The 47056-nt window shown below is 66.7% G+C and carries 43 protein-coding genes, 3 tRNA genes and 1 other RNA gene (1 of these 47 running past the window's edge); 10 read left to right on the top strand and 37 right to left on the bottom strand.

The window, feature by feature from the left end; translation table 11 throughout:
* The 4 genes from tuf to F791_RS0107755 all read right to left on the bottom strand — a co-directional run.
* A partial coding sequence (gene tuf / locus F791_RS0107770; RefSeq protein ID WP_018993154.1) for an elongation factor Tu occupies positions 1–1181 on the bottom strand: 1181 nt, incomplete at its 3' end.
* Positions 1182–1247: 66 nt separating this feature from the next.
* Positions 1248–1323: transfer RNA gene (locus F791_RS0107765), tRNA-Thr, on the bottom strand.
* Between the two features lie 44 nt (positions 1324–1367).
* Positions 1368–1441: transfer RNA gene (locus F791_RS0107760), tRNA-Gly, on the bottom strand.
* 56 nt (positions 1442–1497) lie between these two features.
* Positions 1498–1582, bottom strand: a tRNA-Tyr gene (locus tag F791_RS0107755).
* Between the two features lie 208 nt (positions 1583–1790).
* Between F791_RS0107755 and pilB the strand changes: the two genes are divergently transcribed.
* From pilB to zapD, 5 genes are all read left to right on the top strand, one after another.
* The gene (gene pilB / locus F791_RS0107750) at positions 1791–3509 is read left to right on the top strand and encodes a type IV-A pilus assembly ATPase PilB (protein WP_018993155.1); all 1719 of its coding nucleotides are present in this window, start codon (positions 1791–1793) and stop codon (positions 3507–3509) included.
* A gap of 51 nt (positions 3510–3560) precedes the next feature.
* A complete protein-coding gene (locus F791_RS0107745; protein WP_018137561.1) occupies positions 3561–4772 on the top strand; it encodes a type II secretion system F family protein in 1212 nt (403 codons plus the stop codon).
* A gap of 285 nt (positions 4773–5057) precedes the next feature.
* On the top strand, positions 5058–5921 hold the full coding sequence (locus F791_RS0107740) for an A24 family peptidase (RefSeq protein ID WP_018138021.1): 864 nt from the start codon (positions 5058–5060) through the stop codon (positions 5919–5921).
* 4 nt (positions 5922–5925) lie between these two features.
* Complete coding sequence (coaE, locus tag F791_RS0107735) at positions 5926–6537, top strand: dephospho-CoA kinase (RefSeq protein WP_018138020.1); 612 nt, start codon at positions 5926–5928, stop codon at positions 6535–6537.
* A 150-nt stretch (positions 6538–6687) separates the two neighbouring features.
* Positions 6688–7458, top strand: a complete 771-nt coding sequence (gene zapD, locus F791_RS0107730) for a cell division protein ZapD (protein WP_018649096.1) — start codon at positions 6688–6690, stop codon at positions 7456–7458.
* Between the two features lie 22 nt (positions 7459–7480).
* On the opposite strand, the gene F791_RS0107725 is transcribed toward zapD, so the two are convergent.
* The 4 genes from F791_RS0107725 to F791_RS0107710 all read right to left on the bottom strand — a co-directional run bounded on the left by F791_RS0107725 (position 7481) and on the right by F791_RS0107710 (position 13490).
* Positions 7481–8482 (bottom strand): Nudix family hydrolase, encoded by a 1002-nt coding sequence (locus F791_RS0107725; protein WP_019592424.1) that lies wholly within the window; start codon positions 8480–8482, stop codon positions 7481–7483.
* A complete protein-coding gene (argJ, locus tag F791_RS0107720) occupies positions 8463–9674 on the bottom strand; it encodes a bifunctional glutamate N-acetyltransferase/amino-acid acetyltransferase ArgJ (RefSeq protein ID WP_018993157.1) in 1212 nt (403 codons plus the stop codon). The genes F791_RS0107725 and argJ overlap by 20 nt, the downstream gene beginning before the upstream one ends.
* 22 nt (positions 9675–9696) lie before the next feature.
* On the bottom strand, positions 9697–12483 hold the full coding sequence (gene secA, locus F791_RS0107715; protein ID WP_018138016.1) for a preprotein translocase subunit SecA: 2787 nt from the start codon (positions 12481–12483) through the stop codon (positions 9697–9699).
* A gap of 116 nt (positions 12484–12599) precedes the next feature.
* Positions 12600–13490, bottom strand: a complete 891-nt coding sequence (locus F791_RS0107710; RefSeq protein WP_018138015.1) for a M23 family metallopeptidase — start codon at positions 13488–13490, stop codon at positions 12600–12602.
* Between the two features lie 48 nt (positions 13491–13538).
* Here F791_RS0107710 and F791_RS0107705 point away from each other — a divergent pair, with 48 nt between their 5' ends.
* Positions 13539–13967 carry a DciA family protein gene (locus F791_RS0107705; RefSeq protein WP_018174837.1) on the top strand — a complete coding sequence of 143 codons (429 nt, stop codon included), beginning with the start codon at positions 13539–13541 and terminating at the stop codon, positions 13965–13967.
* A 26-nt stretch (positions 13968–13993) separates the two neighbouring features.
* Here the strand turns inward: F791_RS0107705 and lpxC are convergent, their stop codons facing one another.
* From lpxC to rsmI, 19 genes are all read right to left on the bottom strand, one after another.
* On the bottom strand, positions 13994–14917 hold the full coding sequence (gene lpxC, locus F791_RS0107700) for a UDP-3-O-acyl-N-acetylglucosamine deacetylase (RefSeq protein WP_081601195.1): 924 nt from the start codon (positions 14915–14917) through the stop codon (positions 13994–13996).
* 122 nt (positions 14918–15039) lie between these two features.
* Positions 15040–16197 carry a cell division protein FtsZ gene (gene ftsZ, locus F791_RS0107695; protein ID WP_012983557.1) on the bottom strand — a complete coding sequence of 386 codons (1158 nt, stop codon included), beginning with the start codon at positions 16195–16197 and terminating at the stop codon, positions 15040–15042.
* A 91-nt stretch (positions 16198–16288) separates the two neighbouring features.
* On the bottom strand, positions 16289–17524 hold the full coding sequence (gene ftsA / locus F791_RS0107690) for a cell division protein FtsA (protein WP_018993159.1): 1236 nt from the start codon (positions 17522–17524) through the stop codon (positions 16289–16291).
* 23 nt (positions 17525–17547) lie between these two features.
* Positions 17548–18270 (bottom strand): cell division protein FtsQ/DivIB, encoded by a 723-nt coding sequence (locus tag F791_RS0107685; RefSeq protein WP_018993160.1) that lies wholly within the window; start codon positions 18268–18270, stop codon positions 17548–17550.
* 59 nt (positions 18271–18329) lie between these two features.
* Complete coding sequence (locus tag F791_RS0107680; protein ID WP_018138010.1) at positions 18330–19271, bottom strand: D-alanine--D-alanine ligase; 942 nt, start codon at positions 19269–19271, stop codon at positions 18330–18332.
* Entirely contained in the window at positions 19268–20227 is a 960-nt protein-coding gene (murB, locus tag F791_RS0107675; RefSeq protein ID WP_019592423.1) for a UDP-N-acetylmuramate dehydrogenase, read from the bottom strand. The genes F791_RS0107680 and murB overlap by 4 nt, the downstream gene beginning before the upstream one ends.
* The gene (gene murC, locus F791_RS0107670; protein ID WP_018993162.1) at positions 20224–21660 is read right to left on the bottom strand and encodes a UDP-N-acetylmuramate--L-alanine ligase; all 1437 of its coding nucleotides are present in this window, start codon (positions 21658–21660) and stop codon (positions 20224–20226) included. Before murC ends, murB begins: the two co-directional genes overlap by 4 nt.
* Positions 21657–22757 carry an undecaprenyldiphospho-muramoylpentapeptide beta-N-acetylglucosaminyltransferase gene (gene murG, locus F791_RS0107665; protein ID WP_018138007.1) on the bottom strand — a complete coding sequence of 367 codons (1101 nt, stop codon included), beginning with the start codon at positions 22755–22757 and terminating at the stop codon, positions 21657–21659. Before murG ends, murC begins: the two co-directional genes overlap by 4 nt.
* Positions 22754–23956 (bottom strand): putative lipid II flippase FtsW, encoded by a 1203-nt coding sequence (gene ftsW, locus F791_RS0107660; protein WP_018138006.1) that lies wholly within the window; start codon positions 23954–23956, stop codon positions 22754–22756. Before ftsW ends, murG begins: the two co-directional genes overlap by 4 nt.
* Entirely contained in the window at positions 23953–25299 is a 1347-nt protein-coding gene (gene murD, locus F791_RS0107655) for a UDP-N-acetylmuramoyl-L-alanine--D-glutamate ligase (protein WP_018993163.1), read from the bottom strand. The genes ftsW and murD overlap by 4 nt, the downstream gene beginning before the upstream one ends.
* A gap of 4 nt (positions 25300–25303) precedes the next feature.
* Entirely contained in the window at positions 25304–26386 is a 1083-nt protein-coding gene (gene mraY / locus F791_RS0107650; protein ID WP_018174844.1) for a phospho-N-acetylmuramoyl-pentapeptide-transferase, read from the bottom strand.
* Positions 26367–27740 carry a UDP-N-acetylmuramoyl-tripeptide--D-alanyl-D-alanine ligase gene (gene murF / locus F791_RS0107645; RefSeq protein ID WP_018995100.1) on the bottom strand — a complete coding sequence of 458 codons (1374 nt, stop codon included), beginning with the start codon at positions 27738–27740 and terminating at the stop codon, positions 26367–26369. The genes mraY and murF overlap by 20 nt, the downstream gene beginning before the upstream one ends.
* Positions 27737–29254 (bottom strand): UDP-N-acetylmuramoyl-L-alanyl-D-glutamate--2,6-diaminopimelate ligase, encoded by a 1518-nt coding sequence (locus F791_RS0107640; RefSeq protein WP_018993166.1) that lies wholly within the window; start codon positions 29252–29254, stop codon positions 27737–27739. Before F791_RS0107640 ends, murF begins: the two co-directional genes overlap by 4 nt.
* On the bottom strand, positions 29251–30966 hold the full coding sequence (locus F791_RS0107635) for a penicillin-binding protein 2 (protein ID WP_018138001.1): 1716 nt from the start codon (positions 30964–30966) through the stop codon (positions 29251–29253). Before F791_RS0107635 ends, F791_RS0107640 begins: the two co-directional genes overlap by 4 nt.
* The gene (ftsL, locus tag F791_RS0107630) at positions 30954–31238 is read right to left on the bottom strand and encodes a cell division protein FtsL (RefSeq protein WP_018138000.1); all 285 of its coding nucleotides are present in this window, start codon (positions 31236–31238) and stop codon (positions 30954–30956) included. Before ftsL ends, F791_RS0107635 begins: the two co-directional genes overlap by 13 nt.
* On the bottom strand, positions 31238–32167 hold the full coding sequence (gene rsmH / locus F791_RS0107625) for a 16S rRNA (cytosine(1402)-N(4))-methyltransferase RsmH (RefSeq protein WP_038038537.1): 930 nt from the start codon (positions 32165–32167) through the stop codon (positions 31238–31240). The genes ftsL and rsmH overlap by 1 nt, the downstream gene beginning before the upstream one ends.
* A 2-nt stretch (positions 32168–32169) precedes the next feature.
* On the bottom strand, positions 32170–32610 hold the full coding sequence (mraZ, locus tag F791_RS0107620) for a division/cell wall cluster transcriptional repressor MraZ (protein WP_018174848.1): 441 nt from the start codon (positions 32608–32610) through the stop codon (positions 32170–32172).
* 292 nt (positions 32611–32902) lie between these two features.
* Positions 32903–33249: RNase P RNA component class A (gene rnpB / locus F791_RS13290), an RNA gene on the bottom strand.
* Between the two features lie 48 nt (positions 33250–33297).
* Positions 33298–34134 (bottom strand): 16S rRNA (cytidine(1402)-2'-O)-methyltransferase, encoded by an 837-nt coding sequence (gene rsmI, locus F791_RS0107615; RefSeq protein WP_018174849.1) that lies wholly within the window; start codon positions 34132–34134, stop codon positions 33298–33300.
* An 80-nt stretch (positions 34135–34214) separates the two neighbouring features.
* On the opposite strand from rsmI, the gene F791_RS0107610 reads away from it, so the two are divergent.
* From F791_RS0107610 to F791_RS0107600, 3 genes are read left to right on the top strand one after another with little or no spacing between them, the layout of a single operon-like run.
* Positions 34215–36080 (top strand): penicillin-binding protein activator, encoded by a 1866-nt coding sequence (locus F791_RS0107610; RefSeq protein WP_019592422.1) that lies wholly within the window; start codon positions 34215–34217, stop codon positions 36078–36080.
* Between the two features lie 3 nt (positions 36081–36083).
* Positions 36084–36440 carry a YraN family protein gene (locus F791_RS0107605; RefSeq protein WP_018137995.1) on the top strand — a complete coding sequence of 119 codons (357 nt, stop codon included), beginning with the start codon at positions 36084–36086 and terminating at the stop codon, positions 36438–36440.
* Positions 36437–37831 (top strand): FAD-binding oxidoreductase, encoded by a 1395-nt coding sequence (locus F791_RS0107600; RefSeq protein WP_018993167.1) that lies wholly within the window; start codon positions 36437–36439, stop codon positions 37829–37831. The genes F791_RS0107605 and F791_RS0107600 overlap by 4 nt, the downstream gene beginning before the upstream one ends.
* Here the strand turns inward: F791_RS0107600 and F791_RS0107595 are convergent.
* The 6 genes from F791_RS0107595 to F791_RS0107570 all read right to left on the bottom strand — a co-directional run bounded on the left by F791_RS0107595 (position 37824) and on the right by F791_RS0107570 (position 42822).
* A complete protein-coding gene (locus F791_RS0107595; protein WP_018137993.1) occupies positions 37824–38258 on the bottom strand; it encodes a ClpXP protease specificity-enhancing factor in 435 nt (144 codons plus the stop codon). The genes F791_RS0107600 and F791_RS0107595 overlap by 8 nt on opposite strands.
* Entirely contained in the window at positions 38255–38881 is a 627-nt protein-coding gene (locus F791_RS0107590; protein ID WP_018137992.1) for a glutathione S-transferase N-terminal domain-containing protein, read from the bottom strand. Before F791_RS0107590 ends, F791_RS0107595 begins: the two co-directional genes overlap by 4 nt.
* 105 nt (positions 38882–38986) lie before the next feature.
* The gene (locus tag F791_RS0107585; protein ID WP_018993169.1) at positions 38987–39730 is read right to left on the bottom strand and encodes a cytochrome c1; all 744 of its coding nucleotides are present in this window, start codon (positions 39728–39730) and stop codon (positions 38987–38989) included.
* The gene (locus tag F791_RS0107580) at positions 39730–41139 is read right to left on the bottom strand and encodes a cytochrome b N-terminal domain-containing protein (RefSeq protein ID WP_018137990.1); all 1410 of its coding nucleotides are present in this window, start codon (positions 41137–41139) and stop codon (positions 39730–39732) included. Before F791_RS0107580 ends, F791_RS0107585 begins: the two co-directional genes overlap by 1 nt.
* Positions 41139–41741 (bottom strand): ubiquinol-cytochrome c reductase iron-sulfur subunit, encoded by a 603-nt coding sequence (petA, locus tag F791_RS0107575; protein WP_026182186.1) that lies wholly within the window; start codon positions 41739–41741, stop codon positions 41139–41141. The genes F791_RS0107580 and petA overlap by 1 nt, the downstream gene beginning before the upstream one ends.
* Positions 41742–42072: 331 nt before the next feature.
* Positions 42073–42822 carry a Nif3-like dinuclear metal center hexameric protein gene (locus tag F791_RS0107570; protein ID WP_026278797.1) on the bottom strand — a complete coding sequence of 250 codons (750 nt, stop codon included), beginning with the start codon at positions 42820–42822 and terminating at the stop codon, positions 42073–42075.
* A gap of 67 nt (positions 42823–42889) precedes the next feature.
* On the opposite strand from F791_RS0107570, the gene F791_RS0107565 reads away from it, so the two are divergent.
* On the top strand, positions 42890–44008 hold the full coding sequence (locus F791_RS0107565) for a S1C family serine protease (RefSeq protein WP_018993133.1): 1119 nt from the start codon (positions 42890–42892) through the stop codon (positions 44006–44008).
* Positions 44009–44051: 43 nt separating this feature from the next.
* Here the strand turns inward: F791_RS0107565 and F791_RS0107560 are convergent, their stop codons facing one another.
* From F791_RS0107560 to F791_RS0107545, 4 genes are all read right to left on the bottom strand, one after another.
* Positions 44052–44960: a copper resistance D family protein gene (locus F791_RS0107560; protein WP_018993171.1), complete on the bottom strand. Its 909-nt coding sequence runs from the start codon at positions 44958–44960 to the stop codon at positions 44052–44054.
* A gap of 3 nt (positions 44961–44963) precedes the next feature.
* Entirely contained in the window at positions 44964–45332 is a 369-nt protein-coding gene (locus tag F791_RS0107555; protein WP_019592421.1) for a copper resistance CopC family protein, read from the bottom strand.
* A 108-nt stretch (positions 45333–45440) separates the two neighbouring features.
* A complete protein-coding gene (locus F791_RS0107550) occupies positions 45441–46865 on the bottom strand; it encodes a multicopper oxidase family protein (RefSeq protein ID WP_018993172.1) in 1425 nt (474 codons plus the stop codon).
* Positions 46865–47056 carry the end of a TolC family protein gene (locus tag F791_RS0107545; protein WP_019592420.1) on the bottom strand. 1512 nt of this gene lie beyond the right edge of the window, so only the last 192 of its 1704 coding nucleotides appear in the window; its start codon lies beyond the right edge, outside the window; it ends in the stop codon at positions 46865–46867. Before F791_RS0107545 ends, F791_RS0107550 begins: the two co-directional genes overlap by 1 nt.

Raw genomic sequence — 47056 nt, 5'->3', positions numbered from 1 at the left:
ATCTTGGATACGACGCCGGCGCCGACGGTGCGGCCGCCTTCGCGAATCGCAAAGCGCAGACCATCTTCCATCGCGATCGGGCTGATCAGCGACACGGTCATCTTCACGTTGTCACCCGGCATCACCATCTCGGTGCCTTCCGGCAGCTCCACCGAACCCGTCACGTCCGTCGTGCGGAAGTAGAACTGCGGGCGATAACCATTGAAGAACGGGGTATGACGACCACCCTCGTCCTTGCCCAGGATGTACACCTCGGCCTCGAAATGCGTGTGCGGGTTGATCGAACCCGGCTTGCACAGCACCTGACCACGCTGCACTTCGTCGCGCTTGGTACCACGCAGCAGAATGCCCACGTTGTCGCCCGCTTCGCCCTGGTCCAGCAGCTTGCGGAACATCTCGACACCGGTGACCGTGGTCTTCTGGGTGTCGCGGATACCGACAATCTCGATTTCCTCGCCCACCTTGACCACACCGCGCTCGATACGACCGGTCACCACCGTGCCGCGGCCGGAGATCGAGAACACGTCCTCCACCGGCATCAGGAAGTCGCCGTCCACGGCGCGTTCCGGCTCCGGAATCCAGGTGTCCATCGCTTCGACCAGCTTGTAGATCGCCGGCGCGCCCACTTCGCTCTCGTCACCTTCCAGCGCCTTCAGCGCGGAACCGGTGACCACCGGGGTGTCGTCGCCCGGGAAGTCGTAGGAAGACAGCAGGTCGCGCACTTCCATCTCGACCAGCTCGAGCAGCTCGGGGTCGTCGACCATGTCGGCCTTGTTCAGGAACACCACGATGTACGGCACACCAACCTGACGCGCCAGCAGGATGTGCTCGCGGGTCTGCGGCATCGGGCCATCGGCCGCGGACACCACCAGAATCGCGCCGTCCATCTGCGCCGCACCCGTGATCATGTTCTTCACGTAGTCCGCGTGCCCAGGGCAATCCACATGCGCGTAGTGACGAATGTCGGATTCGTATTCCACGTGCGCCGTGGCAATCGTAATCCCGCGCGCCTTCTCTTCCGGCGCATTGTCGATCTGGTCAAACGCACGGGCTTCACTGCCGTACTTCTTGCCCAGCACCGCCGTCATCGCCGCCGTCAGCGTGGTCTTGCCATGGTCCACATGACCAATCGTCCCCACATTCACATGCGGCTTCTTACGCTCGAACTTTTCCTTGGACATCTCTCGCTTCCCCGGATCGTGACGCTTTCACAAGCGACGCAGGTTGTACGCTGACTTACACAAAATTGGAGCTCATGACCGGATTCGAACCGGTGACCTCTTCCTTACCAAGGAAGTGCTCTACCGACTGAGCTACATGAGCCTGACTTACCTGGCCAGGGCCGGACCCGAACCGTTCGGATCAACTGGAGCGGGTGATGGGAATCGAACCCACATCATCAGCTTGGAAGGCTGAGGTTCTACCATTGAACTACACCCGCAGAACCCTGGCTTGCCGAACCACCGCCCGCTACAGGCCGCTGGCTTGAAAACCCGATGGTGGAGGGAGGAGGATTCGAACCTCCGAAGGCTGAGCCAGCAGATTTACAGTCTGCCCCCGTTGACCGCTTGGGTATCCCTCCTCGATCAAGCCGCGTATTCTGAACCAGCGCGAAGCACAGCGTCAAGCAGGGATTGCATCCCGCTCGCAGATCACGCGGACACGCGCGCGTGTCACTCATTATCTGCCTATGATTTCCGGTCATACGGTGCGCCTGACGGTTTCCATTCCACGACAGACGCACGTAGAGTGTGCCTATTCAGGATTTGAAGATTCGCGCGTAGAGGCCCATGCCCAACACGACAACGGCGCCCCGCCTGCCGGGTCTGGCCAAGCGTCTCGTGGACGCCGGCCTGATTGCGGAAGATATCGCTGCCCAGATCGCCGAGGAATCGCGCGCTCAGCAGACCCCTTTGATGCCCCTGCTGGCCAGCAAGGGGCAGGTCTCCGAGGCTCGCCTGGCCGAGGCCGCGGCCGAGGAGTTCGGGCTCCCGGTACTGGATTTGTCGTGCTTTGATCCCGACCTGCTGCCCAAGGATCACCTGAACGAGAAGCTGATCCAGAAACACCACGCCCTGCCGATCATGCAGCGCGGCAACCGCCTGTATATCGCGGTCTCCGACCCCACCAACCTGGGGGCCACCGACGAATTCAAGTTCGCTACCGGGATGCCGGTGGAGGCCGTACTGGTCGAGGGGCACAAGCTCGACCGCCTGATCGAAAGCGCCCTGAGCGCTGCCTCGTCGCTGATGGACGATCTGGGCGACGACGACCTGGAGAACCTGGCCATCGAATCGGGTGGCGGCGATGACGGCGACACGTCGGATGCCGGGGACGCGGTGGACGACGCACCCGTGGTGCGCTTCGTCAACAAGGTGCTGATGGACGCCATCAACCGCAAGGCGTCGGACATCCACCTCGAACCGTTCGAGAAGGATTTCCGCGTGCGCTTTCGTATCGACGGCGTGCTGCACGAGATCGCCCACCCGCCGAACACCCTGGCGCCACGCATCACCGCGCGGGTCAAGGTCATGTCACGCATGGACATCGCGGAGCGGCGGGTCCCGCAGGATGGACGCATCAAGCTGAAGCTCTCGCGCACGCGCGCGATCGATTTTCGTGTCAGCACACTGCCCACGCTGTACGGCGAAAAGATCGTAATGCGTATCCTCGACCCGAGCAGCACCCAGATCGGGATCGATCAGCTCGGCTACGAGGAACACCAGAAGGAGGCCTACCTCCAGGCGCTCAAGCGACCCTACGGGATGATCCTGGTCACCGGCCCGACCGGCTCGGGTAAAACGGTGTCGCTGTACACCGGCCTCGGGATCCTGAACACGGCCGACCGCAACATCTCCACCGCGGAAGACCCCTCGGAAATCAACATGCCCGGGGTCAACCAGGTCAACGTGAACCCGAAGGTCGGGCTGACCTTCGCCAGCGCGCTGCGCGCCTTCCTGCGTCAGGATCCGGACGTGATCATGGTGGGCGAGATCCGCGACCTCGAGACCGCGGAGATCGCGATCAAGGCGGCGCAGACAGGGCACCTGGTGCTCTCCACGCTGCATACCAACGATGCCCCGCAGACCCTGACCCGACTGGCGAACATGGGGGTACCGCCCTACAACATCGCCTCCTCGATCCTGCTGATCATCGCGCAGCGCCTGGCGCGCCGACTGTGCACGAACTGCAAGGAACCGGAGGATCTCCCGGAGGAGGTCCTGCGCAAGGAGGGCTTCACCGACGCCGACATCCAGGCCGGGGTAACGGCGTATCGCGCGGTGGGCTGCGATCAGTGCACCAACGGCTACAAGGGGCGGGTCGGCATCTATCAGGTCATGCCGATCAGCGAAGAGATGCAGCGCGGGATTCTGGAGGGCTACAACTCCATGCAGCTGGCTCAGCAGGCCGCAAAGGAAGGAGTCGAGGATCTGCGCCGCGCCGGCCTGGTAAAGGTTCTGGCGGGGATGACCAGCCTCGAGGAAGTTAACCGCGTGACCAAGGACTAGGGAGACGCCGGAAGGGCTCCGGTTCGGGTCACCAACACAGGGGGACAGTAGATGGCCGATTCCGGGACAATCTACGCTTGGGAAGGACTGAACAAGAACGGCGACCGGGTCAAGGGCGAGACCCCGGCCGACAGCGAAGCCGTCGCACGCTCCGAACTGCGCAAGAACGGCATCAATGTCGTCAAGATTCGCAAGAAGCCGAAGTCGCTACTCTCCGGGGGCAAGAAGAAGATCGTCCCCGCGGACATCGCCTACTTCCTACGGCAGATGACCACGATGCTGCAATCCGGCGTGCCGCTGGTACAGGCCTTCGAGATCGTCGGCCGCGGCAACGAGAAGCCGGCGATGCGCGATCTCGTGCTCAAGCTCAAGGCCGACGTCGAGGGCGGCGAGACCTTTGCCGCCGCGCTGGCCAAGCAACCCAAGTACTTCGATGATCTGGTGGTCAACCTGGTCGAGGCCGGCGAGCAGGCGGGGACGCTCGAGACCCTGCTGGACAAGGTCGCCACCTACAAGGAAAAGACCGAGGCCCTGAAGGCCAAGATCCGCAAGGCCATGTTCTACCCGGCGGCGGTCATTGTGGTCGCAATCGTGGTTACGGCCATCCTGCTGATCTATGTGGTCCCGCAGTTCGAGGCGCTGTTCCAGGGTTTTGGTGCGGACCTGCCGGTCTTCACCCGCATGGTGGTCGACCTCTCGGATTTCGTGCAGTCCTGGTGGTGGCTGATCCTCGCGATCATGGTCGCGATCGGCTTCGCCTTCGTACAGACCCGGCAACGCTCACCCCGGTTTGCGCGTTTTCTCGATATCGCAATCCTGAAGGCCCCGGCCTTCGGTCCGATCCTGCGCAAGGCCGCGATCGCCCGCTTCGCGCGGACGCTGTCCACGATGTTTTCGGCCGGTGTACCGCTGGTCGATGCCCTCACCTCGGTCTCCGGCGCCACGGGCAACGCGCTGTATCGCGAGGCCACGCTGCGCATGCGCGACGAGACCTCGGCCGGGGCACAGCTGCAGTGGTCGATGCGCAATACCGGGGTCTTCCCCAACATGGTCGTGCAGATGGTCGCGATCGGCGAGGAATCCGGCTCGCTGGACTCGATGCTGGCGAAGGTCGCGGACTTCTACGAGGCCGAGGTGGACAACGCCGTGGACAGCCTCTCGAGCCTGCTGGAGCCCCTGATCATGGTCGTACTCGGCGTACTGGTCGGCGGCCTGGTGATCGCGATGTACCTGCCCATCTTCCAGATGGGTCAAGTCATCTAGGGAAGCCCTGACCAATGTACACACTCGCGTTGGTACCCCAGGTTTTCCGAGACAAGGCGCGCCGTGCAGCGGGTAGTGGTTCTACCCGCAAGCGGCGCAACGCAGGATCGGGGAACCTGGGGTTCCAACCCCACCAATCATTCAATGCAGGGGCTCGGCCGCTTTTGCGCGCGCACGGCGTTGCGGCTCCCTTGTGCAGAATGACTGCACGGCAGTCGCCGCGCCTTGTTCGCACGCAAAAGCGACTCGAGCGCGAGCGTGCACATTGGTCAGGGCTTCCCTAGGATGCTCGGCACGGAAGAACTCCTGCCCCTGTCCTGGGCAATCGCGGTCGCAGCGGTATTCGGGCTGCTGATCGGCAGCTTTCTGAACGTGGTCATCGCCCGGCTGCCGGTGATGCTGGAGCGCGGCTGGAACGCCGAGGCACGCGCAATCCTGGAACAGGAGCCCCCGGCGGACGACACCCCGTTCGACCTGCTGCGCCCGCGTTCGCGCTGTCCCCAGTGCGAGCGGCCGATCCGCTCGTACGAGAACATCCCCGTGCTCAGCTTCCTCTGGCTGCGCGGGCGCTGCCCTGGCTGCGGCACGAGCATCAGCTGGCAGTATCCGCTGGTCGAGATCCTCACCGCAGTCCTGTTTGCCCTTACCATCTGGCACTTCGGAGCCGACACGACGGCGCTGCTGGCGCTGATCTTCACCGGCGTTCTGATCGCCGCCGCCGGGATCGACGCGCGCACCACCCTGCTCCCGGACCAGCTGACCCTGCCGTTGCTCTGGCTGGGGCTGCTGGTCAATATCCCGGGCACCTTCACCGATCTGCAGTCGGCCGTGATCGGAGCGACCGCCGGTTACCTGGTGCTTTGGCTGATCTTTCACGGCTTCCGCCTGGCCACCGGGAAGGAGGGCATGGGGTATGGCGACTTCAAGCTGCTCGCCGCACTGGGCGCATGGCTCGGCTGGCAGGCCCTGCCGGTAATCCTTCTGCTGGCTTCCCTGGTCGGGGCGATCGTCGGCATCCTGCTAATCCTGCTGCGCGGGCGCGACCGCAACATCCCGATCCCGTTCGGGCCGTATCTCGCGGCCGCCGGGTGGCTGGCACTGATCTGGGGCGATACGCTGGTGGCGTTCTACTTCCCACAGGGGCTCTAGTGTCATGCGGCGGGTCGGACTGACAGGCGGGATTGGCTGCGGCAAGAGCCGCGTCGCCGGGTTGTTTGCCAGCCTGGGGGTACCGGTGCTCGACGCCGACCGGATCACCCGCGAACTGCAAGAGCCGGGACACGACCTGCATGCCGCGATCGTTCAACAGTTCGGACCAGGGGTACTCGATGCGCGGGGACGCCTGGATCGCGGGGCCCTGCGCACACGGGTCTTCGCACAACCCGACGAGCGCAAGGCGCTGGAGGCGCTGGTCCACCCCGCGGTGCACGCAGAACTGGAACGCCGTCTGCGTGATCTGCCAGACACCAACGGCTATGCGCTGATCGTGGTGCCGCTGCTGTTCGAGGCCGGGTGGGAGCACGAGTTCGACCCGGTCATCGTGGTCGACTGCAAGCCGGAGGAACAGCTCGAGCGCGTCACCCATCGCGATGGCCGCACCCCGGCCGAGGTGCAGGCCATCATGGACTGCCAGTTGAGCCCGGACGAGCGCCGCCAGCGCGGCGACCGGGTGATCACGAACGACCGCACGACCACGGACGAGGATCTGCGCCAGCAGGTGTCCGGCCTGCACGATGAGCTGCGAGCCGTAACGGGGCATGGCTAGCCACATGCATCCGGGCCGCAATAAGGGGAGAGATTGCGCACCGACTCCGATTGCTGACAAGGACGGGTGGAAAGTCGCCCCCTGAATACTGGATACTGCCAAGGTCGTGTTGCCCCGCAACACCGAGAACCCAAGCCGGACGGGCCGCCCGTGACCCAATTGCTCACCTTCGAACAACCGCTGCACGAACGCGTGCGACTGCTGTTGCGTCTGGAGGCGCTGGCCCAGCGGTTCGGGGATGCCCTGGAGTCCGGCCGGCCTTTTGACCACCATGAGGCCCTGGTCTCGCTGGTCGACATCTATGCCCTGGTCACCCGCGTCGACATCAAGCGCGAACTGATGGGCGAGATCGAGCGCCAGACTGCCAACCTCAACCGACTCACGCACCAGCCGGGCGTCGACCCGGAGCGGTTCACCGAGACCATGCAGGCGCAGAAACGCCTGCACTCCGCCCTGGAAGAACAGGCCGGGGCGCTGGATCATCGGGTGCGTGGCAACGAATTCTTCAACAGCGTGCGCCAGCGCATGGCGCTACCCGGCGGGGCCTTCGATTTCGACCTGCCGATCTACCATCACTGGCTGGCCCAAAGCTCCCCGGAGCGCACCGCACTACTGCTGGAATGGTTCGAGCCATTGAACACGGTAGCCGAGGCGACCATCCAGGTCCTGTCCTATATGCGCCGCTCCGGGCGCTCGGAGTCCGCCATCGCCGAAGACGGCTATTTCGAACGCAGCCTGGACACGAGCCATGCATGGCAGCTGATCCGGGTCAGTGTCGATCCCGATCTGGGGTACTACCCGGAGATCAGCGCAGGACGCCAGCGCTTCACGGTACGTTTTTTCTCGCCCGAGGATTTCCGCAGCCGCCCCATCCCCGCCGCGCAGGACATCGAATTCCGGCTGTGCTGCTGTGCCCTGTAAGCGAGTTTAACGGATTCACTTCTCAAACCGCCGCTTCACCGGCCTCCATGCCCAGCAACCCCCGGATGGCCGCGATCCCCTGGGCTCCACAGGTCCGCGCCTGATCCAGATCGGACGCACGCATCCCGCCCAGGGCATAAACCGGGACACCGGCCTCGCGCACCTGCGCGGCGAATTGCGCCCACCCCATCCCCGGCACGCCGGGGTGGGAGACCGTGGAATGCACCGGACTCAGGACAGCCAAATCCAGCCCCAGCCGGGCGGCCTCAGCCAGCCCTTCGGCGTCATGCACCGAAGCCGCAACCAGACCCGAAACCGAAGGGCGTTCGTCCAGCGCACGCCAGCGCCGCTCGGGGAGATGCCATCCGATACCGGACAGGTCCGCGACCCACTCCCAGGGCGCGTTGGCCAGCAGCGGTATCCCGCGAGCGCGGGCAAATCTGTGGAGTGGTTCGACCAAGGCGCGGTAGTCCGCCCGCCCCAATGACGGCGCCCGGACCTGCAGCATCGCGCCGTCCATATCCACCAGCGCTGCCTGGACCTGCTCAACCACGGCCGGGATCTCGGCCCGCACCGCAGGGGATGGCGTAATCAAGTAGCGCTGCGGCAGGACCAGGGCCTGGAACATCGGGTGATTGGCAGCGGGGAAATCCGCGGGGTCCAGGGTGGCCGGGTCGCGCCAGGCCCATTCCTGCCCCTCGCGGCCATGCACCTCGCCGGACCAGTCCGTTACCCGGAACACGCGCAGGGCCACGGAACACTCGGCAAAGTCATGGCGCACAGTCAGACACTGAACCCCGGCGCGCACGACAATCCCCAGCTCTTCGTGCAACTCGCGCACCAGCCCGGCAAAGGCGCTCTCGCCGGCATCGATCTTGCCGCCCGGAAACTCCCAATAGCCAGCCAGGTGCCGGCCGGCCAGACGACGGCTGACCAGCACGCGGCCCTCGGCATCGAGGACCAGCCCCACCGCAACCTCCAGCGGCGGAGTGGTACCGACCGGCTCAGGACCGGTATTCGGCATTGATACGGACGTACTCGTGGGAGAAGTCGCAGGTGTACTTGCGGGCCACGGCCTGTCCCCGGCCCAACGCGATCCGGATTTCGATCTCGTCCTGCGCAAAGGCCTGCTGCCCGGCCGCTTCGGTGTAGTCCGGGGAACGCCCGCCGCCGCGGACAATCTCGACGCCATTGACGGTGATGGCGACCTGCTCGATCACCAGGTCCGCGACGCTGGCGCGGCCGACCGCGGCCAGGATGCGCCCCCAATTGGGGTCGGAAGCGAACAGGGCGGTCTTGACCAGCGGCGACAGGGCCACGGTCTCGGCCACCCGGGCGGCTTCGGCCTCGTCACGGGCCGACTCCACCGCCACGGTCACGAACTTGGTCGCCCCCTCGCCGTCGCGCACGATCGCCTGCGCGAGCTCCAGGCACAGATCTCCGAGTGCGCGCATGAAGGTCTCGCGGTCCTCGGCCGTTGCCAGCGTCGCACTACTGGCGCCCGAGGCCATGCAGACGACCGCATCGTTCGTGGAGGTGTCGCCATCCACCGTAATGGCGTTGAAGCTGGCCCCATTCGCTTCGCGCAGCAAAGGCAACAGTTCGGCTTCGGTGATGGCGAGATCGGTCCCGATGAACCCGAGCATCGTGGCCATGTTCGGGTGGATCATCCCGGAGCCCTTGGCGATCCCGGTCAGCGTCACGGTACCGCCCGAGAGCTCGATACGGCGACTGCCGCCCTTGAGCACGGTATCGGTGGTCATGATCGCGCGGCCCGCCTGCATCCAGCCATTCGGTACCAGCGCCGCATGCAGTGTGGGCAGGGCCTTGGTGATCCGCTCGACCGGTAGCGGCTCGCCGATCACGCCGGTGGAGAAGGGCAGCACCGCGCGGACATCACCACCGACCACTGCGGCGACCGCCTCGCAGCAGGCCCGCGCAGCGGCCAGCCCCGGCTCCCCCGTTCCCGCATTGGCGTTGCCCGCGTTAATCAACAGCCAGCGGCCAGGGCGCGCGGACTGGTGTTCACGGGCCACGACGACCGGGGCGGCGCAGAAGGCGTTGGTGGTATAGAGCGCGGCAATGGTGGCATCCGCGCCGGCATCGATCAGCACCAGGTCGTCGCGCCCGGCATAGCGGATGCCCGCCGCGGTAGTCGCCAGACGGATACCGGGCACCGGCAGCAATGTGTCCGGTGGTTGCAGCCCAACGGCCATATTCACGTGCTCCCGTATACGTTCAGAGCTTGCCGTGGCACTGCTTGTACTTCTTGCCCGAACCGCACCAGCAGGGCTCGTTGCGGCCGAGCTTGGGGCCCTCGCGACGATAGGGGGTGTCACCACTGGCCACCGGCTCGCGCTCCTCCGCCCCGGCGTCCAGCGCACTGTCCGGGTTCTCGTGCTGGAAGTTCATGTCGGACTCGGCCGGGGCCTTTTTCTTCGGCTGCAGCGCCTCGACCTCTTCGGGCGAGCGCAGCTGGATGCGCAGCAGATACTTGATCACGTCGTGCTTGATGCGTTCCAGCAGGGACTGGAACATCGCGAAGGCTTCCTTCTTGTATTCCTGCTTCGGGTTGCGCTGGGCGTAGCCTCGCAGCCCGATGCCCTGGCGCAGATAGTCCATCGCGGCCAGATGTTCCTTCCACTGGGTATCCAGCACCTGCAGCATCATGTCGCGCTGCAGCCGGTTCATCGTGGTCTCGCCCAGCTGCTCGCGCTTGCCGGCAAGAAGCGTGCGGGCGTGCTCGATGATCCGTTCGCGCAGCGGCTCTTCGTGCAGGTCGTCCTCATCCTCCAGCCACTGCTTCACGGGCAGATCGATCCCGAATTCGCCGTTGAGTGCCTGCTCCAGACCCTCGACGTCCCACTCGTCCTCGATGGAGCCGGGCGGGATGTACTCGCTGATCTGGGCATTGACCACGTCATTGAGCAAGGCCTCGATCGTGTCGCTGATGTCCTCGGTGGTCAGCAACTCGGCGCGCTGTTCGTAGATCACCCGCCGCTGGTCGTTGGCGACGTCGTCGTACTCCAGCAGCTGCTTGCGGATGTCGAAGTTGTGCGCCTCGACCTTGCGCTGGGCATTCTCGATCGCGCGCGAAACCCAGGCATTCTCGATCGCCTCGCCCTCCTTCATGCCCAGGCGTTGCATCAGCCCGCGCACGCGCTCGGAGGCGAACACCCGCATCAGGTTGTCTTCCAGCGAGAGGAAGAAACGGCTGGAGCCCGGGTCGCCCTGACGCCCGGAACGGCCGCGCAGCTGGTTGTCGATGCGGCGGGACTCGTGGCGCTCGGAGCCGATGATGTGCAGACCACCGGACTCGAGCACGGCATCGTGGCGCTTCTGCCAGTCCGCCTTGATCTGCTCGCATTTCGCGGTGTCGTCCAGGTCCACTTCGGCCAGCTCGGCGTCCAGCGACCCACCCAGCACGATGTCAGTCCCGCGGCCGGCCATGTTGGTGGCCAGCGTGATCGCGCCCGGGCGTCCGGCGTGGGCAATGATCGCGGCCTCGCGCTCATGCTGCTTGGCGTTGAGCACCTCGAACTTGATCCCGGTCTTTTTCAGCGCCTGGGCCAGGCGCTCGGAGCTTTCCACGGAAGCGGTACCCACCAGTACCGGCTGTTTCCGTTCGACGCACCACTGGATCTCCTTGATGATCGCCTCGTACTTCTCTTCCTGGGTCAGGTAGACAAGATCCTGCATGTCGTCCCGCACCAGCGGCTTGTTGCCGGGCACCACGACAACCTCGAGGCCGTAGATCGTCTGGAACTCGTAGGCCTCGGTGTCCGCAGTACCGGTCATGCCGGCCAGTTTCTCGTACAGGCGGAAGTAGTTCTGGAAGGTAATCGAGGCCAGGGTCTGGTTCTCGCGCTGGATTGGCACGCCTTCCTTCGCCTCGATCGCCTGGTGCAGACCCTCGGACCAGCGCCGACCACCCATGATGCGGCCGGTGAATTCGTCGATGATCTGGACCTTGTTGTCACGCACCAGGTAGTCCACGTCGCGGTGGAACAGGGCGTGGGCGCGCAGCGCGGCATTCAGGTGATGCAGGACCTGGATCGCGCCGGCGTCATACAGGGACTGGTGCTCTTCCAGCAACCCCTCCTCGCGCAGCAACTGCTCGGCCTTCTCGTGCCCATCCTCGCTCAGAAAGACCTGCTTGGCCTTCTCATCGACGTAGTAGTCGCCCTCGCTCTCCTCGTCTTCCTGACGAGTGAGCTGGGGCGGGAGCTTGTTCATCCGCTCGTACAGTTCGGAGCTGTCACCACTGGGACCGGAGATGATCAGCGGGGTCCGCGCCTCGTCGATCAGGATCGAGTCAACCTCGTCGACCACCGCGAAATTGAGACCGCGCTGCACCCGCTGGTCGGCGGAGAACGCCATGTTGTCGCGCAGGTAGTCGAAGCCGAACTCGTTGTTGGTGCCGTAGGTGATATCCGCGGCATAGGCCTCGCGGCGGGTCACCGGACGCAGGTGGTCCATCCCGCCTTCTTCGGCCTTGTACTCGGGGTCGTACAGATACGAGGCGCTGTCCACGCCCAGCCCGCCGGAGGAGTTGACCACGCCAACGCTCAACCCCAGGGCGTGATACAGCCGGCCCATCCACGCGGCATCGCGGCGGGCCAGGTAGTCGTTGACCGTGACCACGTGCACACCATCGCCGGACAGGGCGTTGAGGTAGGTAGGGAGCGTGGCGACCAGGGTCTTGCCTTCACCGGTACGCATCTCGGCGATGCGCCCGTCGTTCAGCACCATGCCACCGATCAGCTGCACGTCAAAATGGCGCATGCCAAGGGCATGCACACTCATGGCTCGGCAGACCGCAAAGGCCTCCGGCAGCAGCTTGTCGATGGACTCGCCGTCCTGGGCGCGCTTGCGCAGCTCCGTGGTCTTGTGTTCCAGCTCCTGGCGCGGCAGGGCCTCGGTGGCTTCCGCGAGGGCGTTCACCTGCTCGACCTGCTTGCGATAGCGCTTGATGATGCGGTCGTTGCGACTGCCGAAGAACTTCTGTACGAGCTGCTTGACCATAGGGATCCGCTTGAGGGGGCTTGTATTAAGAGCCAGCCGTTGTCCGAAACCTATCTAGGATAAACCATCCGCCCACCACCTGCGCGGGGGGGCGGGTGCCGGAGAGGGTTTCGGATTCAGTCGTCGCTGGGCAGGAAGTCGTAGGGGTTAACGGCCTGGCCCGCCTTGAGGACTTCGTAGTGCAGGTGCGTATCCGTGGCACGGCCCGTGCGGCCCATGCGCGCAATGGTGTCGCCGGCATCCACGCGCTGCCCCGGCTCCACCAGCAACTCCGAGTTGTGCGCGTAGCGGGTGCGCAGACCACCCCCGTGATCGATCTCGACCATCTTGCCGTAGGCATCGCGCTTGCCCGAGAACACCACGATTCCACCACCCGCGGCCCGGATATCCGAACCATGGCTGCCGGCGAAGTCCATGCCGGAATGGAAGCGCCGGGCGCCGGTAAACGGGTCATTGCGGTACCCAAAGGCCGAGCTGATCCAGGCCTCGTCGTCGACCGGCATCAACTGCGGGCGCAGGGCCTCGCGCGAGGCATCCTCGCGCAGTGTGTCGTCGATCAGGGCCACCGAAGCCTGGTGTCGATGGAGCAGGCGCTCCAGGGCGTAGAGGCGCTCATCCATCGCAATGGGTGAATCCGGGCCCTCCAGTTCGGGGCCACCCTGCCCCCCCATCGCGGGCATCAGCTCGGACAAATCCAGGTCAAGGCTCTCACCCACCGAGCGCATGCGCAGGTCGACGCGGGCGAGCTGGCGTTCGAGGACCACCACCCGTTCGGCCAGGTGTTTCAGGCCCTCGTGCGCAACCTCGCGCTCGGCGGCCTCGATCACCGCCTGGTCGCTTCCCGGTACCACCGGTACCTTGATGACCTCGCGCTGCTGCTGTCCCACCCAGTAGGCGGCGGCGACTGCGGCCACGACCAGGGCGAGCAGGGTTACGGAAAGGACAAGGGTGATGCGAAACGGGAGGCGGGTACAAAGGCCATCCGGTCGTAGTACGATCAGTTGCATGCGTTTCTCAATTACTCTTGTACTGTCGGGCTTCGTGGAGGCACGTCGATGATGCCGCGCCCCGCGAACCGCTTTGTCGCGGCGAATCTGAGCGTCCTCAGCGACCGCGATCGGGAGCTGGAACGCGCCCTCGCCCCACTGGTGGGGGAGGAGCTACAGCGCGGACGCCTGGCGCTGACCCGGCAGGGAGAGACCCTGATCGCGGTCTGCGCCGATCGCCCACTGGCGACCGAGATCCGCTTCCAGCAGCGCGAGCTGCTCAAGACGCTCGCGGCGGCCGGCATCGAAGGCACCACCGAGGTGCGCATTCGACTCGACAGCACGCCACGTGCACCGCAATCCAAACCGGTCGCGGTTCAACGCGAGATCCCGGAGTCGGCCCGCTCGCTACTGATGCAGACCGCGCGCTCGATCGGCGACCCGGAGTTGGCCGGGGCGCTGGAACGCCTGGCGGCGCTACCGCCGCAGGGGCGCTAGCCCCCGCAGCGCAGGACAGGACCGCCCTAACTGCCAGCGATCGTGGGCGCCAGCTGCCCGAAGGAGATCGGCAAGCGCTCCGAGGGGTCCTCGAAGGTGACCTTTTCCCAGGCCGTCTCGTCCGCCGCGAGCTGGCGAATCAGCTGGTTGTTCAGCGCATGCCCGGACTTGTGCCCGGTAAACGCGCCGATCAGGCTGTGCCCCAGCAGGTACAGATCACCGACCACGTCGAGGATCTTGTGTTTGACCAGCTCGTTGTCGTAGCGCAGGCCGTTCTCGTTCAGGATCTTGTAGTCATCGAGCACCACCGCGTTGTCCAGGCTGCCACCCAGCGCCAGCTGGTTGGCGCGCAGGGCCTCGATATCGCGCATGAACCCGAAGGTCCGGGCACGCGAGACCTCCTTCACGAAGGAGGTGGACGAGAAGTCCAGCTCGGCGCGCTGGCTTCCGTCGGTAAACATCGGGTGTTCGAAGTCGATGCAGAAACCGACCTTGAACCCGTCATAGGGGTCGAAGCGCACCCATTTGTCGCCCTCGCGGACTTCCACGCTGCGCTTCACCCGGATGAATTCCTTGGGGGCGTCCTGTTCCTTGAGCCCGGCGGACTGCAACAGGAACACAAACGGTCCGGCACTGCCGTCCATGATCGGGACCTCGGCGGCACTGACATCCACGTGCAGGTTGTCGATGCCCAGCCCCGCGATCGCGGAGAGCAGGTGTTCCACGGTCGAGACGCGCACGTCTCCCTTTACCAGCGTTGTCGACAAACGCGTGTCGCCCACGTTCTCCGCCCGAGCCGGGATCTCGACGACGGGATCCAGATCGCTCCGGTGGAAGACGATCCCGGTATTCACCGGCGCCGGTCGCAGCGTAAGCACGACCTTTTCCCCGGTATGCAGCCCCACGCCTGTGGCCCGGATGCTGTTCTTGAGCGTTCTTTGTCGAATCAACGCGTATAACCTCTTGCTTTTTCAGGTGCAAAGTGGAGCCCGGGGCCCTCCCGGGCTCCTCATGCACACAACGATTACCGCATTATTGCAAGTTTCCGCCCTCCCTGCATGCGGCCCCCTGCTCAGTCGGCTTGTTTGCGCAGAAAGGCCGGGATATCCAGCACATCAATGCCTTGCTGCTGGTTGTAGTCGACCGCGAGGTTGTCCCCGCCGCGACGCTTCACCGTCGGCTGGTCGAGGTCCACCTCGACGTCGGAGCCGACCGCACGCTTGGGCTGGGCATCGACCACACGCACCTGCGGGCGTTCCTGCTGGGCCGTCTGGGCACCGAGGCCGGTGGCCACCAGGGTCACGCGCAGTTCGTCACTCATCTCGGGGTCGATCACGGTACCGACCACCACGGTCGCATCCTCGGACGCCAGGGCTTTCACGGCCTCGCCGACCTCCTCGAACTCGCCGATTCCGACATCCATGCCCCCGGTGACGTTCACCAGGATCCCGCGGGCACCGGAGATATCGACATCCTCCAGCAGCGGGCTGGCGATCGCGGCCTCGGCGGCCTGACGCGCACGGTCTTCGCCGGTACCGGTGCCGGTACCCATCATCGCCATACCCATCTCGCGCATCACGTTGCGCACGTCGGCAAAGTCGACGTTGATCAGGCCGGGACGGGTGATCAGCTCGGCGATCCCCTGCACCGCACCGAACAGCACGTCGTTGGCGGCCTTGAAGGCATCCAGCAGCGTGGTGTTCTTGCCCAGCACGGTCAGCAGCTTCTCGTTCGGGATGGTGATCAGCGAATCGACCTGCTCGGTCAGCGCCTTGATCCCGGACACGGCCACCTGCATGCGCTTCTTGCCCTCGAACGGGAACGGCTTGGTGACCACCGCGACCGTCAGGATGCCCATCTCCTTGGCGATCTGTGCGACTACCGGGGCCGCACCAGTGCCAGTACCGCCACCCATACCGGCGGTAATGAACACCATGTCCGCACCCTGGAGCAGGTCCTGGATGCGCTCGCGGTCCTCCAGGGCCGCCTCGCGCCCGACCGACGGATCGGCCCCGGCACCCAGGCCCTTGGTGATGTCGCCGCCCAGCTGCAGCAGCGTCTTGGAGTCCAGGCTCTTCAGGGCCTGGGCATCGGTATTGGCGCAGATGAAGTCCACGCCGTCGAGTTGCGAGTGAACCATGTGCTGTACGGCATTGCCGCCACCACCCCCAACACCAACGACCTTGATCGTGGCGTTCTGGCTAAAGGTATCCATCAGTTCGAACGTCATGGCTGCGTCCTCTCGGTTCGTGTGTACATGTCAGTTGTTTGCCTATGGCCGGAGAGCGGTCCGACCCCCATAAACCCGGTCACTCTGATCATCAGAGCTGCCCGGAAAACCAGCGCTTCATGCGCGCCCATACACCCTGGAAGCCGCTACTCACGGGCCGGGCCTCCTGCTCCGCACGCGACTCGCGGGCGTAGAGCAAAAGCCCCACCCCCGTCGCGTGGATCGGGTTTTTCACCACATCCAGGAGCCCGGTGACGCGCTGCGGCACCCCCAGGCGTACGGGCATGTGGAAAACCTCTTCGGCGAGATCCACCACACCTTCCATTCGGGACGAACCGCCGGTGAGGACCACCCCGGCGGCAATCATTTCCTCGGTACCGCTGCGGCGCAGTTCCGCCTGCACCAGCTGCAGCAGCTCCTCGTAGCGCGGCTCGACCACGGAGGCGAGCGTCTGGCGCGACAGCCGCCGTGCAGCGCGATCGCCGACACCGGGGACCTCGATGGTCTCGCCCGGGTCGGCCAGCGTGCGCAACGCGCAGGCGTACTTGATCTTGAGTTCGTCGGCGTACTGGGTCGGCGTGCGCAGGGCGACCGCGATGTCGTTGGTAACCTGATCGCCAGCGATCGGGATGACCGCCGTGTGCATAATCGCGCCGTGGGCAAAGACGGCGATGTCGGTGGTGCCACCGCCCACGTCGACGAGGCACACCCCCAAATCCTTTTCGTCCTCGCTGAGCACCGAGTAGCTGGAGGCGAGCTGTTCGAGGATGATGTCGTCCACCCGCAGCCCGCAGCGCTCCACGCACTTGACGATGTTCTGCGCCGCCGAGACCGCGCCGGTGACCAGGTGCACCTTGGCCTCCAGGCGTACCCCGGACATCCCGATCGGCTCGCGGATGCCCTCCTGCTCGTCGATGATGTATTCCTGCGGCAGCACATGGAGGATGCGCTGATCGGCCGGGATCGCGATCGCGCGGGCAGCATCGATCACCCGGTCGACGTCGCCGGCGACCACCTCTCCGTCCTTGATCGCGACCACGCCGGTGGAGTTGTAGCTCTTGATGTGAGAGCCGGCGATCCCGGTGTAGACCGAATGGATCTCGCAGCCGGCCATCAGCTCGGCCTCCTCGACCGCGCGCTGGATCGACTGGACGGTGGACTCGATGTTCACGACCACGCCCTTCTTCAGCCCGCGCGACGGGGAGGAGCCGATGCCAATGATCTCGATCTCGCCCTCGTCGGTCAGCTCGCCGACGATCGCCTCGATCTTCGAGGTGCCGACATCCAGGCCGACGATCAGTCCGGGTTCCGACTTCTTTGCCATCATCTTTCTGCGTCCTGTCGTTCGTGTCATCGGGCGTTGCCGCCGTTGTTGTCCGCTTCTTCGGCCCAGGCCACAGCCAGACCGTGCGGATAGCGCAGATCCACTCGCGCAATCGGGGCGTCCTCGCGCGCCCTCAGGGCCGGCGCCGCGCGTACCAGCTGGCCCAGCCGGTTCAGATTCACGTCGCGGCCCATCAGGACCTCGGCCCCGTCGGACAGGTGTATGGTCCAGTCATGCCGCTTGCCCTCGTGCACGCCCACCACCTCGAAACCGGCGTCGGCCAGGCGCGCGGAGACCTCCAGGTAGCGGTGCATCAACACCACCTGACGGCCGTCCTCGCCGGCCAGTGCCGGCAGGAAATCCCATTCGGCGAGATCCACCGGCCCGAACAGGCGCCCATGGCGGTCGACCAGGTGGTCGTCGCCCCACTGGGCCACCGGGACCGGCTCGGTCACGTGGATCTCCAGGGTGTCCGGCCAGCGCCGACGCAGTTGTACGCTGTCCACCCAGGGCATCGCCTGCAGCTCCCCGCGCAGCACCTCGAGGTCCGTACCCACGAAACCCGGTGCATGCGCCCGTACCCGCTCGAGAATCACGTCCGTGTCGGCGTGACGCGGCTCGCCGGTAATCTGGATGGAGCCGATCGGCAGATGCTGATCCGGGTCGAAGTGCAGCCACAGGCTGAAGCCCAGCACCAGCGCCCCGGCCAATCCCATGCCGGCGAGCAGGCGTAGCCCCGGCCCGGTCATAGCCTGTAGCCGCGACGGCCCAGAGGGCCGCCGCGCGGGTCGCGTTGTACGTCGCGCGTTCAACGCAGCCCTCCGCATTCAAAGCTGGAATCGAGGATGCGCAGGCACAGCTCGTCGAAGTCGATGCCCGCCTGCGCGGCGGCCTTCGGCACCAGCGAGTGGTCGGTCATGCCGGGGATGGTGTTGACCTCGATCAGGAAGTTCTCGCCGTGTTCGTCCTGCAGGATGTCCACCCGGCCCCAACCGCAGCCCTCGAGGGCAGCAAAGGCGGCGATGGCCAGCGACTGCAGCTCCAGCTGCGCACTGCGCGACAGGTCCGGGGGCGGGCACAGGTAGCCGGTATCGTCCGCCTCGTACTTCGCGTGGTAGTCGTAGAAACCGCTCGCCGCGCGAATCTCGATCACCGGCAGGGGCTCGTTGCCGAGCACCGCAACCGTGTACTCGCGTCCGGTGATCCACTGTTCGGCGAACACCTGGCCCGGCTGCACGCGCGCCGCATCAAAGGCGGCCGGCAGGTCTTCAGCACGATCGACCCGGGTGATGCCCAGGCTGGAGCCACCGCGCGCGGGTTTGACGATCAGCGGCAGGCCGAGGGCATCCGCCACCGCCTCCGGATCGAAGCCCGGTGTCAGCAGGCGATACGGCGCACTCGGGAGGTTCGTGCCCGCCCAGAGGCGCTTGCAGGCCAGCTTGTCCATACCCAGCGCCGAACCGAGGACCCCAGTCCCGGTATACGGCATGCCGGCCATGTCCATACAGCCCTGCAACGTCCCGTCCTCGCCGCACTCGCCATGCAGTGCGATGAACACCCGGTCGTAGCCCTCCAGCGCCATGCACCGCGCCGTCTCGCGGGTAAGGTCAACGGCATGGGCATCGACGCCCTGGCGGCGCAGCGCCGCCAGTACAGCGTTGCCACTCTTGAGCGAGATGTCCCGCTCGCCGGACCAGCCGCCCATCAGGACCGCCACGCGCCCGTATTCTTCCGGTTTGCGCCTGCTCATTGCCTTCCCTCGATTGTCTCGTCCATGGGGCGCGGTCGACCCAGCAGCCGCACCTCGGGCTCCAGGCACACACCAAAGCGCCGCTCCACCTCGCTTTGGGCGTGGTGCAGCAGCCACTCGATGTCGGCGGCCTGCGCCGCGCCATCGTGGGTAATGAAATTCGCGTGCTTGGGGGAGATCTCCGCGCCACCGTGGCGCAGCCCCTTCAGTCCCGCCTCCTCGATCAGGCGCGCAGCGTGATCACCAGGCGGATTGCGGAACACCGATCCGCACGACGGCAGACCCAGCGGCTGCGTGCGCGAGCGCTCACGCAGCAGCTCCTTGATGCGCGCCGTGCCGGTGGCCGGATCGCCCGGTTCCAGCTGCAGCACGCAGCCGGTAAACCACTCTTCCGGACCCTCGACGCTGCGATAGCCGATGCGGTACTCGCCCGGCTCACGCTGGTGCTCCTGTCCGTCGGCATCCACGGTGGACACCGACTCGACCAGCGGCCAGATCTCGCCGCCCCAGGCCCCCGCGTTCATGCGCAAGGCACCGCCCAGGGTGCCCGGTATGCCGGCCAGAAATTCACCGCCCACAAGTCCCTGGCGCGCACAGAAACGGGCGGCCTGGGCGCAGGCGAGCCCTGCCCCGAGCCGCACGCGGTTGCCCTCCAGGCGCTCGCGTTCGTTGAGCACCCCGGACAGGTGGACCACCAGGCCTTCGATGCCGCCGTCGCGGATCAGCACGTTGCTGCCCAGGCCCAGGAAGGTAACCGGCATCGCGGGGGCATGACGGGCGTGATCCGCCAGCGCCGACACGAGATCGGCCCGGTCCACCGGCCGGAACAGCCAGTCGGCCGGACCGCCCACACGCCAGGAGGTCAGCCCCGCCAGCGGGGCATCGGGCCGTACCTCGCCCCGAGGGGCGTGGGCGAACGGGCCGTTCACCGGTTCCACCGCGCGCGCCGCCATCATGTCGTACTCCCGGGGCGTTTCATCGCTCCCAGCTGGTCCGGCAGCAGGCTGGCCAGCCGACCGATATCGCCGGCCCCCTGGGTGATCACGACATCGTTCGGCTTCAGCATCCCGGACAGGACCTCGGCGACGTCGGCCGCATGCTCGACGAACACCGGCTCGACCTGCCCGCGCAGACGGATCGCCCGCGCGAGGCTGCGGCCATCGGCGCTGGGGATCGGTTCCTCGCCGGCGGGATAGACCTCCAGCAGGATCAGCACATCGGTCTCGGACAGGGCCTCGGCGAAGTCCTCGAACAGGTCGCGGGTGCGGGTGTACCGGTGCGGCTGGAACACGGTGATGCGCCGCCGGTCGGGCCAGGCGTCGCGCGCCGCGGCCTGGGTCGCCTCGATCTCGCGCGGGTGATGGCCGTAGTCGTCGACCAGGGTCAGCGGGCCCTGCGCGGTCTCGAGCTCCTGCACCTGGAAGCGCCGCCCGATCCCCTGGAAGCGCTCGAGCGCCGCCTGGATCGCCGCAGGGGCAACCTCCAGTTCGTGCGCGACGGCCGCCGCTGCCAGGGCATTGAGCACGTTGTGCCGCCCGGGGAGGTTCAGCGTGACCGGGAACGCGGCCTGCCCGGGCAGCTTCAGGTCGAAGAACATGCGCACGCCTTCCTGGCGCACGTTCAGGGCGCGCACATCGGCTTCCGCCTCGATGCCGTAGGTCAGGCGCGGGCGCTCCAGTTCGGGATAGAGATCGCGCACCTGCGGGTCGTCCGCGCACAGCACGGCGATGCCGTAGAACGGCAGGTGATGCAGGAACTCGAGGAAGGTCGCGCGCAGGTTGCCGAAGTCGTTGCCATAGGTGCCGAGGTGGTCGGCATCGATATTGGTCACGATGCTGATCATCGGCTGCAGGTGCAGGAACGAGGCGTCGCTCTCGTCGGCCTCGGCCACCAGATAGTCGCCCGCCCCCAGATTCGAGTGACTGGCCGTGCTGTTCAGGCGCCCGCCGATCACGAAGGTGGGGTCCATACCGGCCTCGGCGAGCACGCTGGCCACCAGGCTGGTCGTGGTGGTCTTGCCGTGGGTACCGGCCACGGCAATGCCGTAGCGAAAGCGCATCAGCTCCGCCAGCATCTCCGCGCGGCGCACAATCGGGATCCCTCGGCGGCGGGCCGCCTGCACCTCGGGGTTGGAGGGATCGATTGCGCTGGAGACGACCAGCACATCGGCCTCGGCGACGTTTTCTTCGGTATGCGCGGGTGACACCGGGATGCCCATGCCCGTCAGTCGCGCGACCATCGCCGACTGCCCGAGATCCGATCCGGAGACCTCGTAGCCCAGCTGATGCAGAACCTCGGCGATCCCGCTCATGCCGGAGCCACCGATCCCGACACAGTGAATGCGGCGGATGCGGCGCATCGCGTGGCGGGGCAGACGCGGGGCATTCATGAGTTCTTCCTCCCGCGCCGGGCATGGGCCATCTCCAGGCAGGCCTCGGCCAGACGCTCGGCAGTGTCGGGGCAGGCCTGTTCGCGGGCCAGCCGGGCGCGCTCGCGCAGGGCCTCGCGGCCCAGCGGACGTACGATCTCGGCGACCCGCTCTGGCGTCAGATCGGTATCGGCCAGGCGCCAGGCCGCACCCGCCTCGACCAGAGCACGGGCATTGGCGGTCTGGTGATCATCAACCGCATGCGGATAGGGCACGAACAGGGCCGGGACACCGGCCGCCGCGACCTCGGCCACAGTCAGCGCCCCGGCCCGGCAAATCACCAGATCCGCCCAGCCATAGGCCTCGGCCATGTCTTCGATAAACGGGGTCACCTCGTATTCCAGCGCGGTCTCGGCATAGGCCGCGCGGGCCTCATCCAACGTACGCTCCCCGGCCTGGTGGCGAATCACCATCGGCTGCGCGTCGCGGGCCTGCTCGAGCCCCGCCGGCACCATGCGGTTCAGCGAGCGCGCCCCAAGGCTGCCACCCAACACCAGCACCCGCAGCGGGCCCGAACGCTCGTCGAAGCGCTGCTCCGGCTCCGGCAACGCGGCGATCTCCGCACGGACCGGATTGCCCACCACGGTCACGGTGTGACGCTCCGGGAAGGCGTGATCGAAGCCCGCATAGACCCGGTCCGCGATGCGCGCCAGCCAGCGGTTGGTCAGGCCGGCGACGGCGTTCTGCTCATGGATCGCCAGGGGGCGCCCCAACGCAGCGGCCATCAGGCCGCCGGGGCCGGCCGCAAATCCGCCAAAGCCGATCACCGCGGCCGGACGCAAGCGGGTAATCAGGGCCAGCGCCGCCCACAGCGAGATCCCGAGGCGCCAGGGCGCCAGCAGCAGTCCCGCCAACCCCTTGCCGCGCACGCCGCTGATCGGGAGGGTGTGCAGCTCGATGCCCGCCGCAGGCACCAGACGCGTCTCGATCCCGCGCGCGCTGCCCAGCCAGAGGACCTCGACGCCACGGGCGCGCAGGGCGTCGGCGACCGCCAGCCCCGGGAAGACGTGTCCACCGGTACCGCCGGCCATGATCAGGATGCGCAGGGGATTGTTCATGCCCGCCCCCTCTTGCGCCGCGGCGCTGTCGACTGGCGCGGGGCCGGGATCTGCGCCTCGCGATAGACCCGCATCACCAAACCGATCGCCATCAGCGTGACGATCAATGAACTGCCGCCGTAGCTGAGAAATGGCAGCGTCATACCCTTGGTCGGCAGCAGCCCCATGTTCACCGCGAGATTGAGCGCACTCTGCAGCGCCAGCCAGATCGCGACACCAAAGGCCAGGTGCGAACCAAATGCATGCCCGGCACGCTCCGCCCAGAGCCCAATCTTCACGCAGCGCCAGACCACGACCGCAAACAGCGCGATCAGTGCGATCACACCGATAAAGCCAAACTCCTCGGCGAAGACCGCGAACAGGAAGTCGTTATGGGCCTCCGGCAGGTAGAACAGCTTCTGCACGCTGTTGCCCAGACCGGCACCGAACCAGCCGCCAGACCCGATCGCGATCAGCGACTGGGTCAGCTGGAACCCGGTCGCGAACGGGTCCTGCCAGGGGTCGAGGAATGCGGTCAGGCGCGCGACCCGGTAGGGCGCAGCCACTGCGACGAAGGCCATACCCACCGCGATGGTCGCGCCGAGCGCGGCGAACTGCCACAGCTTGGCGCCGGCCAGGAACAGCATGCCCATACCGATCGCCAGCATGATCGCCGCGCCACCAAAGTCAGGCTGCAGAAGCAGGAGTACTGTCCCGAAGCCCAGCACGACCAGCGGGCGGACAAAGCCGCGCAGGTGCAACCGCAGGGTCGAGTAATGACGCACGATGTAGCCGGCCAGGTACATGACCACCAGCAGTTTCACCGGCTCGGCCACCTGGAGGTTGAACATGCCGATCGGGATCCAGCGGGTCGCGCCGTTCACGGTTCGGCCCACGCCCGGGAGCAGGACCGCAATCAACAGCACCATGACCAGGATCAGCAACCAGGGACCGGCGCGCTCCCAGCGCTCCAGCGGGATCGCCCACATCACGGTCGCCAACGCCAGACCGATGGCGGCGAACAGGACCTGGCGCTGGAAGAAGTGCCAGGTGTTGCCATAGTAGCGCTCGCCCAGGTCCATCGAGGCCGAGGCGACCATGATCAGACCGAGCCCCAGCAGCAACGCGGCCGCGGCCAGCAGCGGCAGGTCCACGCTGTTGCGCAGTCCATCGAGCGAGTCGCGCGAGGGCAGTCCGAGGGGCAGCGATCCGGTACTCATGCCGCTCGCTCCCGCACGGCCCGCGCGAAGTCGTTGCCGCGGGCCTGATAGTTCTCGTACATGTCGAGGCTCGCGCAGCCCGGCGAGAGCAGCACGGTGTCTCCGGGCTGCGCCCAGGCCGCGGCCTGTGCCACGGCGGCGGTCATGTTGTCCACCCGCTGGACCGGCACCACCGAGGCCAGGGCCCGGGCAATCAGCGGAGCATCCTCGCCGAGCAGCACGACGCCCCGGACCTTGCCGGGCACGTAATCCGCCAGCGGCGAGAAATCCTGCCCCTTGCCCTGCCCACCGGCGATCAGCACCAGAGGCCCCGGCGTACCCCGTAGCGCGGCCAGGGTCGCGCCCACGTTGGTGCCCTTGGAGTCGTTGACGTAGTCGACCTCGGCCACCCGCGCGATCCACTGCGAACGGTGCGGCAGGCCCGCGAAGTCGGCCAGCGCAGCCAGCGCCTCGCTACGCGCCTGCGTTGATTCCAGCCACGGCCAGGCCAGCGCCAGCGCGGCCAGGGCATTGGCCCAGTTGTGCTGTCCGCGCAGACGCAGGCGCGCGGTGGACAGCAGGCGTTCCTCGCCACGCACCAGGTCCGGCTCGGCCGCGCCCGTCGTCACGCCGAAGTCGGTCGCGGCCAGCGGGGCATCCAGCCCGAACGAGACCACGCGCAGACCGGCCGGCAGGGGCAGCTCGCGCAGCCAGGGGTCATCGCGATTGAGCACACCGCGAGCGGCACGGTCGAGGATGCGGGCCTTGGCCTGGATGTACGCGGCCAGATCCGGGTAGCGATCCATATGGTCGGGCGAGATATTCAGGATCGCGGCGCCATCCGGCACCAGGTGCTCGCTGCGTTCGAGCTGGAAGCTGGACAGCTCCAGGACATAGACCTCCACCGCCGGGTCCAGGAGGTCCAGCGCCGGGGTGCCGAAGTTGCCGCCGATCGCGACCTTGCGACCTGCGGCTGTCAGGATCTCGCCCACCAGGGCGGTGACCGTGCTCTTGCCGTTGGAGCCGGTGATCGCAATGACCGGGGCCTGCGCCACTGCCGCAAACAGGTCAATGTCGCCGGTGATCGCCGCGCCAGCGACCCGGGCCTGTTCGACGGCCGGGTGTTCCAGCGGGACCCCCGGCGAGACGATCAGGCGGGCATAGCCGGAGGTATCAAGACCGTCCAGCGGTCCGGCCCAGGCCTCGGACAGCCACGCGGCGGCGGCCCCGGCCGCCAGGGCCGGTGGGTCGCGGCGCGTGTCGGTGATCGCAAAGGCCTCGCCGCGCGCACGCAGGAATCGGGCGACGGACTGCCCCGTCGCTCCGGTTCCCACGATCAGATTGTGCGGCTGTGGCTTCGACATGGCGTTAGCGGATCTTCAGGGTCGCAAGACCAATCAGGACGAATACAACGGTCAGGATCCAGAAGCGCACGATCACGCGCGGCTCCGGCCAGCCCTTGAGTTCGAAGTGGTGATGCAGCGGCGCCATGCGGAAGATGCGCCGCCCGGTGAGCTTGAACGAGGCGACCTGCAGCATCACCGACAGCGTCTCCAGCACGAAGATGCCGCCCATGATCAGGAGCACGATCTCCTGACGGGTCAGGATCGCCATCATGCCCAGCGCCGCGCCCAGGGCCAGAGCCCCGACATCGCCCATAAAAACCTGGGCGGGATAGGCGTTGAACCACAAAAAACCGAGCCCGGCCCCGACCAGCGCGGCGGCGAAGACGCCGACCTCGCCCACCCCCGGCACTGCGGGGATCTGCAGGTAATCCGCGAACACCGCGTGGCCAGCTGCATAGGCGAACACCCCGAGGGCCCCGGCCACCAGCACCGCCGGCATAATCGCCAGACCGTCCAGGCCATCAGTCAGGTTGACCGCGTTGGAGGACCCGACCACGACCAGCCAGACCAGCGGGATGAACAGCCAGCCAAGGTGCAGCTCGAAATCCTTGAAGATCGGGAGATAGAAGCTCGTCTCCACCGGGCTCTGCGCGGTGGCCATGATCACGCCGGCGGCGATCAGCGCGAACAGCGTCTGCCACAGGAGCTTGGCCTTGGCCGAGAGTCCCTTGCTGTTGCCGTAGCGCAGCTTCAGATAGTCGTCCCAGCCACCAACCGCACCAAAGGCCAGCGTGGTCAACAGCACGATCCAGACAAAGCGGTTGGTCAGGTCGCTCCACAGCAGCGTGGCGACTGCCACCGCCACCAGGATCAGCGCCCCACCCATGGTCGGCGTACCGGCCTTGCTCAGATGCGACTCCGGTCCGTCGTCACGAACCTGCTGGCCGACGTTGCCGACCGTCAGCCGACGGATCATCGCCGGGCCAATCAGCAGCGCGATCGCCAGTGCGGTGACCACGCCCAGGATCGCGCGCAGGGTCAGGTACTGAAAGACCGTGAAGCCGCTATAGAACTGCGCGAGATACTCAGTCAGCGCGTACAGCATTCGCAGCCCCCCGCGCCGATGGGGCCAGTTCCAGCCCCTCGATGATGCGTTCCATGTGCTGGCTGCGCGAGCCCTTGATCAGGACCGTGGTCTCGTCCTCCAGCAGTTCCTCCAGGCGCGTCCGCAGGGCGTCATGGTCGGCAAACCACTCGCCACCCTCGCCAAAGGCCTCGGCGCTGTCGCGCGCGGCCTCGCCCAGGGCCAGGCAGTAGTCCACACCCATCGCGCGGGCCAGCGCCCCGGTCTCCCGGTGCAGCGCCGGGGTCTCGGCACCCAGCTCGCCCATCGCACCCAGCACGAGGATGCGCCGGCCGGGCATCGCGGCCAGCACCTCGAGACCCGCGCGCAGCGAGTCGGGATTGGCGTTGTAGGTATCGTCCCAGAGGCGCGCGCCGCTGGCATGCCAGAGCTCCTGCAGACGACCCTGCACCGGCGTCCAGCGCGCCAGGCCGTTGGCGATCGCGTCGATCGCCACACCCACCGCATTCGCCGCGGCGGCCGCGGCGACCGCATTGGCGGCGACATGGCGTCCCGGGCTGGCCAGGCGCAGGTCGCGGCCGGCGCCCAGGATCGTCAGGCGCAGGCGGTCGGGGGCCTGCCACATGCCCTCGATCTCGCCACCGCCCTCCAGGGAGAAACGCTGGCAATGGTGGTGTTCGTTCAGCGACAGCCAGTAGTCGGCGAACGGGTCGTCCAGATTGATCACGGCCGTGCCGCCCTGGGAGGGCAGCCCCGAGTAGATCTCGGCCTTCGCGTGGGCCACGCCCTCGAGGCTGCCAAAGCCCTCCAGGTGGGCCCGCCCGGCATTGGTGATCATGGCGACCATCGGCTCGGTCCAGCGCGCCATGCGTCCGATCTCGCCGGCATGGTTGGCGCCCATCTCGATCACCGCGTAATCGGCGTCCTCGGGCATGGCCAGCAGGGTCAGCGGCACCCCAATCTCGTTATTCAGGTTGCCCTGGGTGGCATGCACGGAGCCCACGCCCTCGAGGATGCAGCGCAGCATCTCCTTGGTCGTGGTCTTGCCATTGGAGCCGGTCAGCGCAATCACACGCGCCCGGCTGCGGCGGCGCCAGTGCTGGGCCAGCCGACCCAGGGCCTCGCCGGTATCGGCCACCACCACCTGCGGATGCCGGACATCCAGCACGCGCTCCACCAGCAGCACGGCGGCCGGCAGATCGGCGGCGACATGCTCGTGGGCATCAAAGCGCGGGCCGCGCAGGGCCACGAACAGGCCCCCTTCGAGGGGTTGCCGGGTGTCGGTGAACACCCCCTCGAAGACCCGCTCACCGTCGCCGTTTTCCAGACGGCCGCGTACGGCGTCCGCCAGTTCCTGTCCGGTCATCCGGATCATTGGCTACCCCCCCCACTGTCTCCCGCGTTCGTCCGAGCGGCGAGCTGGCGCGCCAGCTCGCGATCACTGAACGGATAAAACTGCGCACCCACCTGCTGGGTGGTTTCGTGCCCCTTGCCCGCCAGCACGATGACGTCACCCGGGCCCGCCTCGGCCACGGCCGCGCGCACCGCCGCCTCCCGATCGCCCAGCTCGCGGCAGGCCTCGGGCCGACCGCAGCCAGCCAACACGGCGGCGCGGATCGCGGCCGGGTCTTCGGAACGCGGGTTGTCGTCGGTCACGATCACCTGATCGGCGCGCGCACTGGCGGCCCGCCCCATGGCCGGGCGCTTGGTGACATCGCGATCCCCGCCACAGCCAAAGACCACGATCAGTCGGCCGGCCGTGTGCGGGCGCAGGGCATCCAGCGCCGCCGCCAGGGCCTGTTCGGTGTGGGCATAGTCCACGACCAGCAACGCCCCGCCGGGCAGTTCGAAGCGCTCCATGCGCCCCGGGACACCGCGCAGACGCGACACCGCATCGACGGCGGCCTGCCAGGAATGACCCAGCGCCCGCAGGGCGGCGAGCGTCGCCAGCAGGTTGCCGACCTGGAACAGCCCGAACAGACCCGCCTGCACCGGCCAGGCCTCGCCCGCAGCCTCCAGCGTGAAGCGAATGCCGTCGGAGCCTGCCTCGACCTCCCGCGCGACCAGATCGGCGGGCGCCCCGACGGCGCTGTAGGTGAGGGTGCGCCCAGCCGTGGTTTCGTGGATCAGGCGCTGCCCGAGGGCGTCGTCGGCATTGAGCACCGCGGTCTCCAGCCCCGGCCAGGTGAACAGCCGCGCCTTGGCGTCGGCATATGCCTGCTGGCTGCCATGAAAATCCAGATGATCCGAGCCCAGCCGGGTCAGCACGGCGACACGCACGGGCAGCCCGGCCATGCGGTCCTGCTCGAGCCCGTGGGACGAGGCCTCGATCGAGAGCGCCCGGCAGCCGTCGGCGGCCAGCTGCGCCAGGTGCCGGCGCAGGTCAATCACACCCGGAGTGGTATGACCACAGTCTTCCAGTGCTCCGAGGCGTCCCACACCGAGCGTCCCGACGACCCCCGTGGGGACACCGATCTGCTCCAGGGCACCAGCCAGCAGCTGGCTGACCGAGGTCTTGCCATCGGTGCCCGTCACCGCGACGACGGGATATTCGGCCGGCCAGGCGCCCCAAAGGGCATCGCAGATCGCGGGCAGCGCGGTGCGCAGACCGCGGAGGTGCAGCACCGGAACATCGAGGGCCGGGGCCGCCTCGGCTTCATCCCACAGGATGGCCACCGCTCCCTGCTCGGCCGCGGTCTGCGCATAGGCAAGGCCGTGGCCTTGCGTCCCGCGCAGCGCCACGAAGACAGCCCCCGGGGTCACCCGGCGGCTGTCCTGGACGAGATCGGTGACACGCTGCCCAGCGACCTCGCGCGCCAGCGCCGGCGCCCCGGCGGGCCACAGGCTGCCCAGTGTCGTGACGGTCTGGACCGTATTCGCCGCCATCATGTCGAGCCCTCGCGTTCGGCGGCGAACTGCATGGGGATCTCCGGCATCGCGTCTGGGCGCACGTTGAACATCCGCAGCGCCGAGCCGATCACGTTGCGGAATACCGGCGCCGCCACGGCGCCGCCGAAGTAGGTGCCGGCATTGGGTTCGTCGATCACCACGGCCATCACGAAACGCGGATCCGAGGCCGGCGCCAGGCCCACGAAGCTGGAGATATAGCGGTCCTCGGTGTAGCCCCCGGGGCCACTCTTGCGGCTGGTACCGGTCTTGCCCGCGATGCGGTAGCCGTCGATCGCTGCCTGACGCGCGGTACCCTCGGAACCGATCGTGTGCTCCATCATCGCGAGCACGCGCTGGGCGGTTTCCGGGGACATCACGCCCGCCGGCTCGCGCAGGTCGTCGGCAGTCTGCACCAGCCGCACCGGGATGCGCTGGCCATCGTTGGCGAAAGCGGTATAGGCCGCAGCCATCTGCAGCGGGGTAATGGAGAGGCCGTAGCCATACCCCATCGTGGCTTGCTCGACCTCGCGCCAGGTCGGGAAGTCGCGCAGGCGGCCGCTCACCTCGCCCGGGAAGTGGGTCCCGGTCGACTGGCCGAAGCCGGCCTGGTGCAGGACCTGCCAGAACCGGTCCGGCGGCATGTCCAGGGCCAGTTTGGTCGCGCCGACATTACTGGAACGCGCGATCAGGGTGGTCAGGTCGATCACGCCATAGTCACGAAAGTCGCGCACGGTCAGGCGCCCGACACGCATGGTCCCGGGACGGGTGTCCAGGGTCACATTGGGGTCGATGATGCCCGCATCCAGGGCCGCCGCAACGGTGAAGGGCTTGATGACGGACCCCGGCTCCATGCTGTCGGTCAACGACCGGTTGCGCGCGAGTTCCGAGCGGATCGAACCGCGATTGTTCGGGTTGAAGCTGGGCTGATTGACCATGGCCAGGACATCACCCGTACGGGCATCCAGCAGCACGGCCGACCCGCCCTGGGCATCGTGCTCCGCCACCGCGGCCTTCAGTTCGCGGTAGGCCAGATACTGCAGGCGCTGATCGATGGTCAGGCGCAGCGTGCGGCCGTCGCGTGCGGGGCGGATACTGGCCACATCGCGGATCGTGCGTCCGTGGCGGTCGCGCAGCACACGCTTGGCACCCGGCGCGCCCGACAGCCAGTCGTTGAACGCAAGTTCGACGCCCTCCTGCCCGCGATCGTCAATATCGGTGTAGCCAAGGATGTGCGAGGTCGTCTCGCCATGCGGGTAGTAGCGCCGGAACTCACGCGTCAGGCCAAGCCCCTGAACACGCAGGGCGGTCACCTGCTCCGCCTGGGCCGGCAGCATATGCCGACGCAGGTACATGAACTCCCGGCTGGCACGCGCCTCGATGCGCTCGGCCAGCCAGTCGGCGTCGACCTGCAGCGCCTCGGCCAGCTCGGGCCAGCGATCGCGTTGCTCGAGCAAGTCCTTGGGATTGGCCCAGGCGGTCTGCACCGGAGCGGAGATCGCCAGCGGCTCGCCATTGCGATCCGTGACCATGCCGCGATGGGCCGATTCGGTCAGCGTACGCACCTGACGCTGCTCGCCCTGCTGCGTCAGGAAGTCGCGGCTGAGCACCTGCAGATCGATTGCACGCAGCACCAGGGCCACCAGCACCAGCGCGGAGACGACCAGCAGCACCTTCAGGCGGCCATGGCTGACCTGGCGCTTCAGCGCTCCCATGTGCGCCCCCCGATCACCACGATGCGATCCGGCTCGGGCTTGATCATGCCCAGTTCCTCAAGCGCCTGCTGTTCGATGCGGCCCTGCGTCGCCCAGGTCGACTGCTCGATCTGCAGCTGCGTCCACTCCAGGTTCAGCGCGTCGCGCTCCGAAAGCTCCGACTGATGCGTGATAAAGGCCTGACGTGCCTCGTGCTTGGCCGCCACCACCCCAACGGCGGAGGCAAAGACCCCGGTCGCCAGGATGATCAGGATGAAGCCGCGAAAGACCATCAGGTGCGCTCCCCCACGCGCAGTACCGCCGAGCGTGCACGCGGGTTGCGGCGCTGCTCTTCGGCGTCGGCACGCACGGGCTTGCCGATCGGGCGCCACGTGCGCTCGGGCGTTTCGGGCATCACCGGCAGCCCGCGCGGCAGGCGCGCGTCCGGGCGCGGGCCACGCAGCGCCTGCTTGACCATGCGGTCCTCAAGCGAATGAAAGCTGATCACCACCATCCGCGCGCCCGGGTGCAGGACCTCCGGGATCGTCTCGAGCCACTGCTCCAGCTCCTTTAGCTCCCGGTTCACATGGATGCGCAGGGCCTGGAAGGTACGCGTCGCCGGATGCTTGCCTGGCTCGCGCCCAGGAACCGCGCGGCGCACGATCTCGGCCAGCTGCGCGGTGCGCGTGATCGGGGCCTCGGCGCGCGCCGCAACGATCGCACGGGCGACGCGACGGGAATGACGTTCCTCGCCATAGTGGTAGATCACATCCGCAATCTCGTCCTGCTCCGCGCGGGCCAGCCAGTCCGCCGCGCTCTCGCCCTGCGCAGGGTCCATGCGCATGTCCAGCGGCCCGTCGTGCTGGAAACTGAAACCACGCTCCGGGGTATCCAGCTGCGGGGAGGAGACCCCCAGATCCAGAAACACACCATCCGGCGCACGACCGGGGAAGCGCCGGCGCAGGGTATCGGTCATCGCCGAGAAAGGGCCTGGCTCGAAGGAGAAGCGTGGATCGTCCGCAAACGAAGAGGCGGCCGCAGCCGCCTCGGGGTCCCGGTCCATCGCCAGCAGGCTTCCGCCGGCGCCGAGGCGATCGAGAATCGCGCGACTGTGCCCGCCGCGCCCGAAGGTCCCATCTACATAGAACCCGTCAGCGCGCACGGCCAGCCCCTCCAGCACCGCGTCGCGCAGCACCGGGATATGAGTGGCGTTTTCCGTCATGGTCACAACGCAATGGACTCGAGCGCGTCGTCATCCACGTCACCCCCCAGCGCCTGCTCGCAACGGGCCTCCCAGGAATCGGCATCCCAGATCTCGAACTTGTTGCCCTGCCCCAGCAGCACCGCCCGCTTGTCGAGGCTGGCGTACTGGCGCAGCGGCGTCGGCAGCAGGAGACGGCCGCTACCGTCCAGCTCGCACTCGGTCGCATGGCCGACCAGGAGGCGCTGCAGGTTACGGACCTTCGGATTCATGTTGGGGCGGGACATCAGACTTTGCTCGATGCGCTCCCACTCGGGGAACGGGTACAGGAGCAGGCATCGGTCGGGGTCTACGGTAATCACCAGCTGGCCGCCACAGGATGCCGCCAGCGTATCGCGATAGCGCGCAGGCATGGCCAAGCGGCCCTTGGCATCCAGATTGAGTTGGCTTACGCCTCGAAACATGGCCGGTACCGGTTGCGGTGGTCACCCACCTTTCCCCACCTTTTCCCACTTTTCGACACTATAGGTACGGCTATCTCCAGGAGTCAAGAAAATTGACCCGAAAAAACCAAAAATAAGCGTTGAATCACAGAGACTTAGCGAACACCTGCCCAGCGACGGTGCAGCCAGAAAATAAGACCCCAAAAGCCGCGTCTTGAGGGCCACACTTAAGAAACTACTTCACTATTTTTCGGCAAGAACCGCCGACACGGAGAGACACGGACCCACGGATGGGGCCGCAAAGGTGGGAAAAAGTGGGAGCCGGCCGTAAGCCGGGTTCTGTCGTGGACAGTCATTCATCTGGGACGTCCGTCACCGGACGCCTCGAGCAGCCTACCCGGGTGCGATGCGGGCCACACCATGCACCCCTATTTGGCCTTGCTCCGGACGGGGTTTACCCTGCCACGGACTGTTACCAGCCGTGCGGTGCGCTCTTACCGCACCATTTCAACCTTACCTGTGCCCGAAGGCCATCGGCGGTATATTTTCTGCGGCACTTTCCGTCGGCTCGCGCCGCCCAGGCGTTACCTGGCGTCCTGCCCTGTGGAGCCCGGACTTTCCTCCGCATCCAGTGGATACAGCGACTGCCAGGCCAGCTCCCGCGCTCCTTTTACGCCCGCACCTGCAACAACGCAAGGAAAAACCCCATCAACCCTCGTCCTTCAGCCGCAGGGCCCGGGCATAGACACGGTTGCGCGGCAGTCCGGTGGCATCGGCAAGGACCCGCACCGCGCGTTTCAAGGGGAGCTCCCCCAGCAAGGCCCCCAGCAGGCGCTCATATTCGTCAGCCAGCGGGGCATCCTCGGACTCCGGGTCGGCCGCCTGCGGCGCCGGCGCGAGGATCAGAACGAACTCACCCCGCAGCCGATTGGCATCGGCATCGAGCCAGGTCGGGAGCCCGCCAGCGGCTCCTCTATAGTGTTCCTCGAACTGCTTGGTCAGTTCGCGCCCCAGGAACACCAGCCGCTCCGGCTCCAGTGCGGCCAGGTCGTCGGCAGCGGCGCGTACGCGATGCGAGGACTCAAACAGGATTGTGGTCACCGGCTGGGCCAGCAAGGTCTCCAGGCGGCGACGGCGGGCCCCACCAGCATGCGGCAGGAAACCCTCGAAGCAGAAACGATCGGACGGCAGGCCGGCGACGGCCAGCGCCGCGAGCGGGGCGCTGGCGCCGGGCACCGCGCGCACCGGCAGCCCCGCCTCCGTGGCCGCTCGTACCAGCCGGTAGCCGGGATCGGATACCAGCGGCGTACCGGCATCCGAGATCAACGCGAGATCGTCGCCCGCCTCCAGCGCAGACAATAAAGAGGGGATCCGGTCGCGCTCGTTATGCTCATGGAGACTGACCAGCGGGGTCTGCACCCCCAAATGCGCCAGCAGCCCGCCGCTGTGTCGCGTATCCTCCGCAGCGATACGCGAAACGCGCGCCAGCACGTCACGGGCACGGGGGCTGAGATCGGCCAGATTGCCGATCGGGGTGGCAACCACCCATAACGTGCCGCAATTCGTTGACACAACCTGATGCGCTTTCAATACTGACTCCCCAATACGCTGAGCATCTCGCTATCGTGAACCTATACCTCTCTCTAGCCGCCGGGGGGCGCTACCGGGGCCGTCTGGCCCTGAGCCTGCTCGCCGGCGCAATCCTCGCCGGCTGCGCGACCCCGCGCCCGGACCCAACCCCCGCCCCGGACCCGGAGGAGGAACGACCCGAGGTCGTTGACCTGCCGGCCGAGCAGCAGGCGCCGATCCTGATCAGCGAGGCCTGGGCGGACCCGCAGCCGGACAACGTGCGCGCGGCGATCGACGCGGTCCTGAGCCTGGACGACCCCGACGGCGACCTGGTCGACCGCGCGGACGCGCTGTGGCGCGACCTGGATGCCCAGCACCGGGAACCGCTGGCGGACCGTGTGCGTGGCGGCCGCCTGGCGGCCACCCGTGGCGAATGGGAGACTGCGCGCGAGCGACTCGGCGCCGATGACCCGGACGACGAGACCCGTACGCCCGAGGTTTACCGCGAGGGTCTGGCCCTGCATGCACGCCTGCTGGAGCATGAGCGTGAATGGTATCAGGCGCTGGACGCCCGTTTGCGCCTGGATGGGCTGCTCCTGCTGGAGCCCGATGACCAGACCGTTAACCAGGAACGCATCTGGGGCCTGCTCTCGGCGCTTCGACCCGCACAGCGTGACCGCCTGGCGGCGGGCGAACACCCGGATGCCGAGCCCTGGGTGTGGCTGTTCAGCGGACTGCGCAGTGTCAATTCGGAAGAAGACGCCCGCCGCGTGGCTGGCCAGTGGCGCGAGCGCTATCCGTCGCACCCGGCCAACAGCCTGCTCCCGGAACTGGTCGCAAGTCACCCGCTCCAGCCCGAGGCGCCGGAAACGATCCTGGTCCTCCTGCCGCTGTCCGGTGATCTCGCCCAGCTCGGCAATGCAATCCTCGACGGCATCACGCGCGCCTACTACGCGGAGACCGGGGGCCACGGCCGCCTGGTGGTGCGCGACACACGCGGCGACCCTGACACGGCAGCAGACCTCTACAGGCGCGGCGTCGAAGACGGCGTAAACCGCATCATCGGGCCGCTCAACCGCGATGCGGTACGCGCAGTGGCTGCGAGCGAAGAGACTCGTCCGACGCTGCTGCTCAACCGCACACAGCTCGACGGCAACGGGGCCTTCGGCACGCTGGCGCTGAACCCGGAAGAGGACGCCTACGCCGTGGTGGATCGCGCGGTACGTACGGGCTGGCGCAACCCGCTGGTCATCCTGCCCGAGGGCGAGTTCGGCGACCGCATTGCCGAGGCCTACCAGGATGCGCTCGCCGACCACGGCCTGCGGCCGCGCGATATCGTGCGCCTGCGGCCGGACGCCGAGGACATCAATGCCCGCGTGGGCAATGCGCTCGGGATTGAGCAGAGCGAGGCGCGCATTCGCGACGTCGCCCGCCGTACCGGGCTAAACTTGGAAGGCGACCCCCAGGTTCGGGGTGATGCCGATCACCTGTTCGTGACCGGAACCTCGCGCCAGATGCGCCAGCTCGTGCCCTACCTGCACTTCCACGGCGCGCGTCAACTCCCGATCATGGCAACGCCTCATATCTACGCCGGACAGCCGGATGCCAATCGCGACCGCGATCTCAACGGCATCGTCTTCCCGGACGCGCCCTACCTGTTTACGACCATCGAGCCGCTGAACGGCGAAATGGCCGAAGGGGCGACTGACGAGCTCCCGCGCTTCGTCGCGCTGGGCATGGATGCGATGCGGCTGAGCCTGCATGATCGCGCGGTACGCGAGGCCAGCCACCATCAAATCGTCGGCGGGTCCGGCACCTGGTCACTGAACCCGATCAGCGGGGACTGGGTGCGCGAGCCGGTCTGGGCGCGCTTCGAGAGCGGCGCACCACGCCAGCTGGGGTCCACCAGCGAAGGCAGCTGACCGATGTTCCGCCCGGGCGTGACCGGCCAGGCCGCCGAGGACCGTGCGGCGCACTACCTGACCGGGCAAGGCCTCACCCTGGTGGCGCGCAACGTGCGCCGCCCCTGGGGCGAGCTGGACCTGGTCGCACGCGAGGGCGACACGCTGGTACTGGTCGAGGTGCGCAAGCGTAGCCACCGCGGCTTTGGCGGCAGCGCCGAGAGTATCGATTCCGGCAAGCGCAAACGCCTGCTGCGGGCGGCCGAGGGCTACCTGCAGGAGAGCCGCTGGCAAGGCCCCGTGCGCTTCGATGTCGTGCTGCTGGACGGCGACGACACGATTGAATGGCTGCCCGACGCGATTCAGGGGGACCCGTCATGACACCGCTGGCACGCGAAATCGAGCAACTCCTTCCCGCCGAAGACCGCCTGCTGGACCCGGCCGATTGCTGGGCCTATGGCGCGGACAACTCCAAGCTGCACGCGCCGCCGGATGCCGTCGCCTTCGCCCGCGACGCCGAGACGGTCGCTGAACTCGTCCGACTTTGCCGACGCCTCGGGGCGCCTGTGACCTGCCGCGGACGCGGCACCGGCACCACAGGAGCGGCGGTCCCTGATCATGGCGGACTGGTCCTGTCGTTCGAGCGCATGAACCGGATCCTGGAGGTCGACCCGGCGAACCGCTGGCTGATCGCGGAACCCGGAGTGACCAACGGTGAGTTGCAGGAAGCGGCAGGCGCCCACGGGTTTTTCTGGCCCCCGGACCCCACGAGCAGCGCCTACTGCACGCTCGGCGGCAATCTGGCCTACAACTCGGCGGGCCCCCATGCCGTGAAGTACGGCACGCCACGAGACAACACCCTGGGGCTTGCGGCGGTCGCGGGCACCGGCGAGGCCTTCCGTACGGGCGTGCACACGACCAAGGGCGTCGTCGGGTATGACCTCACCCGGCTGCTCATCGGGTCCGAAGGCACCCTCGCCGTGATCACCGAAGCCACGCTGCGCCTCACACCGAAACCCGAGGCGACACGCCTGATTCAGGCCATTTATCGGACCGTGGGCGACGCGGCCGCCGCCGTATCGCGGCTGATGGGCCGCGCGGAGGTCCCGTCGGCCCTGGAGTTCATGGACCATTCGGCGATCGCAATGATTCGTGACTATGCCCCCGACTGCCCACTGCCCCGCGACGCCGGGGCTATCCTGATGATCGAGACGGACGGCACCGCGGCCGGGATCGACGCGACGACGCGCGGCGTCCGCGGCGCCGCCGATGGCGAGGGTTGCCTGCAGACCATCAGCGCGGACACCCCGGAAGAGGCCCAGGCCTTGTGGGCCGTGCGCAAGGCCCTCTCGCCGGCGCTGCGCACCGTCGCGCCGAAGAAGATCAACGAGGATGTGGTCGTACCCGTCTCGCGCATCCCCGACCTGATCGCGGGCCTCGACCGGCTCGCCCAGGCGCACGCGATCAAGATCGTGAACTTTGGTCACGCCGGTAACGGCAACATCCACGTGAATCTGTTGGTGAACCCGGACGACCCGCAGGAGCTCGCCGCCGCCGAACGCTGCCTGGACGAGGTCTTCACCCTGGTGCTGGGCCTCGGTGGCACCTTGTCCGGCGAACACGGGATCGGGCTAGTGAAACGCGCCTTTGTGGGCCGGGAGATCGATCCCGTGGCGCTGAACCTGATGGCCGGGATCAAACAGAGCTTTGATCCCGACAACATCCTGAACCCCGGCAAGGCGCCGGGGCCGGACATCACTGGGCTTACTTGACGACCTTCAGGGCGGGACCCTTGCGCTTGGCGGCCGGCTTGTCCCCGTCCTGATCCGAACCCGCGGGACCCGAGTCGTCTGGTCCGTCGCCGCCCGGGCCATCTTCCGGCCCTGGTCCCGGCTCGCTGCCGAACATCATCCCCTGCCCGTTCTCGCGCGCATAGACGGCGAGCACCGCCTGCGTGGGCACGTAGACGTCCATCGGGCTGCCGGCAAAACGCGCGGAAAAGGCGACCGCCTCGTCCCCGATATTCAGCGCCTGCACCGCAGACGGGCCAATGTTGAGCGTGATCTTGCCCTGCTCGACAAAGGCATCGGGCACTAGCGCACCCTCCACCGTGGCGTCGACCAGGATGTGCGGCGTAAAGCCGTTATCCGTGATCCACTCCCACAAAGCCCGGAGCAGATAGGGACGCGAAGAGGTCACAGCCTCAGCTCGCGCTCGGCCTCGGTGAGACTGATCTGGAAGGATTCCCGCTTGCAGACGCGATCCGCGTATTCCTGAATCGCAGTCGGCAGAGAATCGAGATCGATCCCCAGTGACGGCAGACGCCACATGACCGGAGCGATCGCGCAATCCACGATGCTGAACTCGTCACTCAGGAAGTACGGCTTCAGCTCGAAGATCTCGGCCGAGTTCATCAGGCTCTCGCGCAGGATCTTGCGCGCCTTGGTCAGCCCGCCCCCGGACGCCTTCTTCACCGCATCCAACCCCTCGTACCAGTCGCGCTCGACGCGATAAAGCGCCAGCCGCGCGGCCGCACGGGAGACCGGGTCCACCGGCATCAGCGGCGGATGCGGGAAACGCTCGTCCAGGTACTCGGTGATCACATGAGTCCCGTACAGCGCCAGGTCCCGATCCACCAGGGTCGGCACCTCGTTGTAGGGGTTGAGATCGGAGAGATCCTCGGGAAGCTCGTCCGGCCCGAGGTTGACGACATCCACCGCGATGTCCTTCTCGGCGAGGATGATACGCACGCGATGGCAGCGCACGCAGTCGTGAGCAGAAAACAGAGTCATTACGGAACGACGATTGGCGACCAGCGCCATAACTTTCTCCCTACCCCGGTCGTGCGGCACGCCGCGCCGGGCAGACGGTCAATAACACCGGCGGGCGCTCATCCGTGAGCGCCCGCCAGCGACGGTTCAGGCCGCCTAGTGTACGTCTTTCCAGTACTCCTTTTTCAAGAAGTAGGCCAGCACGGTAAACACGGCCAGGAAGATCAGGACGTACAGGCCAATACGCTGACGGTCGAGCTGCATCGGTTCGCCCATGTACGAAAGGTAGGTGACCAGGTCACGCACTGCGCGATCGTACTCGCTCTGGCTCATCGAGCCATTGCGTACAAGCTCCAGCCGCTCGTTTCCGTCATCGTCCTCGACCAGCTCCTGCCAGCCCTGCAGCTCCCACAGCACATGCGGCATGCCGACGTTGCTGAACACCGTGTTGTTGGCACCCAGCGGGCGGTCCTCGTCGATGTAGAAGCTCTTGAGGAAGGTGTACACCCAGTCTTCGCCATGAATGCGGGTCGCCAGGGTCAGATCCGGCGGCGTCACACCAAAGGCCTCGTCGGCATAGGAGTCGGACATCGCGTTCTTCATCAGCGAGCCCGGGTTCACCAGGTCGCCATCCTCATCGGTGATGAAGATGAAGTTCTCGGTGACCTGCTCTTCGGTCAGACCGATGTCGCGACCCACACGGTTGTAACGCATGTACTGGGTGGAATGACAGGCCATGCAGTAGTTCATGTACAGCCGGGCGCCGCGTTGCAGCGACGCCTGGTTGGTCACGTCCACATTGGCTTTTTGCAGATCACCGCTGGCGCTTGCAGCCGAGGCCGCCGGCACGGTGAACAGGGCCGCCAGGGCCATAACAGTCGTTGCGATAAACGTTTTCATTACGAAGTCACCCTTTCCGGAACGGCACGATCACGACCCAGACCCCGGGCAAACACCGGGACCACCATGCAGACAAACAGATGCACGGTCGGGATCAGCCAGGACCACATAATCAGGCTAGCGTCACTCGGATCGAAGCGCGTGATGTCGTAGAGGGTGTAGATACCCACGACCACCGCGAACAGAATCAGACTGGCCGCCGCGGAGCGCTCCCGACTGAGGAACCACAGCAGGAAGAAGAACGCGAAGTACACAAGCGACCAGCGGAAGCTCATTTCGCTGATCATCGTGGTCGCCTGCTGCAGACCCAGCCAGCCCAGGATCACGAAAGCCACCACGAACGCCGCCAGGTTGAACTTGGCTGCGAACGAGCGATAGCGCATCGACAGAACCGGGTTGCGGTCCAGCCAGGGGATAAAGAACAGCATCATCACCGCGGCACCCATAGCCACCACGCCGAGGAACGGATCCGGCACGGAACGCAGCACCGAGTACATCGAGGTGAAGTACCAGACCGGCGGAATCAGCTCGGGTGTAACCAGCGGGTCGGCCGGGATCATGTTGTCCGGCTTCAGGAACAGACCGCCGCCCATCGGGAAGAAGAACATGATGACGGCGAACACCATCAGGAAGACGCCGACGCCGACGATGTCCTTGACGGTGTAGTACGGGTGGAACGGGATGCCATCCTTCGGGATGCCGTTCTCGTCCTTGTTCTTCTTGATCTCGACGCCATCGGGGTTGTTCGAACCCACTTCGTGCAGCGCGATGATGTGCGCGGCCACCAGCAGGATCAGCACCAGCGGCAGGGCAATCACATGCAGCGCGAAGAAGCGCGTCAGCGTGGCATCGGACAGCAGGAAGTCACCACGAATCCAGGTCACCAGATCCGGCCCGATGTACGGGATGGTCTGGAACAGGTTCACGATCACCTGCGCGCCCCAGTAGGACATCTGACCCCACGGCAGCAGGTAGCCGGCGAAGGCTTCGGCCATCAGCACCAGATAGATCAGCACACCGAAGATCCAGATCAGCTCGCGCGGCTTCTTGTAGGAGCCGTACATGAGCGCCCGGAACATGTGCAGATAGACCACCACGAAGAACATCGAGGCGCCTGTGGAGTGCATGTAGCGGATCAGCCAGCCCCATTCCACGTCGCGCATGATGTACTCGACCGACGCAAAGGCCAGCTCGGCATCAGGCTTGTAGAACATGGTCAGGAAGATGCCGGAGACGATCTGAATGACCAGCACCAGCAGGGCGAGGGAGCCGAAGAAATACCAGAAGTTGAAGTTCTTCGGCGTGTAATACTGAGCCAGATGTTCGTTCCACATCTGGGACAGGGGGAAGCGGGCGTCAACCCAGCCCAGCAGCCCACCCTGCCACTTTTCCGCGGGATTACCGGCCATCAGACAGCTCCTCCGTCTTCATCTTCACCCACGAGCAGCAGGTTGTCCGTGATGTAGTGGTGCGGCGGCACCTCGAGGTTGTCGACCGCCGGCATGTTGCGATAGACGCGGCCGGCCATGTCGAAGCGGGAACCGTGGCAACCGCACAGCCAGCCGCCCTGCCAGTCGGAGCCCATGCCGGGATCGCCGATCTCCGGACGGAACGACGGCGAGCACCCGAGGTGAGTGCAGATCCCGATCAGCACCAGGATTTCCGGCTTGATCGAGCGATGCTCGTTCTGCGCGTATTCCGGCTGCTGGGCCTCGTTCTCGGAATCCGGATCGCGCAGGCGATCGGTCACCTGGGACAAACCATCCAGCATTTCGTCGGTACGCCGCACGATCCAGATCGGCTGTCCACGCCACTCGATGCTGACGCGCTGGCCGGCCTCGACCTCGGTCACGTCGAACTCGACCGGAGCCCCTGCTGCCTGAGCGCGAGCGCTGGGCTGCAAGGACGCCAGGAACGGGGTCGCGACCGCTGCGACACCGGCACCGCCGACGACTGTCGTCGCGGCGACGAGGAACCGGCGACGGCCTCGATTTACGCCTTGGTTTGCCATGTTTGTCTCTCCAAACAACGTGTTGAAATCGTGTCTCGGCAGCCACTCGATACGCGGACGAGGGTGCGGAGATGCCCGCAGACTGCCCCGTGAGCGCGCCGCCCTGGGCGCGCTCACGGGCGAACGGGCAGGCCACCGCGGGGCGGCCAGTAAAATCCGATAGAATTCCCGAACACGCTAATAAGGTCAAGTAGGTGAACGCCTTAAGACCGGGCGGACGGCGTCGCCAGACGCGCCCAATCGATCATAAGTTATTCATGATAAAGGCGGGATTTCAGCGCCCCCGGCAAGAGCAGATTGCCCCGCGAATGTGCGCTCGCCGGGGCGCCGGTCAGGCAGGGTTGTCGATGTCGATGAACCGGTGCTCCAGACCGAAACGTTCGGCGCACCATTCCCCCAGGGCAGGCGCCCCGTAGCGCTCGGTCGCATGATGCCCCGCGGCGAAGTAGTGCACCCCGCTCTCGCGCGCCTCGTGAGTGGTCTGCTCGGAAATCTCGCCACTGATATAGGCATCCACACCCTGCGCCGCCGCCTCCATCAGTAATGACTGCGCCCCGCCAGTGCACCAGGCAACGCGCCGAATCGGCCGCTCGCCGCCCGGCACCCACAGACACTCGCGCCCCAGCACGGCGGAGATGTGGTCGCGCAGGTCCGCCCCCGACACCTCGGCGGCAGAACGACCGTACTGGCCCACGCCGTCCTCGCGCAGCACCCCCTCGATCGCGAATCCGAGGCGATTGGCCAGTTGGGTGTTGTTGCCCAGCTCCGGATGCGCATCCAGCGGCAGGTGGTAGGCCACCAGATTGATCTCGTGCTCCAGCAGCCGGCGCAGGCGTTCACGCTTCATGCCAGTGACCACCTCTGGCTCGCCCTTCCAGAAATAGCCGTGATGCACCAGGATCGTGTCGGCCCCGTCCTCGATCGCGGCCTCGACCAGCGCCAGCGATGCCGTCACCCCGCTGACGATGCGGCGCACCTCGGCCCGCCCCTCTACCTGCAACCCGTTCGGACAATAGTCGCGAAAGCGCTCCGGCTGAAGCTCCTCGTTCAGGGCCTGCATTAATACGTCACGTTCGATCACGATCGGTTCTCCGGCTGGACCGGGATCGGCGGCTGTGCAGCCCATCCCATTTCGGTATATTCACTATATGGTGAATTTCTCGCGTTTCCTGCTGCAAGCGGCCCTGACCGGCGTGGCGATCGCCGTGGTCGTCGCCGTGTTCTTTCCGCATGTGCTTGACCGCGACCGGGGCGAGCAGGCGGAGCTGCAAGTCGCCGCCCCGCTCTCCACGACCAGCAGTGCCGCGCTCAGCTACGCCGACGGGGTCGAGCGGGCCGCGCCGGCCGTGGTCAACATCATGACCTCGCGCGTGCTCGACACCCCCGGCATCCTCGACCTGCACGAGTTCTTTGGCCAGCCCGTGCCCCCGGGCGACACCGAGCAGGCCAGCCTGGGTTCCGGCGTAATCATGACCGATCGGGGCCATATCCTGACCAACCACCACGTGATCGAGGAGGCCGACGCGATCGCTGTGGTCCTGCCCAATGGCGACGCCCATCCGGCCGAGATTATCGGCATCGACCCCGATACCGACCTCGCCGTCCTGCGCATCCGCACCGACGACGTGGCCGTGGCCACGGTTGGCCACTCCCGCGAGCTGCGGGTCGGTGACGTCGTGCTCGCGATCGGCAACCCCTTCGGTGTCGGGCAGACCGTGACCCAGGGGATCGTCTCCGCCACCGGGCGCAACCAGCTCGGGATCAACACCTTCGAGGACTTCATTCAGACCGACGCGGCGATCAACCCCGGCAACTCCGGTGGCGCACTGATCAATGCCAAGGGCGAGGTAATCGGCATCAATACCGCGATCTTCTCGCGCTCCGGGGGGTCCCATGGCATTGGCTTCGCGATCCCGGTGGACCTCGCCCGCGACGTAATGACCGAGATCATCGAACAAGGCTATGTCTCCCGCGGCTGGCTGGGGATCGAAGTCCAGGCGATGAACCGCGAACTGGCCGACTCCTTCGGGCTGGATGCCCCACGCGGGGTCCTGGTCGCCGGCATCCTGCGTGACGGCCCCGCCCAGGAGGCCGGCATCGAGATCGGCGACGTAATCACCCACCTCAATGACGACGCGGTCAACAGCCCGCGCGAGGCCCTGAATGTCATTGCACGGACCGATCCGGGCGCCGAACTGACGATCAAACTCCTGCGCGACGGCGAGGAAGTCGAGCTCGAGGCCACTGTCGCCCAGCGCCCGATCTGATACCCAATGGCACCTCCCGGATATCCGGGAGGTGCCCCTTTCTCTACCCGTTGGCAGGGGAACTGACCGTGGTCAGTATGGCCGTGACCAGCAACACCAGCCCCACCAGTCCGATCTCCATCGCGATACTGCGCCGGAGGCGCTGCGGGGCCCGGGGCTCGCCCCGCTCGAAGGCGGGCACCAGGCGCCACTTGTTGGAGGCCGCCAGCAGCAGGAGCAGGGCCACAATCAGCACCTTGCCGATCAGGAACTGCCCGTAGCCGGTAGTGAGCAGTGGCGTGACCCCGCCGAGCAGAAGCGCAGCCAGAACAACGCCCGCGAGCACCAGCAGGCCAACCCCGAACGCCGCCACCCGACCGAAGCGATCCAGGATGCGTACGGCATCCGCTCCGCCAGCTGGGTGTCCTGCCAGGCGATACAGGGGCCATAACGAACCAATCCAGAATGCAGCCGCCAGCAGGTGCAGCACCAGCAGCCCGCCGAGCAACCAGCGGGGTTCGTCGACCGTGTGCCCGACCTGGACGAAGGCGAGCATGACCAGCAACACGCCTCCGAGACTCAAGCCATGCCCGAGCCCCGGCAGGCGCCGGGCATCCAGCAAGATCGCCTGCACCAGCAGCAAGCCACTCACGGCGAGGATTAGCTGAGTCCCCTGCGCGCCCTCGAATACCATACCGAGCAGCATGGGGTCGACTGCGGCGGCACCATTGCCACCCCCGAGATACCCGGCCTGCAGCGGCCACTCGATCACGGCCAGCACGATCGCGGCCCAGGCCGCGATCGCCCCCGTGCGGCTGGCCGCCCGACGTTCCGGATCGGGCAGATCCGGAAACGCCAGGCGAAACAGCACCGCCCCGGCCGCCAGCAAGGCACCGGCATAGAAGCCGGCCGCCACCAGGATCATGGCGACCGTCCAGGCATCCACACCGGCAAGCGCAGACAGCCAGGCCACGGCTCAGTCCTCCACCGTAAAGCGGAAGGTCCCGGACATCATGTGGCCGTCACGAGCCAGGCCGCGCCAGCGCACCTCGTAACGACCCGGTTCCAGGTCGCCGGCCGGGCGCACATGGTATTCCTCGGTCGGGTCATTGCCGGGCTGATCTTCCAGGGAGACCCGGCCACGCGGGCCGATCACGTCGAACTGGGTAATGCGCATCGCGCCATCGAAGTGAATCCCGATCTCCTCCGGGGTCCCCTGCACCCTGGAGCCGTCCTCGGGCACATGCCCCATCTCGCCCTCGTGAGCCAGCAGGGGCGCGGCGACAGCCAGCAGCAGGGCCGCAAGGGCGGAACGCAGGGTATTACGGGTACGAATCGTCATCATGATTGAGTTTCCTCTTTGTTAAGTGCAGTCGTGTCGTCTTAGAGTCCGCCGGCCGCAGGCCACCAGGGGCCGCCTTGCGGCGGTCCCGGTGCCCGCACCGGTGGAAACTCAGTGGTTATGGCTTCCGTGACCGTTGTGTCCTCCATGCCCCCCGTGGCCTCCATGCCCGCCATGGGCATCGCGACTGGGGGTCGGGAGCCCGTCGGAATCCGCACCCGCGACCTTGCCGCGGCGCACCGGACTACCGAAGTCGGGGTCGCTGCTCACACGGCGGGCGACCTCCCCGTCCGGGTGCCAGTACCAGCCCGGATCACGGAAATCCCCGGGCTCCAGGTCGTCGCGCACCTTGATCAGGGTGAACATGCCACCCATGCCGATGTTGCCGAACGGTCCCTGGCCCATGCCCATCGCCAGGGTGTTCTCCGGCCCGCGCATATGGCCGCCATCGGTGTGGTCCTGGTGATCCGCCATGCCGTGCTCGCCCATGGCCATGTAGCCCGGCAGCAACGTGCGGATCTCCTCCTCGAGACCGGACTGGTCCACGCCCAGGGTGTTGGCGATGCCATGCCCCATCGGATTCATGGTGTGATGCGTCATGTGGCAGTGGAAGGCCCAGTCCCCCGGCGGTGCCGTGAACTCGATATCGCGGGTCTGGCCGACCGCCACGATCTCGGTGGTCTCCTTGCGCCACTGCTCGCGCGGCCAGCGCCCGCCATCGGAGCCGGTCACCTCGAACGACACCCCGTGCACATGCATCGGGTGGTTCCACATCGACAGGTTGCCCATGCGGATGCGCACGCGCTCGCCAGTCTTCGCCACCAGCGAGTCGATAGCCGGGAAGACCTTGGAGTTCATCGACCACAGATCGAAGTCCACCATGATCGACGGATCGGGCGTGCGGGTACCGGGATGCAGGCCCCAGTTGTGCAGCAGGATCGCGTAGTCACGGTCCACCGGTTCGATCTCGCCGTCCTTCGGGTGGATGATGAACATCCCCATCATCCCCATCGCCATCTGCACCATTTCGTCGGCATGCGGGTGGTACATGTGCGTGCCGTGCTGGTTCAGCTCGAACTCGTAGACGAAGGTCTCCCCCGGATGGATCGGCGGCTGGGTCACGCCCTTCACCCCATCCATGCCCGAGGGCAGATGGATGCCGTGCCAGTGCACCGAGGTGTATTCCGGCAGGCGGTTGGTCACGTAGATGCGGACCTTGTCGCCCTCCACCGCCTCGATGGTCGGCCCCGGGGTGGTGCCGTTGTAGCCCCAGCACTTGGCCACCGAACCGGGTGCGAACTCGTGCTCGATCTCCTCGGCGACCAGATGGAACTCCTTCACGCCGTTGTTCATCTCGTACGGCAGGGTCCAGCCGTTCGGCGTGTGCACCGGCATGTAGCCCTGTTCGGTGCGTTCGCCGGGCGTGGCGTCGCCCTCGTTGTGGTGCTCGTGACCCGTTTCGGCCATCACCCGGGTCAGGGTGGTTGCCGGCAGCATTGCCGCGCCGGCGGCCAGCAGGAAGTTACGCCGTTTCATCAGTGATGCCCTCCGTGACCGTCGTCGCCGTGGTCACCGTGATCGCCATGGTCATGATCTCCGTGATCTCCGTGATCTCCGTGATCTCCGTGATCTCCGTGATCTCCGTGATCTCCGTGATCTCCGTGATCCCCGTGATCCCCGTGATCCCCGTGATCCCCGTGATCCCCGTGATCCCCGTGATCCCCGTG

It is taken from the genome of Thioalkalivibrio sp. ALRh, assembly GCF_000381425.1.
Lineage (GTDB): Bacteria > Pseudomonadota > Gammaproteobacteria > Ectothiorhodospirales > Ectothiorhodospiraceae > Thioalkalivibrio.
The sequence above is the reverse complement of the archived record's forward strand: the minus strand, read 5'-3'. Positions and strand labels throughout refer to the sequence as shown.

Coding starts and splice junctions, on each gene's coding strand:
- secA (WP_018138016.1), bottom strand. CDS start 12,483: ATGGTCAAGCAGCTCGTACAGAAGTTCTTCGGCAGTCGCAACGACCGC.
- F791_RS0107740 (WP_018138021.1), top strand. CDS start 5,058: ATGCTCGGCACGGAAGAACTCCTGCCCCTGTCCTGGGCAATCGCGGTC.
- F791_RS0107600 (WP_018993167.1), top strand. CDS start 36,437: ATGACACCGCTGGCACGCGAAATCGAGCAACTCCTTCCCGCCGAAGAC.
- F791_RS0107590 (WP_018137992.1), bottom strand. CDS start 38,881: ATGGCGCTGGTCGCCAATCGTCGTTCCGTAATGACTCTGTTTTCTGCT.
- F791_RS0107680 (WP_018138010.1), bottom strand. CDS start 19,271: ATGAGCAGGCGCAAACCGGAAGAATACGGGCGCGTGGCGGTCCTGATG.
- F791_RS0107640 (WP_018993166.1), bottom strand. CDS start 29,254: ATGATGGCGGCGAATACGGTCCAGACCGTCACGACACTGGGCAGCCTG.
- rsmH (WP_038038537.1), bottom strand. CDS start 32,167: ATGACGGAAAACGCCACTCATATCCCGGTGCTGCGCGACGCGGTGCTG.
- F791_RS0107725 (WP_019592424.1), bottom strand. CDS start 8,482: ATGCCGAATACCGGTCCTGAGCCGGTCGGTACCACTCCGCCGCTGGAG.
- ftsW (WP_018138006.1), bottom strand. CDS start 23,956: ATGAGTACCGGATCGCTGCCCCTCGGACTGCCCTCGCGCGACTCGCTC.
- petA (WP_026182186.1), bottom strand. CDS start 41,741: ATGGCAAACCAAGGCGTAAATCGAGGCCGTCGCCGGTTCCTCGTCGCC.
- mraZ (WP_018174848.1), bottom strand. CDS start 32,610: ATGTTTCGAGGCGTAAGCCAACTCAATCTGGATGCCAAGGGCCGCTTG.
- ftsL (WP_018138000.1), bottom strand. CDS start 31,238: ATGGTCTTTCGCGGCTTCATCCTGATCATCCTGGCGACCGGGGTCTTT.
- F791_RS0107635 (WP_018138001.1), bottom strand. CDS start 30,966: ATGGGAGCGCTGAAGCGCCAGGTCAGCCATGGCCGCCTGAAGGTGCTG.
- F791_RS0107565 (WP_018993133.1), top strand. CDS start 42,890: ATGGTGAATTTCTCGCGTTTCCTGCTGCAAGCGGCCCTGACCGGCGTG.
- argJ (WP_018993157.1), bottom strand. CDS start 9,674: ATGGCCGTTGGGCTGCAACCACCGGACACATTGCTGCCGGTGCCCGGT.
- murD (WP_018993163.1), bottom strand. CDS start 25,299: ATGTCGAAGCCACAGCCGCACAATCTGATCGTGGGAACCGGAGCGACG.
- ftsA (WP_018993159.1), bottom strand. CDS start 17,524: ATGATGGCAAAGAAGTCGGAACCCGGACTGATCGTCGGCCTGGATGTC.
- pilB (WP_018993155.1), top strand. CDS start 1,791: ATGCCCAACACGACAACGGCGCCCCGCCTGCCGGGTCTGGCCAAGCGT.
- murB (WP_019592423.1), bottom strand. CDS start 20,227: ATGATGGCGGCGCGCGCGGTGGAACCGGTGAACGGCCCGTTCGCCCAC.
- F791_RS0107710 (WP_018138015.1), bottom strand. CDS start 13,490: ATGCAACTGATCGTACTACGACCGGATGGCCTTTGTACCCGCCTCCCG.
- F791_RS0107745 (WP_018137561.1), top strand. CDS start 3,561: ATGGCCGATTCCGGGACAATCTACGCTTGGGAAGGACTGAACAAGAAC.
- mraY (WP_018174844.1), bottom strand. CDS start 26,386: ATGCTGTACGCGCTGACTGAGTATCTCGCGCAGTTCTATAGCGGCTTC.
- murG (WP_018138007.1), bottom strand. CDS start 22,757: ATGAACAATCCCCTGCGCATCCTGATCATGGCCGGCGGTACCGGTGGA.
- F791_RS0107605 (WP_018137995.1), top strand. CDS start 36,084: ATGTTCCGCCCGGGCGTGACCGGCCAGGCCGCCGAGGACCGTGCGGCG.
- murF (WP_018995100.1), bottom strand. CDS start 27,740: ATGATCCGGATGACCGGACAGGAACTGGCGGACGCCGTACGCGGCCGT.
- ftsZ (WP_012983557.1), bottom strand. CDS start 16,197: ATGACGTTCGAACTGATGGATACCTTTAGCCAGAACGCCACGATCAAG.
- F791_RS0107705 (WP_018174837.1), top strand. CDS start 13,539: ATGATGCCGCGCCCCGCGAACCGCTTTGTCGCGGCGAATCTGAGCGTC.
- F791_RS0107580 (WP_018137990.1), bottom strand. CDS start 41,139: ATGGCCGGTAATCCCGCGGAAAAGTGGCAGGGTGGGCTGCTGGGCTGG.
- F791_RS0107585 (WP_018993169.1), bottom strand. CDS start 39,730: ATGAAAACGTTTATCGCAACGACTGTTATGGCCCTGGCGGCCCTGTTC.
- murC (WP_018993162.1), bottom strand. CDS start 21,660: ATGAATGCCCCGCGTCTGCCCCGCCACGCGATGCGCCGCATCCGCCGC.
- F791_RS0107685 (WP_018993160.1), bottom strand. CDS start 18,270: ATGACCGGGCCGGGGCTACGCCTGCTCGCCGGCATGGGATTGGCCGGG.
- F791_RS0107555 (WP_019592421.1), bottom strand. CDS start 45,332: ATGATGACGATTCGTACCCGTAATACCCTGCGTTCCGCCCTTGCGGCC.
- F791_RS0107550 (WP_018993172.1), bottom strand. CDS start 46,865: ATGAAACGGCGTAACTTCCTGCTGGCCGCCGGCGCGGCAATGCTGCCG.
- coaE (WP_018138020.1), top strand. CDS start 5,926: ATGCGGCGGGTCGGACTGACAGGCGGGATTGGCTGCGGCAAGAGCCGC.